51 protein-coding genes (1 of these 51 running past the window's edge) are annotated in these 57,671 nt (G+C 59.2%); 24 read left to right on the top strand and 27 right to left on the bottom strand.

The annotated features are described in order from the left end of the window. The 4 genes from GIW69_RS09485 to rpsU form a co-directional block, all read right to left on the bottom strand. Window positions 1-2,945, bottom strand: partial view of an EAL domain-containing protein gene (locus GIW69_RS09485; RefSeq protein WP_236482012.1) — the 5' portion only. The gene continues 802 nt to the left of window position 1, outside the view; 2,945 of the gene's 3,747 nt are visible here — the first part of the coding sequence; it begins with the start codon at window positions 2,943-2,945; its stop codon lies off the left edge, out of view. Window positions 2,946-3,069: 124 nt separating this feature from the next. Then, entirely contained in the window at window positions 3,070-4,917 is a 1,848-nt protein-coding gene (rpoD, locus tag GIW69_RS09480) for an RNA polymerase sigma factor RpoD (RefSeq protein ID WP_236482010.1), read from the bottom strand. A gap of 67 nt (window positions 4,918-4,984) precedes the next feature. After that, window positions 4,985-6,955, bottom strand: coding sequence for a DNA primase (gene dnaG, locus GIW69_RS09475; RefSeq protein WP_236482009.1), 1,971 nt, complete (start codon window positions 6,953-6,955; stop codon window positions 4,985-4,987). A 483-nt stretch (window positions 6,956-7,438) separates the two neighbouring features. Further along, the gene (gene rpsU / locus GIW69_RS09470) at window positions 7,439-7,654 is read right to left on the bottom strand and encodes a 30S ribosomal protein S21 (RefSeq protein WP_002551877.1); all 216 of its coding nucleotides are present in this window, start codon (window positions 7,652-7,654) and stop codon (window positions 7,439-7,441) included. A 200-nt stretch (window positions 7,655-7,854) separates the two neighbouring features. Here rpsU and tsaD point away from each other — a divergent pair, with 200 nt between their 5' ends. Next, complete coding sequence (tsaD, locus tag GIW69_RS09465) at window positions 7,855-8,880, top strand: tRNA (adenosine(37)-N6)-threonylcarbamoyltransferase complex transferase subunit TsaD (RefSeq protein WP_236482007.1); 1,026 nt, start codon at window positions 7,855-7,857, stop codon at window positions 8,878-8,880. Window positions 8,881-8,903: 23 nt separating this feature from the next. Here tsaD and plsY read toward each other — a convergent pair whose 3' ends face one another. Beyond that, complete coding sequence (plsY, locus tag GIW69_RS09460) at window positions 8,904-9,473, bottom strand: glycerol-3-phosphate 1-O-acyltransferase PlsY (RefSeq protein ID WP_236482005.1); 570 nt, start codon at window positions 9,471-9,473, stop codon at window positions 8,904-8,906. 74 nt (window positions 9,474-9,547) lie between these two features. Here plsY and folB point away from each other — a divergent pair, with 74 nt between their 5' ends. Together folB and folK are read left to right on the top strand one after the other, a co-directional pair. Further along, on the top strand, window positions 9,548-9,904 hold the full coding sequence (gene folB / locus GIW69_RS09455) for a dihydroneopterin aldolase (RefSeq protein WP_236482003.1): 357 nt from the start codon (window positions 9,548-9,550) through the stop codon (window positions 9,902-9,904). Further along, window positions 9,895-10,413, top strand: coding sequence for a 2-amino-4-hydroxy-6-hydroxymethyldihydropteridine diphosphokinase (folK, locus tag GIW69_RS09450; protein WP_236482001.1), 519 nt, complete (start codon window positions 9,895-9,897; stop codon window positions 10,411-10,413). Before folB ends, folK begins: the two co-directional genes overlap by 10 nt. Before the next feature lie 79 nt (window positions 10,414-10,492). Here folK and GIW69_RS09445 read toward each other — a convergent pair whose 3' ends face one another. The 11 genes from GIW69_RS09445 to GIW69_RS09395 all read right to left on the bottom strand — a co-directional run bounded on the left by GIW69_RS09445 (window position 10,493) and on the right by GIW69_RS09395 (window position 24,600). After that, complete coding sequence (locus GIW69_RS09445; protein WP_236482000.1) at window positions 10,493-11,716, bottom strand: multifunctional CCA addition/repair protein; 1,224 nt, start codon at window positions 11,714-11,716, stop codon at window positions 10,493-10,495. A gap of 63 nt (window positions 11,717-11,779) precedes the next feature. Continuing rightward, window positions 11,780-13,342 (bottom strand): SpoVR family protein, encoded by a 1,563-nt coding sequence (locus GIW69_RS09440; RefSeq protein ID WP_236481998.1) that lies wholly within the window; start codon window positions 13,340-13,342, stop codon window positions 11,780-11,782. Continuing rightward, a complete protein-coding gene (locus tag GIW69_RS09435; protein WP_201136428.1) occupies window positions 13,339-14,610 on the bottom strand; it encodes a YeaH/YhbH family protein in 1,272 nt (423 codons plus the stop codon). The genes GIW69_RS09440 and GIW69_RS09435 overlap by 4 nt, the downstream gene beginning before the upstream one ends. Window positions 14,611-14,731: 121 nt before the next feature. Further along, complete coding sequence (locus GIW69_RS09430) at window positions 14,732-16,654, bottom strand: PrkA family serine protein kinase (RefSeq protein ID WP_236481996.1); 1,923 nt, start codon at window positions 16,652-16,654, stop codon at window positions 14,732-14,734. Between the two features lie 297 nt (window positions 16,655-16,951). Beyond that, a complete protein-coding gene (gene glpE, locus GIW69_RS09425; protein WP_236481994.1) occupies window positions 16,952-17,281 on the bottom strand; it encodes a thiosulfate sulfurtransferase GlpE in 330 nt (109 codons plus the stop codon). A gap of 33 nt (window positions 17,282-17,314) precedes the next feature. After that, on the bottom strand, window positions 17,315-18,196 hold the full coding sequence (locus tag GIW69_RS09420) for a symmetrical bis(5'-nucleosyl)-tetraphosphatase (protein ID WP_236481993.1): 882 nt from the start codon (window positions 18,194-18,196) through the stop codon (window positions 17,315-17,317). Then, window positions 18,196-18,576: a Co2+/Mg2+ efflux facilitator ApaG/CorD gene (gene apaG, locus GIW69_RS09415; RefSeq protein WP_236481991.1), complete on the bottom strand. Its 381-nt coding sequence runs from the start codon at window positions 18,574-18,576 to the stop codon at window positions 18,196-18,198. Before apaG ends, GIW69_RS09420 begins: the two co-directional genes overlap by 1 nt. A 115-nt stretch (window positions 18,577-18,691) precedes the next feature. Further along, window positions 18,692-19,510, bottom strand: coding sequence for a 16S rRNA (adenine(1518)-N(6)/adenine(1519)-N(6))-dimethyltransferase RsmA (gene rsmA / locus GIW69_RS09410; RefSeq protein WP_236481989.1), 819 nt, complete (start codon window positions 19,508-19,510; stop codon window positions 18,692-18,694). Continuing rightward, the gene (pdxA, locus tag GIW69_RS09405) at window positions 19,507-20,496 is read right to left on the bottom strand and encodes a 4-hydroxythreonine-4-phosphate dehydrogenase PdxA (RefSeq protein WP_236481988.1); all 990 of its coding nucleotides are present in this window, start codon (window positions 20,494-20,496) and stop codon (window positions 19,507-19,509) included. The genes rsmA and pdxA overlap by 4 nt, the downstream gene beginning before the upstream one ends. Beyond that, window positions 20,493-21,809 carry a peptidylprolyl isomerase SurA gene (surA, locus tag GIW69_RS09400; protein WP_236481986.1) on the bottom strand — a complete coding sequence of 439 codons (1,317 nt, stop codon included), beginning with the start codon at window positions 21,807-21,809 and terminating at the stop codon, window positions 20,493-20,495. The genes pdxA and surA overlap by 4 nt, the downstream gene beginning before the upstream one ends. Continuing rightward, a complete protein-coding gene (locus GIW69_RS09395) occupies window positions 21,790-24,600 on the bottom strand; it encodes an LPS-assembly protein LptD (protein WP_236481984.1) in 2,811 nt (936 codons plus the stop codon). Before GIW69_RS09395 ends, surA begins: the two co-directional genes overlap by 20 nt. A gap of 130 nt (window positions 24,601-24,730) precedes the next feature. Between GIW69_RS09395 and GIW69_RS09390 the strand changes: the two genes are divergently transcribed. Genes GIW69_RS09390 through GIW69_RS09380 form a run of 3 tightly spaced genes read left to right on the top strand, consistent with a single transcriptional unit; the run spans window position 24,731 to window position 27,187 of the window. Next, window positions 24,731-25,750 carry a phosphotransferase gene (locus tag GIW69_RS09390; protein ID WP_236481983.1) on the top strand — a complete coding sequence of 340 codons (1,020 nt, stop codon included), beginning with the start codon at window positions 24,731-24,733 and terminating at the stop codon, window positions 25,748-25,750. Next, the gene (gene murU / locus GIW69_RS09385; RefSeq protein WP_236481981.1) at window positions 25,747-26,418 is read left to right on the top strand and encodes an N-acetylmuramate alpha-1-phosphate uridylyltransferase MurU; all 672 of its coding nucleotides are present in this window, start codon (window positions 25,747-25,749) and stop codon (window positions 26,416-26,418) included. Before GIW69_RS09390 ends, murU begins: the two co-directional genes overlap by 4 nt. Window position 26,419: 1 nt before the next feature. Next, window positions 26,420-27,187: a TerB family tellurite resistance protein gene (locus GIW69_RS09380; RefSeq protein WP_236481979.1), complete on the top strand. Its 768-nt coding sequence runs from the start codon at window positions 26,420-26,422 to the stop codon at window positions 27,185-27,187. Between the two features lie 117 nt (window positions 27,188-27,304). Here GIW69_RS09380 and GIW69_RS09375 read toward each other — a convergent pair whose 3' ends face one another. Then, entirely contained in the window at window positions 27,305-28,288 is a 984-nt protein-coding gene (locus tag GIW69_RS09375; RefSeq protein WP_236481978.1) for an alpha/beta hydrolase family protein, read from the bottom strand. A gap of 72 nt (window positions 28,289-28,360) precedes the next feature. On the opposite strand from GIW69_RS09375, the gene GIW69_RS09370 reads away from it, so the two are divergent. The 10 genes from GIW69_RS09370 to trpE all read left to right on the top strand — a co-directional run bounded on the left by GIW69_RS09370 (window position 28,361) and on the right by trpE (window position 40,905). After that, entirely contained in the window at window positions 28,361-30,754 is a 2,394-nt protein-coding gene (locus tag GIW69_RS09370) for a PAS domain-containing sensor histidine kinase (protein ID WP_236481976.1), read from the top strand. A 19-nt stretch (window positions 30,755-30,773) separates the two neighbouring features. Continuing rightward, entirely contained in the window at window positions 30,774-31,403 is a 630-nt protein-coding gene (locus GIW69_RS09365) for a response regulator (protein ID WP_008085218.1), read from the top strand. A 349-nt stretch (window positions 31,404-31,752) separates the two neighbouring features. After that, entirely contained in the window at window positions 31,753-32,877 is a 1,125-nt protein-coding gene (locus GIW69_RS09360) for an ABC transporter ATP-binding protein (protein WP_236481975.1), read from the top strand. A gap of 44 nt (window positions 32,878-32,921) precedes the next feature. Then, window positions 32,922-33,965 (top strand): ABC transporter substrate-binding protein, encoded by a 1,044-nt coding sequence (locus GIW69_RS09355; protein ID WP_236481973.1) that lies wholly within the window; start codon window positions 32,922-32,924, stop codon window positions 33,963-33,965. 266 nt (window positions 33,966-34,231) lie between these two features. Continuing rightward, complete coding sequence (locus GIW69_RS09350) at window positions 34,232-35,479, top strand: ABC transporter permease (RefSeq protein WP_236481971.1); 1,248 nt, start codon at window positions 34,232-34,234, stop codon at window positions 35,477-35,479. Window positions 35,480-35,492: 13 nt separating this feature from the next. After that, window positions 35,493-36,317, top strand: a complete 825-nt coding sequence (locus GIW69_RS09345; RefSeq protein ID WP_053124376.1) for an ABC transporter permease — start codon at window positions 35,493-35,495, stop codon at window positions 36,315-36,317. Window positions 36,318-36,603: 286 nt separating this feature from the next. Beyond that, entirely contained in the window at window positions 36,604-37,752 is a 1,149-nt protein-coding gene (locus GIW69_RS09340) for an iron-containing alcohol dehydrogenase (protein WP_236481969.1), read from the top strand. Between the two features lie 114 nt (window positions 37,753-37,866). Continuing rightward, window positions 37,867-38,541 (top strand): ribulose-phosphate 3-epimerase, encoded by a 675-nt coding sequence (rpe, locus tag GIW69_RS09335; RefSeq protein ID WP_042561371.1) that lies wholly within the window; start codon window positions 37,867-37,869, stop codon window positions 38,539-38,541. After that, complete coding sequence (locus GIW69_RS09330) at window positions 38,538-39,356, top strand: phosphoglycolate phosphatase (RefSeq protein WP_236481968.1); 819 nt, start codon at window positions 38,538-38,540, stop codon at window positions 39,354-39,356. Before rpe ends, GIW69_RS09330 begins: the two co-directional genes overlap by 4 nt. Window positions 39,357-39,426: 70 nt before the next feature. Continuing rightward, window positions 39,427-40,905 (top strand): anthranilate synthase component I, encoded by a 1,479-nt coding sequence (gene trpE / locus GIW69_RS09325; RefSeq protein ID WP_236481966.1) that lies wholly within the window; start codon window positions 39,427-39,429, stop codon window positions 40,903-40,905. Between the two features lie 225 nt (window positions 40,906-41,130). Here trpE and estP read toward each other — a convergent pair whose 3' ends face one another. After that, window positions 41,131-43,038, bottom strand: coding sequence for an esterase EstP (gene estP, locus GIW69_RS09320; RefSeq protein WP_236481964.1), 1,908 nt, complete (start codon window positions 43,036-43,038; stop codon window positions 41,131-41,133). Window positions 43,039-43,444: 406 nt separating this feature from the next. On the opposite strand from estP, the gene GIW69_RS09315 reads away from it, so the two are divergent. From GIW69_RS09315 to GIW69_RS09300, 4 genes are all read left to right on the top strand, one after another. Next, complete coding sequence (locus tag GIW69_RS09315; protein ID WP_236481963.1) at window positions 43,445-44,038, top strand: aminodeoxychorismate/anthranilate synthase component II; 594 nt, start codon at window positions 43,445-43,447, stop codon at window positions 44,036-44,038. 9 nt (window positions 44,039-44,047) lie between these two features. After that, the gene (gene trpD / locus GIW69_RS09310; protein WP_236481961.1) at window positions 44,048-45,097 is read left to right on the top strand and encodes an anthranilate phosphoribosyltransferase; all 1,050 of its coding nucleotides are present in this window, start codon (window positions 44,048-44,050) and stop codon (window positions 45,095-45,097) included. Continuing rightward, a complete protein-coding gene (trpC, locus tag GIW69_RS09305) occupies window positions 45,094-45,930 on the top strand; it encodes an indole-3-glycerol phosphate synthase TrpC (RefSeq protein WP_236481960.1) in 837 nt (278 codons plus the stop codon). The genes trpD and trpC overlap by 4 nt, the downstream gene beginning before the upstream one ends. Window positions 45,931-46,064: 134 nt before the next feature. After that, a complete protein-coding gene (locus GIW69_RS09300; protein ID WP_236481958.1) occupies window positions 46,065-46,766 on the top strand; it encodes a lipoyl protein ligase domain-containing protein in 702 nt (233 codons plus the stop codon). A 9-nt stretch (window positions 46,767-46,775) separates the two neighbouring features. Here GIW69_RS09300 and crp read toward each other — a convergent pair whose 3' ends face one another. After that, window positions 46,776-47,420, bottom strand: a complete 645-nt coding sequence (gene crp, locus GIW69_RS09295; protein ID WP_236481956.1) for a cAMP-activated global transcriptional regulator CRP — start codon at window positions 47,418-47,420, stop codon at window positions 46,776-46,778. A 236-nt stretch (window positions 47,421-47,656) separates the two neighbouring features. On the opposite strand from crp, the gene GIW69_RS09290 reads away from it, so the two are divergent. Both GIW69_RS09290 and speD read left to right on the top strand, forming a co-directional pair. Continuing rightward, window positions 47,657-48,079 carry an OsmC family protein gene (locus tag GIW69_RS09290; RefSeq protein WP_236481954.1) on the top strand — a complete coding sequence of 141 codons (423 nt, stop codon included), beginning with the start codon at window positions 47,657-47,659 and terminating at the stop codon, window positions 48,077-48,079. 237 nt (window positions 48,080-48,316) lie between these two features. Next, a complete protein-coding gene (speD, locus tag GIW69_RS09285) occupies window positions 48,317-49,111 on the top strand; it encodes an adenosylmethionine decarboxylase (protein ID WP_236481952.1) in 795 nt (264 codons plus the stop codon). A gap of 86 nt (window positions 49,112-49,197) precedes the next feature. Here the strand turns inward: speD and coq7 are convergent, their stop codons facing one another. From coq7 to hemJ, 6 genes are all read right to left on the bottom strand, one after another. After that, complete coding sequence (gene coq7, locus GIW69_RS09280) at window positions 49,198-49,845, bottom strand: 2-polyprenyl-3-methyl-6-methoxy-1,4-benzoquinone monooxygenase (RefSeq protein ID WP_236482189.1); 648 nt, start codon at window positions 49,843-49,845, stop codon at window positions 49,198-49,200. A gap of 98 nt (window positions 49,846-49,943) precedes the next feature. Continuing rightward, window positions 49,944-50,282 carry a histidine triad nucleotide-binding protein gene (locus GIW69_RS09275; RefSeq protein ID WP_236481950.1) on the bottom strand — a complete coding sequence of 113 codons (339 nt, stop codon included), beginning with the start codon at window positions 50,280-50,282 and terminating at the stop codon, window positions 49,944-49,946. Between the two features lie 52 nt (window positions 50,283-50,334). Next, entirely contained in the window at window positions 50,335-51,123 is a 789-nt protein-coding gene (locus tag GIW69_RS09270; protein WP_236481948.1) for an SDR family NAD(P)-dependent oxidoreductase, read from the bottom strand. A 61-nt stretch (window positions 51,124-51,184) separates the two neighbouring features. Then, the gene (locus GIW69_RS09265; protein WP_236481947.1) at window positions 51,185-52,150 is read right to left on the bottom strand and encodes a DUF805 domain-containing protein; all 966 of its coding nucleotides are present in this window, start codon (window positions 52,148-52,150) and stop codon (window positions 51,185-51,187) included. Window positions 52,151-52,219: 69 nt separating this feature from the next. Next, complete coding sequence (locus GIW69_RS09260; protein ID WP_236481944.1) at window positions 52,220-53,188, bottom strand: NAD(P)H-dependent flavin oxidoreductase; 969 nt, start codon at window positions 53,186-53,188, stop codon at window positions 52,220-52,222. A gap of 32 nt (window positions 53,189-53,220) precedes the next feature. Next, complete coding sequence (gene hemJ / locus GIW69_RS09255; protein WP_236481943.1) at window positions 53,221-53,649, bottom strand: protoporphyrinogen oxidase HemJ; 429 nt, start codon at window positions 53,647-53,649, stop codon at window positions 53,221-53,223. 134 nt (window positions 53,650-53,783) lie between these two features. Between hemJ and argC the strand changes: the two genes are divergently transcribed. After that, window positions 53,784-54,818 carry an N-acetyl-gamma-glutamyl-phosphate reductase gene (gene argC, locus GIW69_RS09250; protein WP_236481941.1) on the top strand — a complete coding sequence of 345 codons (1,035 nt, stop codon included), beginning with the start codon at window positions 53,784-53,786 and terminating at the stop codon, window positions 54,816-54,818. A 157-nt stretch (window positions 54,819-54,975) separates the two neighbouring features. Then, window positions 54,976-55,326: an iron-sulfur cluster insertion protein ErpA gene (erpA, locus tag GIW69_RS09245; RefSeq protein WP_008077999.1), complete on the top strand. Its 351-nt coding sequence runs from the start codon at window positions 54,976-54,978 to the stop codon at window positions 55,324-55,326. An 82-nt stretch (window positions 55,327-55,408) separates the two neighbouring features. On the opposite strand, the gene GIW69_RS09240 is transcribed toward erpA, so the two are convergent. Then, complete coding sequence (locus GIW69_RS09240; RefSeq protein ID WP_236481939.1) at window positions 55,409-56,500, bottom strand: anhydro-N-acetylmuramic acid kinase; 1,092 nt, start codon at window positions 56,498-56,500, stop codon at window positions 55,409-55,411. Between the two features lie 3 nt (window positions 56,501-56,503). After that, the coding region (locus tag GIW69_RS09235) for a peptidoglycan DD-metalloendopeptidase family protein (RefSeq protein ID WP_236481937.1) at window positions 56,504-57,671 on the bottom strand (1,168 nt) is incomplete at its 5' end.

The following is a 57,671-nucleotide window of genomic DNA, read 5'->3' as shown; positions in this document are numbered from 1 at the left end:
GCTACGCGTTCGCTGGCCTGGGCAGTGAGGTCGCGGGTGTAGCTCTCGACGCGATTGCGGCCCTTGGCCTTGGAGCGATACATCGCCGCGTCGGCGTTTTTGACCAGCGTGGCGACATCGCTTCCGTCGCGTGGATAAAGGCTGGAGCCGATGCTGGCGCTGATGAAGAACTCGTGCTCACCGGCCTGAAACGGTGCGCCGAAGCAGTTAAGCAGCTTGGTCGCGATGTTGTCAGCGTCGCTGGGTTGCTGCAAACCGGGCAATAGAATGATGAATTCGTCCCCGCCCAGGCGCGCGACGGTGTCGATATCGCGCAGTTGCTCCTTGAGGCGCACGGCGATGCCTTTGAGCAGTAGGTCGCCGACCGGGTGGCCGAGGCTGTCGTTGATGTGTTTGAAACGGTCGAGGTCTAGAAAAAGCACTGCGCCCTGGCCGCCGTTTTCCTGCTGATTGTTCAGCGCCATGTGTAAGCGACTCTCGAACAGCGTCCGGTTTGGCAGCCCGGTGAGGGGGTCGTGGTGCGCCTGATAATCGAGTTTGGCCTGGGCATGTTTAAGGCTGGAAATATCGGCGAACACCGCGACGAAGTGGGTGATGAATTTGTCGCGGTTTCGCACGGCGCTGATGGTCAGCCAGCTTGGGTACAGCTCGCCGTTCTTACGCCGGTTGGAAATCTCACCCTGCCAATGACCTTCATCCGTCAGCTGATGCCACATTGCCGCGTAAAACGCGCTGTCATGCAGACCCGAGGCGAGCAGGCGTGGTGTGTGGCCGAGCGCTTCGCTTTCGCTGTAACCGGTGATCTCGGTAAACGCACGATTGACCGCGCTGATGTGTTGTTGGGTGTCGGTGATTAACACGCCTTCGGCGGTGCTTTCGAACACCGTGGCGGCTTGTTGCAGTTTTTCCTGCATCAAATGGCGCTCGGTGATATCCCGGGCAATCGTCAGCATGCAATCTTCATCGCCGATCGGCAGCGGTCGTGCAGACACTTCACAGAGACGGATCTGCCCATCGCTGCGGCGGATGTGGCAGCTGTAGTCGCGGACGAAACCATCGCGATGCAGCAAGTCGAGCATGTGTTTGCGTTCGTTGAGGTTGACCCAGATGCCCAGATCCAGCGCCGAGCGATCCACCGACATTGCGCTGTTGAACCCGGTAATGCGGCTGAAGCCTTCGTTGACTTCCAGCAGCAAACCGTCACGTTGGCGAGATAGCAGCAAGCCGTCAGGCGAGGCATGGAAAGCCTTGGCGAATTTTTCTTCAGACGTTTGCAGTTGTTGCTGGGTTTCTTTGAGTTGAGTGATGTCGCGAACCACGACGACCAGCGCCGGTATAGTGTCGAGGTCGAACGGCTCGGCGGAGATCAGGCCGGTAAACACTTGGCCGTTGTTGCGGCGAAAAGGCATCTCCAGGTTGCGAATACTGCCGGCTTGCAGACGTTGCAACAGGCCGGGCCCGACGCTGGGAACGCCCCAGATGTTGAGGTCGGTGGCGGTCTGGCCAATGACGTCTTCGGCTTTCAGCCCGATTTGCTCCTCGAACGCTTCATTTACCTCGAGCAGGCAGCCATCGGACAGGCGTGCAATCACCAGAATATCCGGGCATTGCTGGAAGACCGAGGCAAATTTCTGTTCCGACTGGCGCAGCGCCTCCTCGGTGCGTTTGGCTTCACTGATGTCGATCATCAGGCCGCGCATCACCGGCTCATGGCCATGTTCGATCAGGCTGACAATGTCGCGCACCCACAAGCAGCGGCCATCGGCAGTGATTACCCGATAATCGAGACTGTGGTCGCGTCCGGCCAGTGTTTCGTGGTCGCAAAAGCTCTGGGCTCGGGTCAGATCCGCCGGGTGAATGATGTTGCGCCAGAAGCCCGGAATCAGCCAATGGGACAATGGATACCCGAGCAATTCCTCGGCGTGGGGCGACACATAGCTGTAGGTGTAGTCGCTCATACGCGCTTCCCAGGCAATGGCCGACAAGCTCTCCACCAGCCCGCGATAGTGGTATTCGCTGCTGCGCAATTCCTGTTCAAGATCGACGCGTCGGGCTATTTCCGAGCTGAGCCGGCGATTGATGCGGATGACCACCGCCAGCACGAGCATCAGCAGCAACAGGCCCGGCAAACCGTAAATCAGCAGATCCGACCAGAACGTGCGGTGATCAAGGACGTTGCCTACCCAGTGTTCCTGAATGCTGCTGATTTCGTCCGGGGTCATATCGGCGAGGACTTTGTCCAGAATGCTCACCAGTATTTTGTTGTCCCGGGGCACGCCCATCGCCAGTTGATAGCGATACGGGGTTTCGCCGCTGACATACAACCCATCAAGCTTGAGTTGCCGCAGGCTCCAGACACTGGACGCGAGATCGCCGACGACGGCGTCAACCTGGTCGGTTGCCAGCGCTTGCAGCGCCGAACTGACGTTGGGCATGGCAACCAGATTGAGATCCGGGTGTTGAGTACGCAGCAATTCGTGAGGAGCATAGTTCTCGACCACTGCGATTTTCAAACCGTAGAGGTCGTCCAGTTTGCGCGGTTGAGGGCCGCCGACATGAGCGAGGATGACAATCGGAAAGTCCAGGTACGGACGAGTGAATGAAAGGTACGACTGGCGTTCCGGCGTGGACATGATGCCGGGCAACAGGTCGATTTTTCCGGCCTTTACCTGATCGAGCACCACCGTCCAGCTCACCGGTTCGATGGGCGTCAGCTTGATCGCCAGACGTTGGCGGATCACGTCGATGTAATCGGCTGCCAGCCCCTGATAACGGCTCTGGTCGTCGCGGAATTCGAACGGCGGCCACGACGCATCGACACCCAGGCGCAAGTCAGGGTGGGCCGCCAACCAGCTACGTTCTTCGTCAGTTAGAGTCAGCGCGCCAGCCGTTGCGGTCCAGGTCATCAGCGACAGCAAAAAAAGCACGGTCGGCAGTCTGGGCATAACGGTCTCGTTATGGCTCGGGGAATGGTTCGAGTGTAGACGGGCAAAGCGCGGGGGAGGGTGGAGCGGGGAATTTAATCTGCCATAAAAACAAAACCCCCGGCCTGGGCCGGGGGTTCTGGTATCACTCGTCGAGGAAGGAGCGCAAATGCTCGCTTCGCGTCGGGTGGCGCAGCTTGCGCAGCGCCTTGGCTTCAATTTGACGGATCCGCTCACGCGTTACGTCGAACTGTTTGCCCACTTCTTCGAGTGTGTGGTCGGTGTTCATGTCGATACCGAAACGCATGCGCAGTACTTTGGCTTCACGGGCAGTAAGGCCCGACAGTACTTCGCGAGTCGCTTCTTTCAGGCTCTCAACAGTGGCGACATCGATTGGCGACTGCATGGTCGAGTCTTCGATGAAGTCACCCAGATGGGAGTCTTCGTCATCACCGATCGGCGTCTCCATGGAGATCGGCTCTTTGGCGATCTTCAATACCTTGCGGATCTTGTCCTCAGGCATTTCCATGCGTTCACCCAGCTCTTCCGGGGTCGGTTCGCGACCCATTTCCTGCAACATCTGGCGGGAAATACGGTTGAGCTTGTTGATCGTCTCGATCATGTGCACCGGAATACGGATGGTGCGGGCCTGGTCGGCGATCGAGCGAGTGATCGCCTGACGGATCCACCAGGTGGCATAAGTCGAGAACTTGTAACCACGACGGTATTCGAACTTGTCCACCGCCTTCATGAGGCCGATGTTGCCTTCCTGGATCAGATCAAGGAATTGCAGGCCACGGTTGGTGTACTTCTTGGCGATCGAGATCACCAGACGCAAGTTCGCTTCAACCATCTCTTTCTTCGCGCGGCGGGCCTTGGCCTCACCGATCGACATGCGACGGTTGATGTCCTTGATCTCGGCGATGGTCAAACCGGTCTCAGTCTCCAGCGCGATCAGCTTCTGCTGGCAACGGATGATGTCCGGTTGCACGCGACCAATGGCTTCGGCGTACTTGCTCTTGCCTTTGGCCAAGGCGTCGGACCAGCTTTCGTCGACTTCGTTACCCGGGAACTGTCGCAGGAAATCGGCGCGCGGCATACGTGCATCACGTACGCACAGTTGCATGATCGCGCGCTCTTGCTGACGCAGACGATCCAGGGCACTGCGAACACGCTCGACCAAGGCTTCGAATTGCTTCGGCACCAGTTTGATCGGCATGAACAGCTCGGCCAGAACCAACAATTCGGCAATGCTTGCCTTGTTGCCGCGACCGTGCTTTTTCAGAGCCTTGCGGGCAATTTCCATCTGATCCGCGACTGCCCCGAAACGCTGGGCAGCAATGACCGGATCCGGACCGCTTTCGGCTTCTTCTTCGTCATCGGAAGATTCGGCGTCATCGTCTTCGGAATCGTCATCCGCTTTCGCGGCTTTCGGATCAACCGGTGGCGGCACTTCGGCGGCCGGCGGCGCAATGCCGTCGTCCGGATCGATGTAACCGCTGAGGACGTCGGACAGACGACCCCCTTCGGTGGTGACGCGGGTGTACTCGGAGAGAATGTGGTCAACCGTGCCTGGGAAGTGCGCAATTGCGCTCATCACTTCACGAATGCCCTCTTCGATCCGCTTGGCGATTTCGATTTCGCCTTCACGAGTCAGAAGCTCGACCGTACCCATTTCACGCATGTACATGCGCACCGGGTCAGTGGTGCGACCGATATCGGTCTCCACCGCTGCCAACGCGGCGGCTGCTTCTTCCGCAGCGGCCTCGTCGGTATCGGCGTCGGCCAACATAAGGGCGTCCGCATCCGGAGCACTCTCGTGTACGGGGATCCCCATGTCGTTAATCATGCGGATGATGTCTTCCACCTGCTCAGGATCTGAAATATCCTCGGGCAGGTGGTCGTTGACCTCGGCGTAAGTCAGATACTTCTGCTCACGACCCAGTTTGATCAACTCAATAATACGAGACTGCTGTTGCGCTTTTCCGGACATAACACCCTATCCACTGAAGGTCTTGGCGGGCAAAAAACAAGCCGAGGATTATACCTGAGCTATGACCTCACGCGCCAGTTGAGGTCGGGTTTGATGCGGAAACATTGCGACTTAGAAGGTCGCGCAGTTGATTTTTCTCTTCGTTGCTCAGGTCGCCTTGTCGGGCTTTCCTGAGCAATTGTTCAAGATTTCGCTCGCGTTGGCGGGCTGACAAGCTAGTAATGGTGTCGAAAAACTGTTGTTCAAGGTTTTCTCCTACAATCAGCCATTCCTTTTCTGCCAAAGCCTTGAGCAAGCGTCCCTGTTCAGTGCCGTGCCATCGCGCGATCAACTGAAATGAGTTTAGCTTGGGATTCTTCTGTACGGCTTCGAGCAGGGCTACAAGCAGCTGTGCGTTGGTCTGATTCTCGTCCGCAATGTGCCCGGCGTCTTCGACGCGTTCAGCCAATTGCGGGTGATGAAGCAAGGTGCGCAGGGCGGTCAGGGTCGGCGATTCGACGCCAATCGGCGTGCGCTGGCGTTGCGGTTGATCGCGATCACCGCGCCTGCCGTTCTTGTCCCAGGTTTTTTTGTCCCATTTCTTGCCGCCGGCGCCGGGTTTCTTCGGCGTCCACTCTTGCTGCGGCGCATACATATCCTGCGCCTGCGCCTGCGGCTGATGGTAGTCGCTGAAGTCCGGCATTGCGTCGTAGTTGATGCCCGGGTCGTAGGCGGGCGGCGCTTCCTGCGGTGCACTTTGGGCCAGTTGGCTGACGGTTTCACTGCTTAATCCAGTAATTTCGGTCAATCGCTGGCGCATCAGAATGCGCAGATTGGCACCCGGCACTTTGTCGATCAGCGGTGCGGCGAGGGTGGCCATGTGTGCCTTGCCCTCAAGCGATCGTGGATCGGATTCTTCAGTCAGTTGCTGGAAAAAATAATCCGCCAGCGGCTGCGCATGCTGATTGATCCGGGCACGGAAAGCATCAGTGCCTTCAGCGCGAATCAGCGTGTCCGGATCCTCGCCCTCAGGCAGAAACAAAAAGCGTGCGCGGCGACCGTCCTGCAGGCAGGGCAGTGTGGCTTCTAGCGCACGCCAGGCGGCGTTGCGGCCAGCCTGGTCGCCATCGAAACAGAACAGCACGTTCGGCACGACGCGGAACAGGCGCTTGAGGTGTTCTTCGCTGGTCGCTGTACCCAGCGTCGCGACGGCATTGCGCAAGCCTTGCTGGGCGAGGGCGATGACATCCATGTAGCCTTCGACCACGATGATTTCGTCGAGGTTGCGGTTGTTCTTGCGTGCTTCGTATAGACCGTAGAGTTCCTGGCCTTTATGGAAGACCGGTGTTTCCGGCGAGTTCAGGTATTTCGGTTTGTCGTCCCCGAGTACGCGACCGCCGAAAGCGATAATGCGTCCGCGTGTGTCACGAATCGGGAACATCACACGATCGCGGAAGCGGTCATAGCGTTTGCCGGTTTCGGGGTTCTCGATCAGCAGGCCAGCGTCGATCATGGCTTTTTGTTGCAGGGTGTCGCTGCTCAGGTGCTTGAACAGATTGTCCCAGCCCGGCGGCGCAAAACCGAGACCGAAGTCCCGGGCGATTTCGCCGGTCAGGCCGCGGCCCTTGAGATAATCAACGGCGGCTTTGCGCGCGGGATGACTCTTGAGTGACTGCTTGTAGAAGTCGGCGGCGGCGGTGAGCAGCGGGTACAGCGGCGAATCGGTCGGCTGGCGCGGTTTATGCGCCCGCCCGCTTTCCTCGCGGGGGATTTCCATGCCGGCGGCTTTCGCCAGATCCTCGACAGCCTGGGGGAAATCCAGGTTGTCGTGATCCATGAGAAAGCCGAGGGCATTGCCGCCAGCGCCGCAGCCGAAGCAGTAATAGAATTGCTTGTCGGGACTGACGCTGAAGGACGGTGTTTTCTCTTTATGGAACGGACAACAGGCGGTGTAGTTCTTGCCGGCCTTCTTCAATTGCACGCGCGAGCTGACCACGTCGACGATGTCGGTGCGGTTCAGCAGGTCGTCAATGAAGCTCTGGGGAATTAGCCCGGCCATGGCGTTCTCGTTGTCTGCGCTGCAAATGGATCCGATGCGAAGTTTGTCGGACGTGGGTCGCTGTGTGAGGCGCGCAAAAATGCGGCTCGACCGGTGTCGTCTGCGAAGTCGCTGTCGGGAAGTGTATCTGCCGAAAATCCACTGACGTTAGTAGCAATCAGTCTTCGACTATTTGAAAGTGTTGCGCTGAGTCCGCTGACGGCCGGTTGAGGGCCTCGGATAGCTCAATGAAGCGGGCACGCATGCAGGTGCCTTGGGCTGATCGTCGTAAGAGGAATCAGTGGGTGTGCTCGTCAGTAGCCTTGAAAGGCTCGTCAGAAAAGACGTGCACCGCTGGCAAAAGAGCCAGGCCTGACGCGGTGAAGCGGGTTTGTCTCGGTCGCATCGGCGGCGTCGACGGTGAAGCATCAAGCGTTTTACGCAAATGCCATTAGCCCGGCTGAGGGCCGGGCTTGGCAGAAGCTTGCTACGAACGTCTGTGTATTAGTACAGACGAACGGCGCGGCGCTGTTCGCGCTGAACTTTCTTGGCGTGACGCTTAACAGCGGCTGCTGCTTTACGCTTACGCTCAGAAGTTGGCTTCTCGTAAAATTCGCGGCTACGAACTTCAGCCAGTACACCGGCTTTTTCGCAGGAGCGCTTGAAACGACGCAGAGCTACGTCGAAGGGTTCGTTCTCTTTAACTTTGACGGCTGGCATCCAGAGCTACCTTCATTCATTACCGGGGTCAACATCCTCGCAGGCAAAAGAGCACTTGAAGACGTCGGTTTTTAAGGGTTGCGGATGTTAACCCCTCATCGCTCGGAATGCAAAGCCTCTGATCGAAAACCGCTGGTCGGGGCCTCGCACGGCGACTATTATGCGCGCCTTCGAATTCAGCCTAAACAAGGCGCAAACCCATGCTAGTACTGGGATTAGAAACCTCCTGCGACGAAACCGGCGTCGCTTTATACGACAGTGAACGCGGTTTGCTGGCCGACGCGCTGTTCAGTCAGATCGACCTGCACCGCGCCTATGGTGGTGTGGTGCCGGAGCTGGCCTCGCGCGACCACGTCAAACGCATGCTGCCCCTGATTCGTCAGGTCCTGGCCGAAGCTGACAGTGTGCCGACCGAGATCGATGCAATCGCCTATACCGCAGGTCCCGGCCTGGTCGGGGCGTTGCTGGTCGGGGCGTCTTGCGCCCAGGCGCTGGCCTTTGCCTGGGGAATTCCGGCGCTCGGCGTGCACCACATGGAAGGTCACTTGCTGGCACCGATGCTGGAGCCGAAACCACCGGAGTTCCCGTTCGTCGCTTTGTTGGTCTCCGGTGGTCATACGCAGCTCGTTCAGGTCGATGGCATCGGCGAATACACCCTGCTCGGCGAGACTCTCGACGATGCGGCGGGTGAAGCCTTCGACAAGACCGCCAAGATGATGGGCCTCAATTATCCGGGCGGACCGGAAATCGCAAAACTCGCGGAGAAGGGCGTCGCAGGACGTTTCACTTTCCCGCGTCCGATGTGTGATCGTCCGGGCCTGGATTTCAGCTTTAGCGGTCTGAAAACCTTCGCCCTCAACACCTGGCAGCAATGTGTCAGCGCCGGGGACGACGGCGAGCAAGCCCGTTGCGACATCGCGCTGGCGTTCCAGCAGGCGGTGGTGGAGACTTTGACCATCAAGTGCAAGCGCGCCCTGAAACAGGCGGGCATGAAGCGTCTTGTGATCGCCGGTGGCGTCAGCGCCAACAAGGCGTTGCGCGCGTCGCTGGAGAAAATGCTCGGTGATATGAAGGGCGACGTGTTTTACGCACGTCCCGAGTTCTGCACCGACAATGGTGCGATGATTGCATTTGCCGGTTGCCAGCGATTGCAGGCCGGTCAAAAGGAAAGCCTGGCGATCAGCGTGCAGGCGCGCTGGCCGATGGAGCAACTGTCGGGGCTGTAATGAGCGATGCTTGTGTGCGGCACTTAGAAATGCCGTTCGCGCCCGGCAAACAGGTCGCGTAGATTGCCGCGATGGCGCCAGACGATGAGCAGCGTGAGCGCGCTCATCGGCAGTAGCGCCGCCGGTTCCTGCCAGGCAAGCAGCGGCAGGGTCAGCGGTGTAGCGATCAAAGCGGCCAGTGAGCTGGTGCGGGTCAGGTAAAACGTCAGCAGCCAGGCGCATACCGCCAGGAGCGCAGCGGGCGGATACAGGCCCAGCAGCATGCCGGCGGCGGTGGCGACACCTTTGCCGCCGCGAAAGCGGAAGTACAGCGGGAACAGGTGGCCGATCACGGCACATACGCCGATCCATGCCTGATCCTGAAGCGAAAGGCCGATCCCCGCCGCGACCAGCACCGGCAGCAAGCCTTTGCACAGATCGCCCAGCAGGGTCAGGATGGCAAGCTTGCGTCCGGCCAGACGCAACATATTGGTGGCGCCGGCATTGCCCGAGCCACTCATTCGCGGATCCGGGTTTCCGGTCAGGCGGCTGAGCAAAATGGCGAAGGACAGCGAGCCGAGCAGGTAGGCGAGGATCGCCAGTAACCAAAACATGCTAACTATTCCGGGCGAGGACGCCCTGATTCTAACGGCGCATTGCGCCCTTGTCGTGCAGCGGAGAAAAGTGCTTGGACAGAGTGTTTATCGAGGGCCTGGAAGTCGACACTGTCATCGGTGCCTACGACTGGGAGCGCGGCATCCGACAGTGCCTGCGGCTTGATCTTGCCTTCGCCTGGGATAATCGTCCGGCTGCCGCGGGTGACGACCTGACCCTGGCGCTCGACTATGCCAGTGTTTCCGCGCGCATCCAGGCGTTCGCCGAACAGGCGCAGTTTCAGTTGGTCGAGACATTTGCCGAGCGTCTGGTCGAAGTGCTGATGGCCGAATTCAAGATCACCTGGGTACGTTTGAAGCTGACCAAACCGGGCGCTGTTCCGGCCGCCAAGGGTGGCGTTGGCGTGGAGATCGAGCGCGGATGTCGCTGACTCAGGTCTATCTCGGGCTCGGTAGCAATATCGAGCGCGAAACACATTTACGCGCAGGCCTCGATGCCCTGGCCACGTTCTTGGTGGATATCCATTGTTCGGCAGTGTTCGAAAGCCAACCGGTGGGGATCAAGAGCGGGCCATTCTTCAATTTTGTGGTGTCGGCGTATACCGATCTGCCGTTGATGGAACTGGATCGGCGCTTGAAGTTCATCGAGGCGGATAACGGCCGTTATGCCCCGGATCGCAAGGGCTTGCCACTGGATATCGATGTGTTGCTGTACGGCGATCAGGTCGGCAACTTTGACGGGCTGGTTCTGCCTCGGGCAGAGATTCTGAAAAACGCCTTTGTGTTGTGGCCATTGTCGCTGATTGCGCCGGATCGAGTGCATCCGGGTGTAGGCAAAAGCTTCGCCACGATGTGGGCCGAGGCGCGGATCGATCAGGTGTTAGCGCCTGTGGCGTTCGAGTGGCGGGGCCAGCAGCTGACGCCGGCGAATCTTCTTTAGAGCAAAGATCGCAGCCTGCGGCAGCCCCTGCCTCGATCGTTGTAGGAGGCTGCCGCAGGCTGCGATCTTTGATCTCTCTTCACGCCTGCTCCTTATAAATCTTCAAAGCCTTAAGTCGCTCGCGCTTAAGGGCCTCACCCAATTCAGGCCCTCTGAAACCCTTCTCCAGCAACGGCTGCACCGCCACGCTCCGCGCAGCCACCGCCGCTCCACGCAAATAATCCGCCTGTGGATAACGGCGTTGCTCAAGGCCTTTACGCCCGCGCGCGTCCATCTCACAAGCAAAGATGAACTGCTCAAAGCGCTGTGGCCGACGATAAACGTCGAAGCTCTGCAGCAACTCCAGCAATGTTGAGGCTTTCAATTCCAGGGCTCGATGCCCATGGGTGTGATATTGGCCGACCAACAGCGCCAGTTCCTGACAATCTCTCGGCGCCTTGAAACGCTCGTTGACCGCTTTGATCAGCTTCAGCCCTTTGTGCTCATGGGCGATATGCCGAGGCCATTGCTCTTCCGGCGTCAGCCCCTTACCCAAGTCATGCAGGAGGCAGGCCCAGCGCACCGTCAGCGGTTGCTTATGAATGGCAGACTGTTCCAACACGCTCAGGGTGTGAATTCCGCTGTCGATTTCCGGATGATGGGCTTCCGGTTGCGGTACACCGAACAGCGCGTCGACTTCTGGCATCAACACCTTGAGCGCGCCGCAATCGCGCAGCACCTGGATGAATACCTGTGGCTGCTCTTCCATAAGCGCCCGGGATATTTCTTTCCAGCTGCGTTCTGCGGTCAGGGCTTCCAGTTCGCCGGAGTCGCTGAGTTCGCGCATCAGCTCCAGCGTCTCTGACGCGACGGTAAAACCCAATCCTGCGTAGCGGGCCGCGAAACGGGCAACGCGCAAGACTCGGAGCGGATCTTCGGCAAACGCGGGGGAAACGTGGCGCAGGATGCGATCTTCAAGATCTCGCTGGCCGTGGTAGGGATCAGTGATGTTTTGCTGATCGTCCTCGGCCATCGCATTGATGGTCAGATCGCGGCGAATCAAATCCTCTTCGAGGGTCACCTCAGGGCTGGCGTGGAAAGTGAAGCCGCCATAGCCGCGACCGCTTTTGCGTTCGGTGCGGGCGAGGGCGTATTCCTCACCGGTCTTCGGATGCAGGAACACGGGAAAGTCAGCGCCGACCGGCCGAAAGCCTTGGGCGAGCATCTCTTCAGTCGTGGCCCCGACCACCACCCGATCAATGTCAGTGACCGGTTTGCCGAGCAGGCGATCACGAACCGCACCGCCAACCTTATAAATCTGCATAAAAAACCTCCGTTGGCCCGACAGGATAACGCCTGCGGCGGGCTTTCGGAGGTGGAAACGGTTTCAAAGGTGAATGACGGCCAGATCGAGGCGACCGTAATCCCCTTCGCTGTGCTCACTGCGCGGGGGCACGTGATGGGTTTTCATGATCTGGTCGCCTTGCAACGTTTCCAGATGAATATCGAAACCCCACAATCGATGCAGGTGTTTAAGCACTTCATCTGTGGAATCGCCCAGCGGTTTACGGTCATGTTGCTGGTGTCGCAGGGTGAGGGAGCGGTCTCCGCGCCGGTCGATGCTGTAAATCTGCACATTGGGCTCGCGATTGCCGAGGTTGTACTGCGCCGCCAGAGTTTCTCGAATGGTGCGATAACCACTCTCGTCATGGATGGCAGGCACCAGCAAATCGTCTTTCTGGTCATCATCGAGGATGCTGAACAGCTTCAGATCACGGATCACCTGAGGCGACAGGTACTGCAGGATAAAGCTCTCGTCCTTGAAGCTGCTCATGGCGAACTTGATGGTCGACAGCCAGTCGGATCCGGCTATTTCCGGGAACCAGCGGCGATCCTCTTCGGTGGGGTGTTCGCACATGCGACGGATGTCGCGGTACATCGCGAAGCCCAGCGCATACGGGTTGATGCCGTTGTAGTAAGGGCTGTCGAAGCCCGGCTGGAACACGACGCTGGTGTGCGATGTCAGGAACTCCATCATGAAGCCGTCGGTGACCAGGCCTTCGTCGTACAGGTCATTCATCAGCGTGTAATGCCAGAACGTTGCCCAACCCTCGTTCATCACTTGGGTCTGGCGCTGCGGATAAAAATACTGGGCGATCTTGCGCACGATCCGCACGATCTCACGCTGCCACGGTTCCAGCAGCGGCGCATGTTTTTCGATGAAGTACAGGATGTTTTCCTGGGGTTCCGCCGGGAAACGGGCGTTGTCCTTGTCGCTGTATTTGTCCGCGCCTTTGGGAATCGTGCGCCACAGGTCATTGATCTGTTTCTGCAGATGCTCTTCGCGATCCTTCTGCCGCCGACGTTCCTCTTCGGCGGAAATAGGATAGGGCCGCTTGTAGCGGTCGACACCGTAATTCATCAAGGCGTGGCAGGAGTCGAGCAAGTCTTCCACGGCATCGATGCCGTGGCGCTCTTCGCACTGCATGATGTACTGCTTGGCGAACACCAGGTAATCGATGATCGAACTGGCATCTGTCCAGGTGCGAAACAGGTAATTGCCTTTGAAAAAGCTGTTATGGCCATAGCAGGCATGGGCGACTACCAATGCCTGCATGCAGATGGTGTTTTCTTCCATCAGGTAGGCGATGCACGGATCCGAGTTGATCACGATCTCGTACGCCAGCCCCATCTGGCCGCGACTGTAGGATTTTTCGGTGCTGAGGAAGTGTTTGCCGTAAGACCAATGGTGATAACCCAAGGGCATGCCGACCGACGCATACGCATCCATCATCTGTTCGGCGGTGATCACTTCGATCTGGTTGGGATAGGTGTCCAGCGCATAACGGGCCGCGATACGGCTGATTTCGCGGTCGTAGGTCTGGATCAGCTCGAATGTCCATTCGGAGCCGGTGGAAATGGGTTGGCGCTTCTGCTCTTTGGCGGTCATGTCACTAACCTGCGCTGGAAGAGTTCACGGAAGACCGGATAGATATCCCCGGCCGAGACCAGTTGCTGCTGGGCAAAAGTGTCGGAAAAGGCTTCGGCGATGCGTTCGTATTCGTACCACAAGGCTTGATGTTCGCGAGGGGTGATCTCGACGTAAGTGTAGTACTGCACAAACGGCATGATCTGGTTGATCAGAATATCGCGGCAGATCGGCGAGTCGTCGTTCCAGTTGTCGCCGTCGGAAGCCTGGGCGGCGTAGATGTTCCATTCGTTGCTCGGGTAGCGCTCGGCCATGATCTCCTGCATCAGCTTCAAGGCACTGGAAACGATAGTGCCACCAGTTTCCCGCGAATAGAAAAACTCTTCTTCGTCGACTTCCCGGGCGCTGGTGTGGTGGCGGATGAAGACGACATCGATCTTGTCGTAATTACGCTTGAGGAACAGATACAGCAGGATGAAGAAGCGCTTGGCGATGTCTTTCGTCGCTTGCGTCATGGAGCCGGACACGTCCATCAGGCAGAACATCACCGCTTTCGAGCTGGGGTTGGGTTGCTTGATCAAGAGGTTGTATTTGAGGTCGAAAGTGTCAAGAAACGGCACCCGATGAATGCGCGCGCTGAGCTTCTCGATTTCCGCCTCGAGATCTTGAATGTCGCCAAAGTTGTCAGGTTCCTCGCGCTTCAGACGTGCCAGTTCTTCCTTCGCTTCACGAAGTTTCGCCCGGCTGCTGCCGGACAGTGCAATGCGTCGAGCATGGGCCGAGCGAAGTGTGCGAATGATGTTGATCCGCGACGGATTGCCTTCGTTGCTGATACCTGCGCGTACGGTTTTAAAGGTGTCGGTGCCGCTGAGGTTGCGTTTGACCAGGTTTGGCAGTTCAAGGTCTTCGAACATGAATTCGAGGAACTCTTCCTGAGTAATCTGGAAAACGAACTCGTCCATGCCTTCGCCGGAGTTACCAGCCTTGCCCGGCCCGCGACCGCCGCCCCCTCCCGGTGGGCGCGCAATATGCTCACCAGCGGTGAATTCCTTGTTGCCCGGATGAACCACGGTCTGCTTGCCGCCGCGACCATGGTGAAGCACCGGTTCGTCGATGTCGCGACCGGGAATGCTGATCTGTTCGCCGTGTTCCATATCGGTAATGGAACGTCGACTGACCGCCTCTTCGACAGCCTTCTTGATGTGGTCACGATAACGCCGCAAAAAGCGCTGGCGGTTTACCGTGCTCTTGTTCTTGCCATTCAGGCGTCGGTCGATCACATAACTCATAGGAAGCCCTCCGGGCAGCTTCAAGTTGTGAGCTTCAAGCTGCAAGTAAAAGCAGTCTCCCGGGCATCTGTGGGCTACGCGCTTTGTTCTTGCAACTTGTAGCTAGTAGCTTGCAGCTGCTTCACTGCGACTTCCGGACCCGTAGGTACCATTCGGAAAGAAGCCGAACCTGTTTGTCGGTGTATCCGCGTTCGACCATTCGTGTAACAAAATCGTTGTGCTTTTGTTGATCCTCTTTGCTGGCTTTGGCGTTGAAACTGATGACCGGCAGCAGATCTTCCGTGTTCGAGAACATTTTCTTCTCGATGACCACCCGAAGTTTTTCGTAACTGAGCCAGGTCGGATTCTTGCCGTTGTTGTTGGCGCGGGCGCGTAGTACGAAGTTGACGATCTCGTTGCGGAAATCCTTCGGATTGCTGATGCCGGCCGGTTTTTCGATCTTTTCCAATTCTTCGTTCAGAGCGACGCGGTTGAGGATCTCGCCGGTTTCCGGATCGCGGTATTCCTGATCCTGAATCCAGAAGTCCGCGTACAGCACGTAGCGGTCGAAGATGTTCTGGCCGTATTCGCTGTAAGACTCAAGATAGGCCGTCTGGATTTCTTTGCCGATGAACTCGATGTAACGCGGCGCCAGGTATTCTTTCAGGTAGCGCAGATAGCGCTCTCGGGTTTCAGCCTGGAATTGCTCCTGCTCGATCTGCTGTTCCAATACATAAAGCAGGTGCACCGGGTTGGCGGCGATTTCATGCGGGTCGAAGTTGAAGACCTTGGACAGAATCTTGAACGCAAAACGGGTCGACAGACCGTTCATGCCCTCGTCGACGCCTGCGGAGTCTCGGTATTCCTGGATCGACTTGGCCTTCGGATCGGTGTCCTTGAGGTTTTCACCGTCGTACACGCGCATCTTCGAATAGATGTTGGAGTTCTCAGGCTCCTTGAGACGTGACAGCACGGTGAATTGCGCGAGCATTTTCAGGGTGTCCGGCGCGCAATGGGCCTTGGCCAGTGAGCTGTTGAACAGCAGTTTGTCGTAGATCTTCACCTCGTCGCTGACGCGCAGGCAGTACGGCACTTTGACGATGTAGATCCGGTCGATGAACGCTTCGTTGTTTTTGTTGTTGCGGAAGGTGTGCCACTCCGATTCGTTGGAGTGAGCCAGCAGAATCCCGGTGAACGGAATCGCGCCCAGGCCTTCGGTACTGTTGTAGTTGCCTTCCTGAGTGGCGGTCAGCAATGGGTGCAGCACCTTGATCGGCGCCTTGAACATTTCGACGAATTCCATCAGGCCCTGGTTGGCCCGGCACAGCGCACCGGAATAGCTGTAGGCGTCGGCGTCGTTCTGCGGGAATTCCTCGAGTTTACGGATATCGACCTTACCCACCAGTGCCGAAATATCCTGGTTGTTCTCGTCGCCCGGTTCAGTCTTGGCCACTGCGATCTGGTTGAGGATCGACGGGTATAGCTTGACCACGCGGAACTGGCTGATGTCGCCGCCGAATTCGGCCAGGCGTTTGGTAGCCCATGGCGACATGATGGTATTGACGTAGCGCCGTGGAATGCCGAAGTCCTCTTCGAGGATCGCGCCATCTTCAGTGGCGTTGAACAGACCCAGCGGCGACTCGAATACCGGTGAACCCTTGATTGCATAGAAGGGCACCTTTTCCATCAACTGTTTCAGCTTCTCGGCCAGGGACGATTTACCGCCGCCAACGGGGCCGAGTAAATAGAGAATTTGTTTCTTCTCTTCCAGGCCTTGGGCGGCGTGACGGAAATACGAGACGATCTGGTCGATGCATTCTTCCATCCCGTGGAAGTCTTCAAAGGCCGGATAGCGACGGATCACCTTGTTGGAGAAGATCCGCGACAGCCTCGAATTGGTCGAAGTGTCGAGCAGCTCCGGTTCGCCGATGGCCATAAGCAGGCGCTCGGCGGCTGAAACATAGGCACTGCGATCCTTTTTGCACAGTTCCAGGTATTCCTGCAGCGAAAATTCTTCCTGGCGTGTGGACTCGAAGCGTTGTTGGAAGTGGCTAAAGATACTCATGACGTCACCTCGCTCGATACGTGGAGCCGACGCCGGATCACTCAGTCGATGCTGGCAGCAGCTGCTTTGGCAGCTGATGTTTACCCCCCAGAACGCTTTCGCGATCTCAGATCGCGAAAACCACTCCCGATGACCCGCGCGCCGGTGTACCGGCTCTCCCCTGTTTTGGATGGCCTGCGCTTAAGGATAGTTAAGAATTCGAGAGGGAAAGGCGAGATACGTAATTAGTTGTGGCAGACCGTTCGTCCGTCACCGCGCCAGCCCGCAGGAGGCGGGGGCTGGCGCATTACAAAAAAATTATTCGGAGGTGCCTTGCGCGGTTTCCGAAGGATACGTCGTACGCCAGAGCTCGAAGCCGCCGTCCATGCTGTAGACGTCGGAGAAGCCCTGGCTGATCAGATAAGCGGCAGCGCCCTGGCTGGAATTGCCGTGATAGCAAACGACGACGGTCGGTGCATCAAGGTCGGCGCCCTGAATGAAAGCGTGCAGGGAATGGTTGTCCAGATGCTTCGAACCGCTGATGTGCAGGGCGGCGAAAGTCGCGGGGTCACGCACGTCGACCACCACCGCGCCTTGTTCGCGCAGAGATTGGGCCTGTTCGGGAGGGATGCGTTTGAATTCAGTCATGGCGGGCTCCTGTGGCTCGGCTGATAGCGCAGTCTAGCGCGGGGCGCTGGCTGGTGAAGATTCTTGGCTGATGGGGGCGACTGACGGCAACAGACCGCCGTGCTCATCGCATTGGCAAGACAGGCGTTCGCCGCTGTCGACATTCAGTAACGTCATCGAGCCGCCCCAGACGCAGCCGGTGTCGAGCGCGAAAATGCCCGGTTCAAGGACGTTGCCTTCCAGCGCCGCCCAGTGGCCGAAGATGATTCGCAGGCCTTGGGTCTTGCGCTCCTTGTGTTGAAACCAGGGTTTAAAACCCGGTGGTGCGCTGTCCATGCCCTCTTTGCTTTTGAGGTCGAGCTTGCCTTCGGCAGTGCAGAAACGCATGCGCGTGAAATAGTTGGTAATCGTGCGCAGGCGGGGTACGCCTTTAAGGTCGTTGTCCCATTTCGCCGGTTCGTTGCCGTACATGCCATCGAGGAAGGCAGGGAGCAGATTGTCATCGCGTAGGGCCGTTTCGACTTCAGCGGCGCATTTCAGTGCTTTGCGCAATGACCATTGTGGCGGGATGCCCGCATGGGCCATGGCGACGTCGCGTTGTTCGTCGTAGTGCATGAGCTTTTGCTGACGAAGCCACTCCATCAATTCCGGACAATCGGGCGCCTCAATGATTTCGCGCAGGGTGTCGCCCTTTTTCATGCGCTCGATGTTCTGCCAGGCGGCCAGCAGGTGCAGGTCATGGTTGCCCAAAACGCACACTAGCGAATCACGCAGCTTATAAAGGAAGCGCAGGGTTTCCAGGGATTGCGGGCCACGGTTGACGAGATCACCCACCAGCCAGAGCCGATCAAGCGCCGGGTCGAAGCCGACCTTGTCGAGCAGGCACTTGAGCGGGTCGAGGCAGCCTTGCAGGTCGCCGACGGCATACGTCGCCATCAGTGAAGCGCTCCCGGAACGGCGAGGCGGAAAGGTTTGATCACAGCGTCGAAATGCTTGCCGTCTTCGGCGACCATTTCGTAAGTGCCCTGCATGTTGCCGACCTTGGTGGTCATCACAGTGCCGCTGCTGTAGGTGTGGCTTTTGCCCGTGTCGATCAATGGCTGCTGGCCGACGACACCGGCGCCGCGAACCTCTTCGACATGCCCGTCGCCATCGGTGATCACCCAGTGACGGGAGAGCAGGCGGGCCGGCATCAAGCCATTATTTTGCACGGTGATGGTGTAAGCGAAGGCAAAGCGGTCTTGCTCGGGTTGCGACTGGTCTGCCAGATAGCGGGTGACGACGCTGACGTCGACCTGATAACGAGGATCGGACATGCAAAAGGCCTTAAGAACGAAGCGAAACGCGGGGCGTAGCTGATAAGAAGTCAGTCTAGGCAAGTATCGGGCAGTAAACCAGAGTGGCGTCCTGCCCGATAGCGTTCATCGCCCTTCAGTGGGCGGCGGGGTCTTGCGCAACTTGTTCGGCCAGTTTATCGGCCAGGCGCACGAACGCGGCCAGATCCAGTTGCTCTGGACGCAGGCTGCCATCAACACCGGCAGCTTCGATTTCGTCATTTGTCATCAACTGCTTGAGCGTATTGCGCAAAGTTTTGCGGCGCTGGTTGAAGGCCTCGCGGACGACGCGCTCGAGCAAGCGATGATCCTTGGCCGGATGGGGCAGCACGGCGTGTGGAACGAGGCGCACGATGGCGGAGTCGACCTTCGGCGGCGGGTTGAATGCACCCGGGCCAACATTAAACAGATGTTCAACCCGGCAGTGATACTGAACCATGATCGACAGGCGACCCCAGTCACCGCCACCGGGACCTGCCGCCAGTCGCTCAACCACTTCTTTTTGCAGCATGAAGTGCATGTCGCGAATGATCCCTGCGTTGTTCAGCAGGTGGAAAATGAGCGGCGTGGAGATGTTGTACGGCAGGTTGCCGACGACGCGCAGGCTGTTCGGCTCGGCGTTGAGGCTGTTGAAGTTGAACTTCAACGCGTCGCCCTGGTGCAGGTTGAAGTTGCTCTTGCCAGCGAACTGCTGGTTGAGGATCGGGATCAGGTCTTTATCCAGTTCCACCACGTCTAGCTGCGCGCCGCTGTTGAGCAGGCCGGCAGTCAGTGCGCCCTGGCCCGGGCCGATTTCCAGCAGACGATCGCCGGATTTTGCGCTGATGGAGCGCAGAATACGGTCGATGACGCCGGCATCGTGCAGGAAGTTCTGGCCAAAACGCTTGCGCGCCTTGTGTTGGTATTGCTCGGTCATAAACGGGTCTCGGCCATCTGGTAGGCGGTTTCCAGGGCAACTTTCAGGCTGCCGGTGTCGATTCTGCCGCTGCCGGCCAGATCAAGGGCGGTGCCGTGGTCAACCGAAGTGCGGATGATCGGCAGGCCGAGGGTCACGTTGACCGCCGCGCCGAAGCCTTTGTACTTCAGCACCGGCAGGCCCTGGTCGTGGTACATCGCCAGCACTGCATCGCAGTGCTCCAGATATTTGGGGGTAAACAGAGTGTCGGCGGGCAGCGGGCCACGAAGATCCATGCCTTCGCTGCGCAGGCGCTCTAATGTCGGTTCGATGATGTCGATTTCTTCGCGGCCCAGGTGTCCGCCTTCACCGGCGTGCGGATTGAGCCCGCAAACCAGGATACGTGGCTGGGCGATGCCGAATTTTTCTTGGAGGTCGGTGTGCAGGATTCGCGTGACCCGCTCCAGTCGCTCCGGTGTGATCGCGTCGGCGATCTCGCGTAGGGGCAGGTGAGTGGTCACCAGTGCCACGCGCAAGCCATGGGTGGCGAGCATCATCACCACTTGGGTGGTGTGGGTCAGATCCGCGAGAAACTCCGTGTGCCCGGAGAACGCAATGCCTGACTCGTTGATCACGCCTTTATGCACCGGCGCGGTGATCATTGCAGCAAAATCGCCGTTCAGGCAGCCCTTGCCGGCGCGGGTCAGGGTTTCCAGGACGAATGGCGCATTGGCTTTGTCCAGTTGCCCGGCAACGACCGGCGCGCTGAGCGGTGTATCCCAGACATACAGGCTGTTGGCCGGTGCCGGAGCATCTGGCCAGTGCCCAGGAGAGACCGCGAGCAGATCGACGGCCAGCCCCAGCTGCGCGGCCCGCTGAAGGAGCAGGTCACGGCTGGTAATGGCAATCAGAGGGTGTGGCTGGGCTTGCGAGGCGAGCAGCAGGCACAGGTCGGGGCCTATGCCGGCTGGTTCGCCAGGTGTCAGCGCGAAACGCTTGGGTTTCACTGCGCTGCCTGGTCTGCACCAGGGAGTTTGATCTCGACGTACGCTTCGTCACGTATCTGACGCAGCCAGGTTTGCAGCTCTTCGTCGTATTTGCGGTTACGCAGGACGGTCATTGCTTGCTGCTCACGCGCCTGTTCGGTGCTGTCGGTGGCGCGGCGGCCAAGGACTTCCAGAACGTGCCAGCCGTATTGGGTCTGGAATGGCTTGGACAGCTGACCTTGTGGGGTCTTGGCCATCACGTCACGGAATTCCGGAACCAGCGAGCTTGGGTCGATCCAGTTCAGGTCGCCACCGTTGAGTGCGGAGCCCGGGTCTTCGGAATAGCTCTTCGCCAATTCAGCGAAATCTTCGCCGGCCGAAATGCGGTCGTACAGCGATTGAACCAGCGCCTTGGTTTTGGCTTCGTCGCGGATTGGACTTGGCTTGACCAGAATATGGCGTACGTGGACTTCATCGCGCATCTGGCTTTCGCCGCCACGTTTTGCCAGCAACTTGAGGATGATGAAGCCACCCGGCGTGCGTGCAGGCTGAGTGACGTCGCCGACGGCCATGCTGCTCAATTCGCGGTCGAACGGCGGTGGCAATTGAGCGGCTTTACGCCAGCCCATGTCGCCGCCTTCCAGCGCGTTATCGCTGGCGGATTTGGCAACGGCCAGTTGGCCGAAGTCAGCGCCTTGTTTGAGCTGCTGGTAAACATCCATGGCCTGGCGAGCGGCGTTCTGAATTGCTTCAGAGTTGGCGCTTTCCGGGGTGGGAATCAGGATGTTGGCCAAGTGCAGTTCTTCCGATAGCTGCATTTTGCCCAGGTCGGAGGCGAGGAAGTTCTTCACTTCCTGCTCGGACACCTGGATGCGCTCGGCCACGCGGCGCTGACGGACACGGCTGATGATCATTTCACGGCGGATCTGATCGCGGGCGTCGTCGTAAGACAGACCGTCGCGGGCCAGAGCGGCGCGGAACTGCTCCACGGACATGTTGTTGCGCTGGGCAATGGTGCCCACAGCCTGGTTCAGTTCTTCATCGGTGATGCGGATGCCGGAGCGTTCGCCGATCTGCAATTGCAGGTTTTCAACGATCAGGCGCTCAAGCACCTGTTGATCCAGCACGCCTGGTGGCGGCGAACCGCCGCCACGCTTGGCGATGGTCTGCTGAACTTCGTGGACACGTTGATCCAGTTGGCTCTGCATGACCACGTCGTTGTCGACGATGGCCACGACCTTGTCGATGGACTGCACCGCAGCATTCGCCGCAGTACCCAGGAACAGCGCGCCCAGCATCAGCGGGCGCAGACAATCAGAAAGCTTGGTCTTCACGTTCACGATAACCTTGGATGCCTTTGTCGAGGAAGCTCTCTACTTTGGCGCCGGTGAGGCCGCCGAGTCCCTTCAGAACAATTTGGAGGAAGACGCCGTGGTCGCCTTTTTCGTTTTCCGGGGCGTTCTGACTGAACTCGTCATAGCTGACCCAGTAACGGTTGATCACGCGCAGCTTCCAGCAGCAGTTGTCGTACTCGAAGCCACCGAAGGCTTCCAGGGTACGGTTGCGGTTGTAGTCGTACTGCCAGCGGCTGATGGCGTTCCACTGTGGAACGATCGGCCAGATGACCGAGAAATCATGCTGCTGGATCTTGTAGTAGTCCTTCACGTAACCCGGTTGACCCGGCGTGCCGTAGTCACCACCGCCGACCGACCATTTACCGGTGTTCTGGTCGTAACGAACCTGGTCGTTGCGATAGCGATAGCCGGCGTTAATGACCTTGTTCGGGTTGTCTTCAGGCTGGTAGTGGAACATCGCGCTGCCGGAGCGTGGGCTGCGGCTGTCCGGATCCCAGTTGTAGTTCGCGGTGGTTCGCCAATCGCGATTCCAGCGATATTCATATTCGAGCGCATAAGGCGATACCTTGGATTTGGCATCGTCGCGATCATCGAAGGCGATACCCGGCAACTGAACTTCACGATCCTTGAAGTAGAGTGCTTGGCCGACGCTGATGCGCTGACGTTCGAAACCATCGTCTTCGATCCAGCGGCTGGTTACGCCCAGCGACAGTTTGTTCTCGTCGCCGACACGGTCGGAACCGGAGAACCGGTTTTCGCGAAACAGCGAGGCGTAGTTGAAGGTGTATTCGCTGGTGTCGAATACCGGGATGTCTTCCTGGTCTTCCTTCGGTACATAGAGATAGAACAGGCGCGGCTCCAGAGTCTGGCGGTAGTCCTTGCCGAAATACGAGGTGCTGCGGTCGAAATACAACCCGCTGTCGATGCTCGCAATCGGAACGCCACGGCTCTGGCTGCTGCTGAACGTACCGTTGAGTTTGTCCTGTGCCGCGGTTTGCGCTGCAATCTGAGACTTGCCGGTGCCATCCAGATCCAGTTGGTACTGGGTGAACTGATATTTCAGCGATGGCTTGAGGAAGCCATAGCTCCACTCCATCGGCAGGCTGACGCCCGGCTTGAGGTTCAAGCGGTCGCCGTTGGAGCGCACCAAGCCCCGAACGTTGTTATCGAGACGACGCTCGACGGTGCCGTCTTCGTTGACGAAGTTGCCGTCTCGCAAGTCGCGATCAAATCGCACGATTTCCGTCTGGTAATCGAAATCGAGACCCTGAGGATGATACGGCAGCTGACCGTTGAAGGTGATCTGCGGCAGACGGTTATACGGCGTGATGTTCGACACGGTGGCCAACTGATACGCCTGAGCGTTCAGGCGCGCCGTGTAGCTGTCGCCACGGTAGGTCACGGAACCCTGCTGGTTCACGTAGTCGTCGCTTTTCACGCCGATCTGATCAGTCTGCAGATCCTGGAAGTAATACGGATCGCTGATTTTGGTGTAGTCGACCTGGGTGAGCACGCGGGTGTCGAGACCGCCCTTGTGCTGCCAGTTGTACATGTAGCGGGTCTTGTCGTAGTCGCTCTGCCCGCTGCGCTCGTCGTCTTCGTCGTTGAGGTACGCCGCGCCGAACTGGCCTTCGCTGGACTTGGTGAGGTAGCGGAACTCGCCTTCCACCAACATGCCGCGCTTGCTCATGTAACGCGGATACAACGTGGCATCGTAGTTCGGCGCCAGGTTGAAGTAGTACGGCGTGACCAGCATGAAGCCGGTATCGCTGCCGGTGCCGATGGTCGGCGGCAGGAAACCTGACTGGCGACGATCGTCGATCGGGAAGTAGATGTAAGGCGTGTACAGGATCGGAATGTCCTTCACGCGCAAGGTCACGTTGGTCGCGGTACCGAAACCGGTCGCCGGGTTCAGGGTGATGTTGTTGCCCTTGAGCTGCCAGGCGTTGCTGTTCGGTTCGCACGTGGTGTACGTGCCGTCCTTCAAGCGGATGATCGCGTTCTCGGCGCGCTTGGCGTACAGCGCGTTACCGCGAATGCGCGATTTGTGCATCACGTATTCGGCGTTATCGACTTTGGCTTCACCGGTATCGAGCTGCACGTCGGCATGGTCGCCGACGATCAACGCGCCGTTGTCGCGGATGCGCACGTTGCCGGCGAGTTCGCCACGGCTCTCGGCCTGATACAGGTTCGCCTCGTCGGCTTCTGCCTGCATGCTGCCCTGGCGCATGACGACGTCACCGGCCAGGGTGGCGACCTGCTGATCCTGCTGATAACGCGACGCCTTGGCACCGATGAACGTCGGCGCGTCACTTTTATTCGTCTTGTCATTCATGCCAGGACGAATCGGTTCGATATAGGAACCAGAGCAGTAAGGACCGGTCTCTGCCAATTGAGCGGCAGTGAGCTTCTCGCGCGGAACCCAGTCGAGGTGACTGTAGTCTTCGCTACGGGATTTAAGACCACGACCCTTGGACTCGGTGACGAGCACTGGCTTAGGGCCGCTGTCCTGACCGGAAACCGTGCTGGTGCCTGCGTCGGCCGGCGTTTCGCCGGTGGCACTGACGGCACTGCCGTCGTGTACCGGACGCGGCGGCAATGCTGCCGCCGGCGTCTTGGGCGCACAGTCCCAGCCACCCGAAGCCGAGACGGAGCAGTCATACTGCTCGGCGGCAACAACGAACGAACTGGCCAGAGGTTGCATAGCCAGCAGACTGCCGGTTACCAACAACGGAAATTTTTTACGAAACGCGGGGGATTTCAATGCCATCTTATTAGTCCGGGCTTCCTGCGTGCCATCTGCCCGCGGTGTGGGCCGCACGCCTCTCGATGGTCTGAAAAAGATGCTGGATAATAAAGCATGACCCGCTTGACGGCTAGCGCCGTCGGAGACCCTTGCAATGCCTGACCAAGATGTACGCTTGCAACACCTGAAAGTTTGGCTCGATGAGCAGTTGGCAATCCTTTTTGCGGATCAGGGCTGGGGCACCGTGCCCCCGGCCACGTTGACCGCGGCCAGCAGTGACGCGAGTTTCCGTCGTTATTTCCGTTGGGAAGGCGCGGGTCGCAGCTTCGTCGTAATGGACGCCCCGCCGCCCCAGGAAAACTGCAAACCGTTTGTGGATATCGCTTTTCTGCTGGCGAAATCCGGAATAAATGTGCCGAAAATTTATGCAGAAGACCTTGAGCGAGGATTTCTTTTGCTCAACGATCTGGGCAATAAGACCTTTTTGGACGTCATCAACGGCGAAAATGCCGACGCGTTGTTCAAGGATGCCTTGCAAGCCTTGCTGGCTTTTCAGCAATTGCCGATGGTTGCACCGCTGCCGAGTTACGACGTCGCACTGCTACGGCGCGAACTGGAGCTGTTCCCCGACTGGTACGTGAAACGCGAGTTGGGCGTCGAGTTCTACACGGCGCAACAGCAGCAATGGCAGAAGGTCAGCGACCTGCTGATCGACAGCGCCCTGGCGCAACCAAAAGTGCTGGTGCATCGCGACTACATGCCGCGCAACCTCATGCTCAGCGAGCCGAATCCAGGTGTGCTGGATTTCCAGGACGCGGTCTATGGCCCGGTGACGTATGACGTCACCTGCCTGTTCAAGGACGCATTCCTGAGCTGGCCGGAAGAGCGTGTGCGCGGCTGGCTGGAGAATTACTGGCAGCAAGCTTCGGCATTGAACATTCCGGTGCAGCCCGATTTCGAAGATTTCCTGCGCGCCAGCGATCTGATGGGCGTGCAGCGCCATTTGAAAGTCATCGGCATCTTCGCGCGCATCTGCCATCGCGATGGCAAACCACGCTACCTCGCCGACGTGCCGCGCTTCTTCTCTTATATAGACGCCGTGGTAGCACGCCGTCCCGAGCTGGCCGATCTGCAAACGCTGCTGGCCAGCCTGCGTGGTGGAGCGTCAGCATGAAAGCCATGATTCTTGCGGCCGGCAAAGGCGAGCGCATGCGCCCGCTGACCCTGACCACGCCCAAACCGCTGGTGCGTGCCGGTGGCGTGCCGTTGATCGAGTATCACCTGCGTGCCTTGGCGGCAGCCGGGTTCAGCGACATCGTGATCAACCACGCCTGGCTGGGTCAGCAGATCGAGGATTATCTCGGCGACGGCTCGCAGTTCGGCGTGAACATTCAGTACTCGCCCGAAGGTGAGCCGCTGGAAACCGGCGGCGGCATTTTCCGCGCCTTGCCGATGTTGGGAGACGAAGCGTTTCTGGTGGTCAACGGCGACATCTGGACCGATTACGACTTCAGCGTATTGCACCAGCCGATCAACGGATTGGCGCATCTGGTGCTGGCCGACAACCCGCCTCATCACCCGACCGGCGACTTCGTTCTGCGCGACGGCCAGGTGCACGACGCTGAACCGGGCGCGACGACCCTGACCTACAGCGGCATCGCCGTCATACATCCGCAATTGTTCGACGGCTGTCAGGACGGCGCATTCAAACTGGCGCCCTTGCTGCGCAAGGCAATGTCTGCCGGACAGGTGAGCGGTGAGCAATTGAAGGGCCATTGGGTCGATGTCGGCACCCACGAGCGTCTGGCTGAAGCCGAAGCCTTGATAGAAGCGAGTCGCTGACATGTTGTGGCCAGGGACTCTGATTGGAGCCGGAGCGGGTTTTGCGATTGCAAGCATTCCGGGGGCCATGCTGGGCGCTTTGTTGGGGCAGGCGCTGGATCGGCGTCTGCAGTTACAGAGCTGGGGGCATCTGCGCGAAAAGCTCGGCGGCCGGCCGATGCTGCGCAACGACGAATTGCTGTTCGTCTTGCTCGGCCGTCTGGCCAAGAGCGACGGTCGAGTGGCGGATGGGCATATCCAGCAGGCGCGGCAAGAAATGCGTGCGCTGGAAATGAGCGAGCCGGCGCAGCGGCGGGCGATTGCCGCGTTTAACCGTGGCAAGTCCGGTGGCGATAGCCTGCGCGGTTATCTACGGCGGCTGAGCGCTCAGCCTCACGCCGCCGAGGGCGTGCTGCGCGCTTGCTGGCGTATGGTCTGGGCGGACGGTCGCGCCGGTGTCAGTGAGCGCGAACTGTTGGCGCAATGGGGCAAATGGCTGGGCTGGACGACGCATCAGGTGCAGGCGTTGGCAGCCGACTATGAGCCGCATAAACGTCCGATTGTGAGTGCGGCGGTGACGTATCAAGACGCCATGCGCTTGCTTGGCGTGTCGTCGACGACCGAACCTTCGCAGATCAAACGGGCTTATCGACGGTTGCTCAGTCGCCATCATCCGGACAAGATCGCCGGCAGTGGCGCGACGGCGCTGCAGGTGCGCGAGGCTACGGACAAGACCCGTGAATTGCACAACGCCTATACGTTGATACGTGAGCGGCGGGATTTTCGTTAAGCGGCAGACGTGAGTTTTCTGTAATGCCCAATCGCGAGCAGGCTCGCTCCCACATTTGAAATGCATTCCAGTGTGGGAGCGAGCCTGCTCGCGATCAAGGGTGACTCGGTTTCTCGATCAGTCAGTGTTCTGCGGATTCAACCAGCCACGCACCCGGCGGAACAATTGCTCTTGCTCAGCCTTCTTGTCCGGCAAGGCTTTGAGCGCTACCTGACTGAACGCTGAAGTCTTCAACCGCTTGTTGGCCTGCATACGCTCCAGTGCCGCATTGCGATCCAGCGATTTGTCCATGTAGAAAATGTCGGCGGTCGGCAGCTTCAAAGTCGGCGTGAGTTCGGCCAGTTGCGGTTTGGTCTTGGCCGGTGTCTGCGCATCCACCATCACGAACTTCTCTACTTGAGACGTCTGCCTCTCGCTCAGATAACGCGCGGCCCAATAAGCACCGGTGCCGTGTCCGAGCACGACAATGCTGCGCGCACTCTGCTGCTCGGCGTACGCGATCGCGGCGTCGATGCGCGCGAAAATGCGCTCGGCATCGTCCTTCTGCTGTTCTTCGGTGGACTCGGCGACGACCTTGTCGGTGATGTCGGCTTCGCCACCGGCGGCTTGCTCGATCGGCTCGGCAGTGGTCGCGTCCTTGCTGGCGGGCTCGGCGGTTTTCGGCGGGACGGGCGCTTCGGCTACACGCGGCGCGATGGCGTCGCTTTGCAGATCGGGCAGGGTGATACTCAGGCTGCTCCATTCGACGTCAGGCAATTTGCGTCGCAGCGGGCCAATTGCTTGCGGCCAGTCAGCGGTTTCGCCAGCACCGGGAATGATGATCACCGTGCCTTTGGGTTCGGCGGTATTAGCGGTTTTCCACAAGGCAAGGAAGTTCTCACCACCGGCCTGCAATGTTTGCTGCTCCTGAGCCGGGACGCTGCGTTCAAGTGCCGCGGCTTCTTCCTGACTACGCTCAAGCAGTGGCTGGCGTTCGACTGGTTTCTCTTCGGCAGGTTTTTCCGTGGCGGGCGCCGGGTCGGCAGCCTGGACAGAAAACGCACAAGGGAGGATCAGCGACAGGCACAATGCTGGCATTGCCAGGCGGTAGACAGAGGGCATCGGTTTTTCCAGGCCAGAAAGTATCCCGGCAGCCTAAAGGGTTGGTCAGAATTTGTCAGGTGTGAGACTTCAATGATGCGTTTTTGCTGCCTGTGGGTTATCGGCTGTTTGTGGTTTCCCTTGATGGGGTGGGCGGCGCCTGCTCCGGCGCTTGTCGTGCAGCTGTCCGATGGCGAGCGGCAATGGCTGGCGCAACACAATGAATTGCGCGTCGGCCTGGTGCTGCAAGCGCCCTATGCGCAATACGACCGGCGTCTTCAAAGGTTGTCCGGGGCCAACGTTGAACTGATGAAATGGTTGGCGAAAGCGCTCAACGTCGAATTGAGCTGGCGCAACTTTCCCGACCTCGCTCACTTGGAAGCAGCCGTGCGCAACGATGAAATCGACATTGCCCCGGGCCTGACCCAAACCCCTGCTGGTCTGCGCCTCTGGCAGTTTTCCGATCCCTACATGCGCGTGCCGCAACTGGTGGTCAGCGACCAGAAGACCGGCGGCGTGGTGGAACTGGAAAAACTCGACAGCCAGACCCGCGTCGCCGTGCGCATGCCCAGTGCCACGGCCGATTATCTGCGCAGCAATTATCCGCATCTGAATGTGCAAGGCGTGCCACTGGAGCGTCAGGCGTTGCAGTTGCTGTTGAGCCAGCAGGCCGGTTACGCCGTCGTCGACGAGGCGCAGCTCGGGCGACTGTCGGCGGAGCCTGAGTTCTCGGAGCTGGTGGTGGTTGGCGATATTGGTTTGCCGCAGCTGTTGCGCGTGGCCACTCGCCGGGACTGGCCGGAACTGGCGAGCATCGTCGAAAGTGGCTTGCGGGCGATCCCGGCCAAGGATCTGGAGCAACTGCACAATCAATGGCTGCAACCCAAGTACCCGCGATTGTCCGAATCGCCGGGGTTCTGGCAAAACCTCAGCCTGTTGTTCGCTGTGATGTTGCTCAGTTGCGTGGCGATTGTGTTCTGGCAGCGCCGCCAGCAACACAGCCTCGAGCAGCGTCTGCTGGCGGCGCGCGAAGACATTGCACTGCGAGCCGCCAGCGAAGAGGCCCTGCGCGTGACCCAGTTTTCCATCGATCAAAGCACTGTCGGCATTCTCTGGGTGAATTGGGACAGCCATGTGCGCTACGCCAATCGCGCGGCGGAGTACATGCTCGGCTATCCGCAGGGCGGGCTCATTGAGCGACCGCTGATCGATTTCGAACCGGGTTTGCACATGGATCGCTGGTTGAACCTCTGGAAGCGCGCCCGCACCAGTGAGGAGGGACCGCTGAGTTTCGAAACCAGTTGCGTGCGCGCCGACGGCAGCATTCTGCCGGCGGATGTGTCGCTGAGTTTTCTGCGTTTTCGCGACAGCGAATACCTGGTGGTTTACCTCACCGACGTCACGGAACGCCGTCGCGCACTGGCCGCGTTGCAGGAAAGCGAGGCGCGTTTGCAAGGCATCGCCGCCAACGTGCCGGGGCTGGTGTTTCGGCTGGAGCGGGCGGCCATTACCGGGCAGATTGATTTCGCCTACATCAGTGAAGGCAGCGAGAGCCTGGTCGGTTACTCCCCCGCAACCATCGCCCATCGCGACATGGGGTTGCGCAGCCTGGTGCATCCGGACGACAAGGCCAGTTATCACCAGACGCAGGATCACGCGCTCGACACCGACAGCGACTGGTCATGGCAAGGACGCATCCTCACCCGTCAGGGCGAGCAGCGCTGGGCCGAGATCAAAGCCATCACCCGCCAACTGGAGGGTGGCGCCTCGGCGTGGGACGGCATCGTCTGGGACATCACCGACAGCAAGCGCATCGAACTGGAACTGGCTGATTCTCGCGGACAGCTGCGTGAACTGTCGGCGCACCTTGAGAGCGTGCGTGAAGAAGAAAAGGCGCGGATCGCCCGGGAAGTGCACGATGAGCTGGGACAGATGCTGACCGTGCTCAAACTGGAAACGTCGATGTGCGAACTGGCCTATGCGCAACTCGATCCAGGCTTGCACGAACGACTGAACAGCATGAAGCGCTTGATCGCTCAATTGTTTCAACTGGTGCGCGATGTCGCCACTGCGCTACGTCCGCCGATTCTCGATGCCGGTATCGCGTCGGCCATCGAATGGCAGGCTCGACGATTTGAGGCTCGCACGCAGATTCCGTGTCTGGTGCAGGTGCCGGATAACCTGCCGCCGCTCAGCGACGCGAAGGCCATTGGTCTGTTCCGGATTTTGCAAGAAGCGCTGACCAATGTGATGCGCCATGCTCAGGCACACACTGTGGAGCTGACATTGACAATGGAAGGGGACGAATTGTGTCTGACAGTCAGCGATGATGGCGTAGGATTTGTCGCCGCGACGGGTAGGTCGACATCGTTCGGATTGGTCGGGATGCGTGAGCGGGTGCTGATCCTGGGTGGGCGGTTGGTGCTGGAGAGTGAGGTCGGGGAGGGCACAACCTTGGTAGTGCATGTGCCGGTGGGTGAGGGCTGACATAGAGATGGAGAAAAATGTGATCCGTGTACTGGTAGCTGAAGACCACACCATCGTTCGCGAAGGCATCAAGCAATTGATCGGCCTGGCCAAGGATCTGCAAGTGGTGGGCGAGGCGAGCAATGGCGAGCAATTGCTGGAAACCCTGCGCCATGTGCCGTGCGAAGTGGTCTTGCTCGACATCTCGATGCCCGGCGTCAATGGCCTTGAGGCAATTCCACGGATCCGTGCGCTGAACAACCCGCCAGCCATTCTGGTGTTGTCGATGCACGACGAAGCGCAAATGGCCGCCCGGGCGCTGAAAGTCGGCGCCGCCGGCTACGCAACCAAGGACAGCGATCCCGCGCTGTTACTGACCGCCATCCGTAAAGTCGCGGCGGGCGGGCGCTACATCGATCCGGATCTGGCGGATCGCATGGTCTTCGAAGTCGGTCTGACCGATGCCCGGCCCTTGCATTCACTGCTGTCGGAGCGTGAATTCTCGGTGTTCGAACGCCTGGCTCAGGGCGCCAACGTCAACGACATCGCCCAGCAACTGGCCCTGAGCAGCAAGACCATCAGCACCCACAAGGCGCGGCTGATGCAAAAGCTCAACATCACCTCCCTGGCCGAACTGGTGAAATACGCCATGGAGCATAAACTGCTTTGACCACACTGCCAAAACCTGTGGGAGTTGGCTTGCCGGCGATAGCGGCGGCCCAGTTAACGTTTAAGTGGCAGGCGAACCGCCATCGCGGGCAAGCCAGCTCCCACAGGGTTCGCTATTAAGTTTGCAAATACCGGCATATCCATTTGCGACAAGCGCTTTCGCCCGTCCTTGCAGCTTCAAGCCTGCAACTTATCGCTGCGTTTATCCAAACGCGCCATCCGTGTAGGGCAATCCCTACCCCCAACCTTCCATCCGGCTGAGGCGATTCTCTCCTGCGCCCCGATTTGCGCGGTTGCCAGCAGCCACTAGGCTTAGTCCCACAGCAGTCATCACTAACAAAGGTGTGGGTATGAGCCAGGTCGATTCAAACGCAGGGGCCAGCGATGTACTGGTCAGCTTTCGTGGTGTGCAGAAGAGCTACGACGGCGAGAACCTGATCGTCAAAGACCTCAACCTGGATATCCGCAAAGGCGAATTCCTCACCTTGCTCGGGCCGTCCGGCTCCGGCAAGACCACCAGCCTGATGATGCTCGCCGGTTTCGAAACGCCGACCGCCGGTGAAATCCTGCTGGGCGGGCGTTCGATCAACAACGTGCCGCCGCACAAGCGCGACATTGGCATGGTGTTCCAGAACTACGCGTTGTTCCCGCACATGACTGTAGCTGAAAACCTCGCCTTCCCGTTGACCGTGCGCGGCTTGAACAAAAGTGATGTCAGCGACAAGGTCAAGAAAGTCTTGAGCATGGTGCAGCTCGACGCCTTCGCCCAGCGTTACCCGGCGCAGTTGTCCGGCGGCCAGCAACAGCGCGTCGCATTGGCCCGCGCCCTGGTGTTCGAACCGCAACTGGTGCTGATGGACGAACCGCTCGGCGCGCTCGACAAACAACTGCGTGAACACATGCAGATGGAAATCAAGCACCTGCACCAGCGTCTCGGCGTGACCGTGGTCTACGTGACCCACGACCAGGGTGAAGCGCTGACCATGTCCGACCGCGTGGCCGTGTTCCATCAGGGCGAGATCCAGCAGATCGCCCCACCGCGCAGCCTCTACGAGGAGCCGAAGAACACCTTCGTCGCCAACTTCATCGGCGAGAACAACCGGCTTAACGGCCGCCTGCTCAGCCAGACCGGCGAGCGCTGCGTGGTCGAGTTGGGACGCGGGGAAAAAGTCGAGGCGCTGGCGGTCAACGTCGGCCAGACCGGCGAACCGGTGACCCTGTCGATCCGTCCGGAGCGCGTCAGCCTCAACGGTTCGAGCGATCAATGCGTCAACCGCTTCTCAGGGAGGGTGGCGGAATTCATCTATCTGGGCGACCACGTCCGGGTGCGTCTGGAAGTCTGCGGCAAGACCGACTTCTTCGTGAAACAACCGATTGCAGAACTCGATCCCGGGCTCGCCGTCGGCGACGTGGTACCGCTTGGCTGGCAGGTCGAACACGTTCGCGCGCTCGACCCACTTCTAGAGGCGAATTGATCGCCCTTCTGCTTCACCCAACCTGCACGTGGAGAACAATATAAATGTTGAAATCCCTGAAGTTCACAGCTCTGGTCATGGGCATGATCGGCGCGGCACACGCGATGGCGGCGGGCCCGGATCTGACCGTGGTGTCTTTCGGCGGGGCTAACAAAGCCGCGCAGGTCAAAGCGTTTTATGCGCCGTGGGAAGCGGCGGGCAACGGCAAGATCGTGGCCGGCGAGTACAACGGCGAGATGGCCAAGGTCAAAGCCATGGTCGACACCAAGAGCGTGTCGTGGGATCTGGTCGAAGTCGAATCACCAGAACTGTCTCGTGGCTGCGATGAAGACATGTTCGAGCAACTTGACCCGGCGCTGTTCGGCAAATCCGAAGACTACGTCAAAGGCGCCATCCAGCCATGCGGCGTTGGCTTCTTCGTGTGGTCGACCGTGCTGGCCTACAACGCCGACAAACTGAAAACCGCACCAACCAGTTGGGTCGATTTCTGGGACACCAAGAAATTCCCGGGCAAGCGCGGCCTGCGCAAAGGCGCCAAGTACACCCTCGAATTCGCTTTGATGGCCGACGGTGTTGCGCCAAAAGACGTTTACAAGGAACTGGCCAGCAAGGGCGGCCAGGATCGCGCGTTCAAGAAGCTCGACGAGCTGAAGCCAAGCATTCAATGGTGGGAGGCCGGCGCACAACCGCCGCAGTACCTCGCCTCCGGTGACGTGGTGATGAGTTCGGCCTACAACGGCCGCATTGCAGCCGTGCAGAAAGAATCCAACCTGAAAGTGGTGTGGAACGGCGGCATCTACGACTTCGACGCCTGGGCCATCCCGCGTGGTCTGGACGCCAAGCGCGCAGAAGCGGCGAAGAAATTCATCGCCTACTCGGTACAGCCGCAGCAGCAGAAGACCTACTCGGAAAACATCGCCTACGGCCCGGCCAACATCCAAGCGGTGCCTTTACTGGCCAAGGATGTCCTGAAAGACATGCCGACCACCCCGGAGAACATTGCCAACCAGGTGCAGATCGACGTCAGCTTCTGGGCTGACAACGGCGAGCAACTGGAACAGCGCTTCAACTCCTGGGCCGCAAAATAACCACATAGCACCGGCGGGCGGCGCTCCGGATGATCGTTCCCACGCTTTGCGTGGGAATGCCGCCCGGGACGCTCCGCGTCACTGGATGCGTTATTGCTCCACCCCTGCAGGAGCGAGCCTGCTCGCGAAAGCGGTTTTTCTATCAACATTGATGTTGAAGGTAATGGCCTCTTCGCGAGCAGGCGCGCTCCCACAGGTTTCGGTGTTCCAACACAACAGCGGTGGCTTGCCATCGCTGTAACGATTAAAGATTTGCGGAGTACGTCATGGCCATCGCCGTTCCCCTGAACGAGGGCAACAGCCCCACCTTGAAGCAGAAGCTCAAGCGCGCCGAGCGGGTCAACCGCTGGAAGGCTCAGGCCTTGATCGCGCCACTGGTGCTGTTCCTGCTGTTGGTGTTCCTGGTGCCGATTGTGGCGCTGCTCTACAAAAGCGTCGGCAACCCGGAAGTGGTCGGCGGTATGCCGCGCACCGTGGCGGCTATCGCCAGTTGGGACGGCCGTGGCCTTCCCGCCGAACCGGTCTACAAGGCAGCCAGCGAAGACCTCGCCGAAGCCCGAAAAAACCAGACGCTGGGCGACCTGTCCAAGCGCTTGAACATGGAGTTGGCCGGCTACCGCAGCCTGCTGACCAAAACCGCCCGGGCGTTGCCATTCGCCAGCGAACCGGCCTCTTATAAAGAAGCGCTGGAAAACTTCGACGAACGCTGGGGCGATCCCGCCTATTGGCAGGCGGTGCGCCGCAACACCAGCAACATCACGCCTTACTACCTGTTGGCGGCGGTCGATCACCGCATCGACGATCTCGGCGAAGTGGCCCCGGCCACCCCGGATCAGGCGATCTACCTCGACATCTTCGCCCGCACCTTCTGGATGGGCCTGGTCATCACGGTGATCTGTCTGGTGCTGGCGTACCCGTTGGCGTATCTGCTGGCGAACCTGCCGTCGCGGCAAAGCAATCTGCTGATGATTCTGGTGCTGTTGCCGTTCTGGACGTCGATTCTGGTGCGCGTCGCGGCGTGGATCGTGCTCTTGCAATCGGGTGGCCTGATCAACAGCGGCTTGATGGCGATGGGCATCATCGATAAGCCGCTGGAACTGGTGTTCAACCGCACCGGCGTGTACATCTCGATGGTACACATTCTGTTGCCGTTCATGATTCTGCCGATCTACAGCGTGATGAAAGGCATCTCGCCGACCTACATGCGGGCCGCGATTTCCCTTGGCTGCCATCCGTTCGCAAGCTTCTGGCGCGTGTATTTCCCGCAGACCTACGCCGGTGTCGGCGCCGGTTGCCTGTTGGTGTTCATCCTCGCCATCGGCTACTACATCACTCCGGCGCTGCTGGGCAGCCCGAACGATCAAATGGTCAGCTACTTCGTCGCCTTCTACACCAACACCAGCATCAACTGGGGCATGGCTACCGCGCTGGGCGGATTGCTGCTGCTGGCGACTGTGGTGCTTTATCTGATTTACAGCTGGCTGGTGGGCGCCAGTCGCCTGCGCCTGAGCTGAGGGGAGATTCGAGATGCTGAGTCCTTACATGTCGCCCGTCGAACGGGTGTGGTTCTACAGCTTGCGGATTCTCTGCGGCCTGATTCTGTTGTTCCTGATCCTGCCGGTGCTGGTGATCATTCCGTTGTCGTTCAACTCGGGAAGTTTTTTGGTCTACCCGCTGCAAGGCTTCTCGCTGCAGTGGTATCACGACTTTTTCGCCTCGGCGGAATGGATGCGCGCCCTGAAGAACAGCATCATCGTCGCCCCGGCCGCGACCGTGCTGGCGATGATCTTCGGCACCCTGGCGGCCATCGGCCTGACCCGAGGCGACTTCCCCGGCAAGGCCTTGGTGATGGCACTGGTGATTTCGCCGATGGTGGTGCCGGTGGTGATCATCGGCGTCGCGAGTTACCTGTTCTTCGCGCCGTTGGGGCTGGGCAACAGCTTCTTCTCGTTGATTGTGGTGCACGCGGTGTTGGGCGTGCCGTTTGTGATCATTACCGTTTCGGCGACGTTGCAGGGTTTCAACCATAACCTCGTGCGCGCGGCGGCCAGCCTTGGCGCTTCGCCGTTGACCGCGTTTCGCCGGGTGACCTTGCCGTTGATTGCACCGGGCGTGATTTCCGGGGCGTTGTTCGCTTTTGCGACGTCGTTTGATGAGGTGGTGGTGACGCTGTTCCTCGCCGGCCCCGAGCAAGCGACCCTGCCACGGCAAATGTTCAGCGGGATTCGCGAAAACCTCAGTCCGACGATTGCGGCGGCTGCTACTTTGCTGATCGCCTTTTCCGTCATCCTGCTGCTGACTCTGGAATGGCTACGCGGTCGCAGTGAAAAACTGCGTACGGCTCAGGTTTAAGGGCCAGATCAAAAGCCACCCCCTCACCCCAGCCCTCTCCCCCAAGGGGGCGAGGGGAAAGGGAGCAGATCTTCGTGCTTTTCAAGGCCGGAGTTCGACCCGGTATTGCACGTCGGTGTATCCCCTCCATCCACCTCGGTCAGTCCCCTCTCCCTCGTGGAGAGGGCTAGGGTGAGGGGCTCTTGCTCTTGCCCTCAACGGGTCATTCATGACCTGAATGGCAGACAACCCGATTTCCCCAGCTAATCTTGTGCCCAGCCCCCACATCGATAAGAGGCTGCGCACGATGAGTCTTTCCTCGTTCAAAATCGCTCACAAACTGATCACCGGCGCCGGGGCCATCGAGCAGCTGGCAGCTGAGCTGACACGCCTGGACATCGACAACCCGTTGATCGTCACCGACGCAGCCCTGGTCGAGTCCGGCACGGTCGAGTTGGCGCTGGCGCAATTGGGCGGGCGCAGTTATCAGATTTTCGACCGTGTCCTGCCGGATCCAGAGATTGCCATCGTCGAAGACTGCATGAGCGTGTATCGCGAGGGCGGGCATGACGGTTTGATCGGTCTCGGTGGTGGCAGTGCCATCGACATCGCCAAAAGTGTTGCGGCGTATGCCGGTTATCACGGCGCGCTGGAAGACCTGTTCGGCGTCGACCAGGTGCCACGCAAAGGCCCGCCGCTGATCGCCATCCCGACCACCGCCGGCACCGGTTCGGAAGTGACCAACGTCGCGATCCTCTCCGACAAGGTTGCGCAACTGAAGAAAGGCATCGTCAGCGACTATCTATTACCCGACGTTGCGCTGGTCAGTCCGCAAATGACCCTGACCTGCCCGCGCAGCGTGACCGCCGCCAGTGGCGTCGATGCACTGGTGCACGCCATCGAATCCTATCTGTCGGTGAACGCCTCGCCGATCACCGACTCCCTAGCCATCGGTGCCATCAAGTTGATCGCCAAATCCTTGCCCAAGGCCTACGCCAACCCTTCCAACCTGCAAGCCCGGGAAGACATGGCCACCGCCAGCCTGATGGCCGGGATGGCATTCGGCAATGCAGGGGTCGGCGCGGTGCATGCGCTGGCGTATCCGTTGGGCGGGCGCTTCAACATTGCCCATGGCGTCAGCAATGCCTTGCTGCTGCCGTATGTCATGACCTGGAACAAGATGGCCTGCGTCGAGCGGATGCAGGATATTGCTGAAGCCATGGGCGTGAAGACCGCTCATCTGAGCGCCAGTGAAGCAGCAGACAAAGCGGTGCAGGCCATGACTGATTTGTGCGCGGCGGTGGAGATTCCCGCCGGGCTGCGCAGTTTCAATGTGCCTGAGGAGGCGATCCCGGCCATGGCGATAGAAGCGGCGGGGATCGAGCGTCTGATGCGCAACAACCCGCGCAAACTCAGTGCCGTGGACATCGAGAAGATCTACCGCGCGGCGTATTGAGCCGGTGCCGCTGATCGGTCATGGCATAACCCAATCATCGCGGTCACGGTGCGCGCGTCAAAGCATGAGGTATACAATGCGCGCCATCGTGATTTAGCTCAGAAAAGGTGCGTCATGCAGCCCTTCGTAATTGCTCCGTCGATCCTCTCCGCCGACTTCGCCCGCCTCGGCGAGGAAGTGGACAACGTCCTTGCCGCCGGCGCCGACTTCGTCCACTTCGACGTCATGGACAACCACTACGTACCCAACCTGACCATCGGCCCGATGGTTTGCGCGGCGCTGCGCAAGTACGGCGTTACCGCGCCGATCGATGCACATTTGATGGTCAGCCCGGTGGATCGCATCGTTGGCGACTTTATCGAGGCCGGCGCGACGTACATCACCTTCCACCCGGAAGCCACGCTGCACGTCGACCGCTCGCTGCAACTGATCCGCGAGGGCGGCTGCAAGTCAGGCCTGGTGTTCAACCCGGCGACCCCGCTGGACGTGCTCAAGTACGTGATCGACAAGGTCGACATGGTCTTGCTGATGAGCGTCAACCCGGGCTTCGGCGGGCAGAAGTTCATTCCCGGCACCCTCGACAAGCTGCGTGAAGCGCGGGCGATCATCGATGCCTCGGGCCGTGACATTCGCCTGGAAATCGACGGCGGCGTCAACGTCAACAACATCCGTGAAATCGCGGCGGCCGGTGCTGACACCTTTGTTGCCGGCTCGGCGATCTTCAATGCACCGAATTATCAGGAAGTCATCGACAAGATGCGCTCCGAACTGGCGCTGACGCGCCCATGAGCGGCTTCGAGCAGCTGTTCGCCGGAGGTCTGCCACGGTTGGTGATGTTCGATCTGGATGGCACATTGGTCGATTCGGTTCCTGACCTGGCAGCGGCGGTGGACACCATGCTGCTTACCCTCGGCCGCGAGCCTGCGGGCCTTGAGTCCGTGCGCTTGTGGGTCGGTAACGGCGCGCCGACATTGGTGCGCCGCGCATTGGCCGGCGATCTTGACCATTCGGCCGTCGATGACGCCGAGGCCGAATACGCGCTGGAGATTTTCATGGACGCCTACGGTGGCAGCCATGAACTGACCGTGGTCTATCCCGGCGTGCGCGACACCCTCAAATGGCTGCACAAGCAGGGCGTGGCAATGGCGCTGATCACCAACAAGCCGGAGCGTTTCGTCGCGCCGCTGCTGGATCAGATGAAGATCGGCCGCTACTTCAAGTGGATCATCGGCGGCGATACCTTGCCGCAGAAGAAACCGGATCCGGCGGCGCTGTTTTTCGTGATGAAGATGTCCGGCGTGCCGGCCTCGAAGTCGTTGTTCGTCGGCGATTCGCGCAGCGACGTGCTGGCGGCGAAAGCGGCGGGGGTCAAGTGTGTGGCGTTGAGCTACGGCTATAACCATGGCCGGCCGATCGCCGAGGAATCCCCGGCGCTGGTGATCGACGATATGCGCATGTTAATTCCCGGTTGCCTGGATCTGAACGGTGGGATAACGTTGCCCGACGCTGTTCAACCCCCTTCTGGAAACGCCATCGTGGTGGTCACCCGCAAACTCTGGATGAAAGTCATCAAGGCCCTGGCCCGCTGGCGTTGGCGCGCCTGACTTGTTCCTGGCCGGTCCTCCGGCGCGTTTGCACACCTGACTGATATAACCTCAGACCACGAGGCACCTCATGATCCGCGAAGAATTCCTGCGTTTGGCCGCCGATGGCTACAACCGCATCCCCTTGGCCTGCGAAACCCTGGCCGACTTTGACACCCCGTTGTCGATCTACCTGAAGCTGGCCGACCAGCCCAACTCCTATTTGCTCGAATCGGTGCAGGGTGGCGAGAAATGGGGCCGTTACTCGATCATCGGCCTGCCGTGCCGCACCGTGATGCGCGTTCACGACCATCACGTCAGCATCACCGTCGATGGCGTCGAGACTGAAAGCTATGACGTTGAAGACCCGCTGGCCTTCGTCGAAGACTTCAAGGCGCGCTACAGCGTGCCGACCATCGCCGGTTTGCCGCGTTTCAACGGTGGCCTGGTCGGTTACTTCGGTTATGACTGCGTGCGTTATGTGGAGAAGCGTCTGGGCAAATGCCCGAACCCGGATCCGCTGGGCGTGCCGGACATTCTGTTGATGGTGTCCGACGCGGTGGTGGTGTTCGACAACCTCGCCGGCAAGATGCACGCGATTGTCCTGGCCGACCCGACCCAGGCCGATGCTTACGAGCAAGGTCAGGCGCGGTTGCAGGCATTGTTGGAGCAACTGCGCCAGCCGATCACCCCGCGCCGAGGCCTGGACTTCAGCAAGCAGCCATCGGCCGACCCGGTATTCCGCTCCAGTTTCACTCAGGACGATTACGAAAAAGCCGTCGACACCATCAAGGAATACATCCTTGCCGGTGACTGCATGCAGGTCGTGCCGTCGCAACGTATGTCGATCGACTTCAAGGCTGCACCGATCGACCTGTACCGGGCGTTGCGTTGCTTCAACCCGACGCCGTACATGTACTTCTTCAACTTCGGCGACTTCCACGTCGTTGGCAGTTCGCCGGAAGTGCTGGTGAGGGTTGAAGACAACCTGATCACCGTCCGCCCGATTGCCGGCACCCGTCCGCGTGGTGCGACGGAAGAAGCGGATCTGGCGCTGGAAGAAGACCTGCTGTCCGACGACAAGGAGATCGCCGAGCACTTGATGCTGATCGACCTCGGGCGCAACGACACCGGGCGCGTCTCGGAAATCGGCTCGGTGAAACTCACCGAGAAAATGGTCATCGAGCGTTATTCCAACGTGATGCACATCGTCTCCAACGTCACCGGCCATTTGAAAGAAGGGCTGACGGCGATGGACGCACTGCGGGCGATTCTGCCGGCGGGCACCTTGTCCGGCGCGCCGAAGATTCGTGCGATGGAAATCATCGACGAACTGGAACCGGTCAAGCGCGGCGTTTATGGCGGGGCGGTCGGTTACTTCGCCTGGAACGGCAACATGGACACCGCCATCGCGATCCGTACGGCGGTAATCAAGAACGGCGAACTGCACGTGCAGGCCGGTGGCGGTATCGTCGCCGACTCGGTGCCGGCGCTGGAATGGGAAGAAACCCTGAACAAGCGCCGCGCGATGTTCCGCGCCGTCGCCCTGGCCGAACAAACCCCGGACTGACGCAAACCCTTGTAGGCGCGAGCCTGCTCGCGATAGCGATTTAACATTCAGCGGATCACTTGGCTGACCATCGCCATCGCGAACAGGCTCGCTTCTGCATTGGATTTCTGTACAGCCATAAAAAAACGGCGCCTTTGAGGGCGCCGCTTTTTTACCTCTGCACATCCCCTTGTAGGCGCTGCCGAAGGCTCGGGCCGCGTTCGGACGGTCTTTTGATCTCAAACCTTAAAAATCCAACACCACCCCGACATTCACCCCCTGCTGGGTAAAGTCATCATCCTTGCGAAACGTGTAACCGCCGCGCAACGCCAGATCCGCCGTGAGCTTGTGGCTCACGCCCAGACTCAACCGGTTCAGATGACTCTGCGGCGTGTAGCCCTCAAGAGTGAAGTCGTTCGCCGGCAGGCTGTTGAGCGCGATGTTGACCTTCTGCACGTCATCTTCATATTCACGTTCGTGGGCGTATTCACCAAACACCTGGGTTTGCGGCGTGATGTTGTACTTGCCCTGCAATCCGATTCCGAGGCGTTTTGAATCACGGGTCTGGTCATCGAACGTCAGCGCCGTGGCACGGTTGCTGTTTTCCGAATAGCCATCGACATCGACGCTGGCGTAGTCGGCGCTGACGAACGGCGACAGGTGCCATTCGCTGCCCGGCTGGGCAATGTCGTAACCGAGCCGCGTGCTGAAGGCCCAGAGGCTGCCGTCAGTGTCGCCTTTCTCGGCACCCTCACTGGCGCCCAGATCAAATTTGCGTTTGAGGTTGTCGTAGTCGAGCTTGCCGCCGGTCAACGACGCATCGGCCCACCAGCGATTCTGCTGGAACTGGGCAAACGCCGTGGCGAGATAGCTGTTGAGCTTGTAGTCCGAATCGTTATGGCCCGCTTCCATGGTCTGACGGTAAAAGCCCGCCGCCACGCCCACCCGCCAGGCCTCGTTAAGGCGATAGCTGCCGCCGACATTGAGGCTGTAACCGCTGCCGTCGGCGCTCGCACCGCTGCTTTGGCTGTCGAAGTCCAGATGCTGGCCGCCACCGGCGACAATCGCGCGCCACTGGCCGACCGCTTGCCAGCTCTCCCAATCCGCCTGCCACTGGCTGCGCAATTCATCCTGATGCGCGCGCAACGTGGCGTGGGCCATCTCCGGCAGCAGGGTCAGTTCCCACGGTGCTGCGAGCAGGGAATAAGCGTAATCGGAGATCAGTTTTTGCCCGGATTCGGTCGGGTGCACCCCATCGTTGTAGATCAGCTTGGTCGGATCCGGCGTGGCGCTGTTGATGCCGTAACGAGCGTTTTCCGTGCAACCGTTGCCGCTGAAGCAGGTGGCCGTCAGGTTCTGATCGGTCGCGAGGCCGAAGCGCCCCGGATCGGCGAAGGTTTCCTGCAGCAACAACGGAATATTCAGCGGGATAATTTGCGCATTGATGCCTTGCAGGCGCGAGACCAGTTGCGTGTTGAATTGGCTGCTGAGCTGACTGCTCACCGCTTGCAGCGGGCTGCCATTAAGCGCCGGGGTCAGGCCGACATCGGGCAGCAGCCAGACCATGACGTATTTGGCACCGGCGGTTTGCAGCACCTGGACGCTGTTGGCCAGGCGGTCGGCTGCTGCATTGGCCTGATCGAGGCTTAAAACGCGACCTTGCAGGAAGTCGTTGCCACCACCGGATAAGTAATAAAGCGCGTTCGGATCGGCGCGAAAGCCGTTCGATGGCAGGTAGCCCGCACGGGTGCGTTCACCGGTTGCCGATTCGCGGGTGATCGAATCGAGAATCTGGTCGGTTCGATAGCCGCCGACCGCCCAGTTGTTGCCATCGGGCAAGCCTTGATCGGCGCGTACGGCGGACGTCGACGCGGCGGTTTGATCGGGGCTGAAACCCAGCCGTCCGCCAAGCAGTTGTGTGGAGTTCAGCGAAAAGAACTCGCCGCTGCCGTCCTGATAGACCGGGCCGGTGCGGTTGGTGAAGCGTTGTGTCGCCCCGGCCGGGCCGCCAGAGTCGCTGAAGGTGCCGGCGTCGTTCAGGCTGTCACCGAAGACGACGAAACTGGAGTAGGGATTGGGCGCCGCCATCGCCTGAGCGCAGGCCATGGCGAGCAAGCATCCGGCAAGCGGTACAAACAACGTCTGTTTGATCATGAGCAAGTCCGTTTATTTATTGTTGTTGTGAACGAAACGACAGTACCAAAAACTTTCGGCCCTTTGCCATCGGTCGTGTGTTACCCCGCAGATTCGCCAACCTCAGCGTTCGTCATATTGCACGGCCCGCCCAGCTAAGTTACTGTGCCGAGACGTATAAATGAGACCTTCCCCGTGTTGATCGTCAGCAAACTTCTGGATCAAGTCATCAAGGCACACGCCCGCTGGCGTTGGCGCGCCTGAATCTTTTCTGCCGGCCCCGCCGGATCTGTATCGCTTTGCCTTCCTTGCCTGTCTGAAATGCCGCTTTGCCGACGCCACTTCTGCGTCCGACATCGTGCAGCGCCCTGCGGGCAAGTCGTTTGAAGGCTGTCACCCAGTCAGAATTCAAGAGGTTCGAAACGCCATGTTGCTGATGATCGACAACTACGACTCCTTTACTTACAACGTTGTGCAATACCTCGGCGAATTGGGTGCCGAGGTCAAAGTCGTGCGCAACGATGAACTCACGATTGCCGACATCGAAGCGCTCAATCCCGAGCGCATTGTTGTATCCCCAGGTCCCTGCACCCCGACCGAAGCCGGAATCTCCATCGAAGCGATCAAGCACTTTGCCGGCAAACTGCCGATCCTCGGCGTTTGCCTGGGCCACCAATCCATCGGCCAAGCCTTTGGTGGCGATGTGGTTCGCGCCCGCCAGGTGATGCACGGTAAGACTAGCCCGGTATTCCACGAGGACAAGGGCGTTTTCGACGGTCTCAACCATCCGTTGACCGTCACCCGTTATCACTCGCTGATCGTCAAGAACGACACACTGCCCGATTGCCTCGAACTGACCGCATGGACTCAGCACGACGACGGCACTGTGGATGAAATCATGGGCCTGCGGCACAAGACCCTGAACATCGAAGGTGTGCAGTTCCACCCCGAGTCGATCCTCACTGAACAGGGCCATGAACTGTTTGCCAACTTCCTCAAACAAACCGGCGGCACGCGCTAAGGACTTTGCATGAACATCAAGACAGCCCTGAGCCGTATCGTCGAACACCTCGACCTCAGCACCGATGAAATGAGCGACGTGATGCGCGAGATCATGACCGGCCAATGCACTGAAGCGCAGGTCGGTGCGTTCATGATGGCCATGCGCATGAAAAGCGAGAGCATCGACGAAATCGTCGGCGCGGTATCGGTGATGCGAGAGCTGGCGGACAAGGTCGAGCTCAAGACCCTTGAAGGCGTGGTCGATGTCGTCGGCACCGGCGGTGACGGCGCGAACATTTTCAACGTGTCGACGGCGTCCTCGTTCGTCGTCGCGGCGGCCGGTTGCACCGTGGCCAAGCATGGCAACCGTGCGGTATCGGGCAAGAGCGGCAGCGCCGACCTGCTGGAAGCGGCCGGCATCTACCTGAACCTGACGCCGGTGCAGGTTGCACGTTGCATCGACAACGTCGGCATCGGCTTCATGTTTGCTCAGACCCATCATAAAGCGATGAAGTACGCCGCCGGCCCACGCCGCGATCTCGGCCTGCGCACGCTGTTCAACATGCTCGGCCCGCTTACGAATCCGGCCGGTGTGAAGCATCAGGTGGTGGGTGTATTCACTCCAGCGCTGTGTCGGCCACTGGCCGAAGTGTTGCAGCGTCTGGGCAGTAAACATGTACTGGTGGTGCATTCCAAGGACGGTCTGGACGAGTTCAGTCTCGCGGCGCCGACCTTCGTGGCCGAGCTGAAAAATGACCAGATCACCGAGTATTGGGTCGAGCCGGAAGATCTCGGCATGAAAAGCCAGAGCCTGCATGGTCTTTCGGTCGATGGCCCGGAAGCCTCGCTGGCGCTGATCCGCGATGCGCTTGGCAAGCGCAAAACCGAAAACGGCCAGAAAGCCGCCGAAATGATCGTGCTCAACGCCGGCGCTGCGCTGTACGCCGCCGACGTCGCCAGCAGTTTGAAACAAGGCGTGGAGCTTGCGCACGACGCGCTGCACACCGGCCTCGCTCGGGAAAAACTCGAGGAGCTGGGTGCCTTTACCGCGGTATTCAAAGTGGAGAATGAGGGATGAGTGTACCGACGGTTCTGGAAAACATTCTGGCGCGCAAAGTTCAGGAAATCGCCGAGCGTAGCGCTCGCGTGAGCCTGAGTGAGCTGGAAAGTCTGGCCAAGGCGGCCGATGCACCACGAGGTTTTGCCCAGGCATTGCTGGCGCAGGCGAAGAAGAAGCAACCGGCGGTGATCGCCGAGATCAAGAAGGCGTCGCCGAGCAAAGGCGTAATCCGCGAAAACTTCGTGCCGGCGGACATCGCCAAGAGCTACGAGAAGGGCGGGGCAACTTGCCTGTCGGTGTTGACCGACATCGACTACTTCCAGGGCGCCGATGTTTATCTGCAACAGGCTCGCGCGGCGTGCCAGTTGCCGGTGATCCGCAAGGACTTCATGATCGATCCGTACCAGATCGTCGAAGCCCGTGCATTGGGCGCCGACTGCGTATTGCTGATTGTCTCCGCGCTCGACGACGTGAAGATGGCCGAGCTGGCTTCCGTGGCCAAAGGTGTCGGCCTCGATGTGTTGGTAGAAGTGCACGACGGCGACGAACTGGAGCGCGCGTTGAAGACCCTCGACACGCCGCTGGTCGGCGTCAACAACCGCAACCTGCACACCTTTGAAGTCAGCCTGGAAAACACCCTTGATCTGCTGCCGCGCATTCCGCGCGACCGCTTGGTGATTACCGAGAGCGGTATCCTCAACCGCGCCGATGTCGAGCTGATGGAAATCAGCGATGTGTATGCGTTCCTGGTCGGCGAAGCGTTCATGCGCGCGGAAAGCCCGGGTATCGAATTGCAGCGCCTGTTCTTCCCTGAGCGCGGTACGGCGGTGAGTGGTTCGACACTCGACTGAAATTTGATAAACCGAGTCGTTCCCTTCGCGAGCAAGCCCGCTCCCACATGAGATTGCATTCCATTGTGGGAGCGGGCTTGCTCGCGAAGGCACCCTTGAATCCGCTAAAGATTTCAAGCTTCTTGGAGTTCCTCATGTCACTGCCAACCCCCCTCACCATCGAAGCCGGCCTGCAAGCCGAACAGGACTTGCTCGCTCATGTCTGCGCAGGCAACGCCGAATTCGGTCTTCTATTTTGGCAACCGAGCGATCAGGCCTTGGTCATGCCGCGCCGCTTGAACCGTCTACCCGATTTCGAACACGCCTGCGAAGTCTCCGCTGCCGCCGGGTGGCCGGTGTTGTTGCGCGAAACCGGCGGCGAGCCAGTGCCGCAGTCGGCTTCGACGATCAACATCGCACTGGTCTATGCGCCGCCACGCAGCGAGGGTGATTTGAATCGCATCGAAACCGGTTACCGGCGCTTGTGCGATCCGATCTGTGAGCTGTTGGATGAATTGGGTGGCACGGCTTCGTTGGGCGAGATCGACGGGGCGTTTTGCGACGGTCGCTTCAACGTCAACCTCGACGGCCGCAAGATGGTCGGCACTGCCCAGCGCTGGCGCCAGAGTCAGGGTGGTCAGCGACCGGTGGGACTGGTACACGGTGCAATGCTGGTGGATAACGATCGCGAGTCAATGGTAGCGGCGGTCAATCGCTTCAATAAAACCTGTGGCCTGGAGCAGCGAGTGCGCGCCGAAAGCCACATTGCCCTGCATGAAAAATTTGCCGCACCGCATGCCGTGGCGCGTCTGGATGAGTTATTTCGGCTGATGCTGGCGCAGATCTACAGCGCCTGAGTTTCGTGCTCAGCGCGTGCCGAAGACCACCATCGTCTTGCCTTTTACATCGACCAGGTTGCGCTCTTCCAGATCCTTGAGCACGCGACCGACCATCTCCCGCGAGCACCCGACAATCCGCCCGATCTCCTGACGGGTCACCTTGATCTGCATGCCGTCGGGGTGAGTCATGGCGTCCGGTTGTTTACACAACTCCAGCAGGCAACGCGCGACACGACCGGTGACGTCGAAGAACGCCAAGTCGCCGACCTTGCGCGTGGTATTGCGCAGACGTTGTGCGATTTGTCCGCTGAGCACGTAAAGAATGTCTGGATCCTGCTGGGACAATTCGCGGAATTTTGCGTAGCTGATTTCCGCAACTTCACACTCGACCTTGGTTCGCACCCAGGCGCTGCGTACCTGTTCTTGCCCGGCCTGTTCGAACAGACCCAGTTCACCGAAGAAATCACCGGCATTGAGGTACGCGATGATCATCTCGCGCCCGTCGTCATCCTCAATCAGGATGGTGACCGATCCCTTGATAATGAAATACAACGTGTCCGAACGGTCGCCGGCGCAGATGATGTTGCTCTTGGCCGCATGGCGACGGCGCTGGCAATGCATCAACAGTTTGTCGAGGTTCTTGATTTTGGGTGTGGGGGCAAGACCAGCCATGGTTGTATCCCGAAAAGACTGCACGGTTATATTTGATTTTGTAAGAGGCGCTAAAGAGGGGCGCGACACAAGCTGGCCAGGCGCCAGCGAATTGGCGCCAGCTTAACAGACACTTCCTTTGTTAATTCGAGAAATTACCTACGCTAGTGGAACTTCCGTCCTACGAAGCTTGTGCCTGTCTGTAACGGGCCCTGTGCTAAGCTGGCGACCCTTTTTTCTACAGTGGAGTCTTGGCGATGAAGGCACGCATCCAATGGGCTGGCGAAGCCATGTTCCTCGGCGAATCCGGTAGCGGTCATGTCGTGGTCATGGACGGCCCGCCGGACGCCGGCGGTCGTAACCTGGGTGTCCGTCCGATGGAAATGCTCCTGCTGGGCGTCGGCGGTTGCAGTAACTTCGACGTGGTCAGCATTCTGAAGAAGTCGCGTCAGGCCGTTGAGAGCTGCGAAGCCTTTCTTGAAGCCGAACGTGCGAGCGAAGACCCGAAAGTGTTCACCAAGATCCACATGCATTTTGTGGTCAAGGGCCGTAGCCTGAAAGAAGCTCAGGTCAAGCGTGCCATCGAACTGTCCGCCGAGAAATATTGCTCGGCCTCGATCATGCTCGGCGCGGCTGGCGTGGCAATCACCCACGACTACGAAATCATCGAACTCGGTTGAATCGACATTCAACTATCATAAAAGCAGTGCAGACTCTGGCGATCCCACGCCGACGTCTGCATAATGCGCCACTTTTTTCAGGGCAGTGATCGGTCAGCCGATGGGTCATCCGCCTGAACAGACAACCAAAATCGCCATCGCGAAGAGGTGTTAACCGTCCTACGCAGGTGCGTTGTTCGCATTTGACGGGCATGCTTGATCACGCGGCCGCGCCGCATACATAGAGAGTTTTTAACGGTGAAAAGCAAACTCAAGCTCCACGGGTTCAATAACCTGACAAAGACCTTGAGCTTCAACATCTATGACATCTGCTACGCGGAAACCCCGCAAGACCAGCAGGCTTACGTCGAGTACATCAATCAAGAGTACAACGCGAAACGCCTGACGCAGATTCTCACGGAAGTTGTCGAGATCATTGGTGCCAACATCCTGAACATTGCCAGTCAGGACTATGAACCTCAGGGCGCCAGCGTCACGATTCTGATTTCTGAAGAGCCGGTAACCCCGACTGAAAGCCAGATCGAAGAGTCGCCGGGCCCGTTGCCCGAAATCATCCTGGCCCACCTCGACAAGAGCCACATCACGGTGCACACCTATCCGGAAATCCATCCGGACGACGGTATTGCAACGTTTCGTGTGGACATCGATGTATCGACCTGTGGCGTTATCTCACCGCTCAAAGCGCTCAACTTTCTGATTCACCAGTTCGATTCGGACATCGTGACAGTGGATTATCGAGTGCGCGGCTTTACCCGTGACGTTGAAGGCAAAAAGCACTTCATCGACCACGAGATCAACTCGATCCAGAACTACCTGTCCGAAGACACTCGCGACGCGTATCAGATGACCGACGTGAACGTGTACCAGGAAAACCTGTTCCACACCAAAATGCTGCTGAAGAACTTCGAACTGGATAACTACCTGTTCGGCGACGCCACCAGCAATCTGTCCCCTGAGCAACGCAAGCAGGTGACCGAGCGTGTGAAGCACGAAATGCTGGAAATCTTCTACGCGCGCAACATGCCGACGTAAGATCTTCGAGCACAAAAAAGGCGACCTCAGGTCGCCTTTTTCATGTCCACCACAACCCCCTGTAGGAGTGAGCCTGCTCAAAAGCATCAGATTCGATAAGTACTCTTGGTCATCACCTTCGCCAACAAACTCATCCCGAATTTTACCGGTGCCGGAAAACGGAACCCGCCGGCATCCAGCGCACTTTCCGCATGATGTTCTTCATCAATGCGCATCTGCTCCAGAATCGCCCGGGACTTTTCGTCCTCGGCCGGCAATTGCTCCAGGTGTTCGTTCAGGTGTTTGCACACTTGGTGTTCGGTGGCGGCGACAAAACCCAGGCTGACCTTGTCGCTGATCAGGCCGGCAACGGCGCCGATCCCGAACGACATGCCATAGAACAAGGGGTTGAGCACGCTGGTGTGGCTGCCCAACTGATGGATGCGCTGCTCGCACCAGACCAGATGATCAATTTCTTCTTCAGCGGCATGTTCCATGGCCGCGCGCACCTGCGGAAGCTTGGCGGTAAGCGCCTGGCCCTGATAAAGCGCCTGGGCACAGACTTCGCCGGTATGGTTGATGCGCATCAGGCCGGCCACATGGCGGGTCTCTTCATCGCTCATTTGCACTTCGGGCTGCACGATGGCCGGGGACGGACGGTACGGCTGGCCACTGAATGGCAGTAAGGTACGCATTGCGGCATCGGCTTGCAGCAGAAGACGATCAATCGGCGAGTAGTGACGTTGGGTAGTCATGCTGACCTCCGGAGGAATCTCGGCGGCCAGTTTAACCCAATCGGCCGGGTAAGGTTTGCGCCGGGTCATCGTACGCGATGCTCCTGCATGGTCGGGTTTCAGCCCGGTGGCCAGTTCATCTGGCGTTGACCGAGTACGTGCATATGAATGTGGTAAACGGTTTGACCGCCCAATTCATTGCAATTCATCACCACGCGGAAGCCTTCTTCACAACCCAGCTCAAGCGCCAGACGCTGAGCGGTGAACAAAATGTGCCCGGCTAGGGCTTTGTCTTCCTCGGTCAGGTCATTGAGGGTGCGTACCGCTTTTTTCGGGATGACCAGAAAATGCACCGGTGCCTGTGGGGCAATATCGTGGAAGGCCAGAACCTGGTCGTCTTCGTAAATGATCTTTGCCGGGATTTCCCGGTTGATGATCTTGGTGAACAGAGTATCCACAGCTGTTTTCTCCGTTGTTAACTGAATTCATTGGGCGCGCTGCCCGTGGATTTTAACGTGGGCAATACGCCTTGTTGACCATGCCGACGATGGTGCGATTGAGCCAGCGGGAACCGAAGCGCGGCAGGAAGGCAAGCCAGCGGTTGCGGCGTCCCGGAATGATGATCGCGCGGTTTTTATCCAAAGCACGAACGGTGTACAGCGCGACTTCCTCTGGGCTCATCAACAGATTGCTGGCGGTGAGTTTGTCACTGTTCAACTGCGCCGTACGGAAAAACTCGGTGCGGGTCGGTCCGGGACAGAGCACCGAGACCTTGACCGCGCATTTTTTCAGCTCTACCCGCAGCGCTTCCGAGAAGTGCAACACATAGGCTTTGCTGGCGTAATAAGTGCTCATCCACGGCCCGGGATTGAACGCCGCCACGGACGCGACGTTGAGAATCTGTCCGCCGCCCTGCAGCGCCATGCTGTTACCGATGGCATGACACAGGCGGGTAAGGGCGAGGATATTCACTTCGATCAGATCCTGCTCGGTCATCCAGTCTTGCGCGAGAAACGGGCCGCAGGTGCCAATGCCGGCGCAATTGACTAACAGGTCGATCTGCCGGTCGCCTTCTTCCAGCTCCAGCAGAAAACCGGACAAGCGCAGCGGCTCGCCGAGGTCGCAGGCGCGAAATAACACCTCAACGCCGAAGCGCTGGGTCAATTCGATTGCAATGCTTTCCAGCTGATCACGCTGTCGGGCCACCAATATCAGGCTGCGGCCGCGCCGGGCCAGCGCTTCGGCCATGGCCAGGCCAATGCCGCTGGATGCGCCGGTGATCAGTGCGTAACGGGTCATGCAGTTCTCCATCGCAACAGCTCCGCGCCGGCGACGCGGTTGTCACGGCATGGAGCGCTGTTCATTCTTTCGCAGAGTCTACAGGGGGCCGGGCCTCTTCGGCTGCATCGCTTTGCGAATTCGAGGGTGCTTCGAGCTCGACGTCAACTTCGTCGGTGATCACGGAGCCACTGTCATAGCTGGTTTCCATGTTGCTTTTGTACTCCTGCTGGATCGCCCGGATTCCGCCAAGCAACGCGCCGACGAACATCAATGCGATGAACACAATCCATAACGACGACAGTACTTTCACTGCCGTGCTGTTTGGCGGCGGTGGCGGGCCGTAACGGTTGGCGGTTGCGTTGCCTGGTATGCACATGATGACCAGCGGAAAGAAACTGCCAACGAGGGGCACGAACGTCAGCAACCAGAGCCAGCCCGACCAGCCGATATCGTGCAAGCGTTGCACGAAAATGAAGATGCTGGCGACAAAGAACCCAAGGCCCAGAAAGAGGGCGATGAGGCCGCCGACGATCAGTCCGGTCGTGGAGTCGCCGCTGACCAGGCCCAGTGCGATCAGGGCAAAGATGCCAATGATCGGCAGGCTTACAAGGGTGAGCACCATCGTCCAGGCCAGATAGCGCAGGCGACCGATGCGGCCTTCAATGCCGAAGGGTTTGAGCGTGGAGAACTCCGCGAGTTTTTCGCCAACCGGCGCTTGGGGCGGGGCGTAGGGCGAAGCGGTTTGCGCGACGGCGCTGTAGGGAACGTCGGGCGCGTGGTCATGTACGTCCGACAGATTCAGTTCGATCGCGGTTTCCGACTCGATTCGCGGCTCGATGCCGGTTTTTTGCAGCGCTTGAAGATAGGTTTGTGCGTCCGAATGCGACAGCTCGCGTTTCAGGGCAACCGGGCGACCAGTGAACAGGCGCTCAATAGCGGCCACATCGCTTTTGAACAGATCGGCGAGATTGAGTTTGGCTGTGGTGATATCGACGCCGGGCTGCAGCGCCCCGTCGAAAACGATCTTGTAGCGGGGTTCACTCATGGCCGAGGCATCCTTGTCGCGAGAAATTGAAGTACATGCAGGCCAATCTTGATTCGACTGGCCTGTGTTTCAGCGCGGCCAGCGATTCGGCAGTTGCGCGGCGCGCTGCAGTGCCTGGCGGTATTCGGCATCAAGACGCGCGATCAACTGATCCACGCTTGGCAAATCATCGATCTGACCGACGCCTTGCCCGGCCGACCACACGGTCTTCCAGGCTTTGGCTTCATCGCTGATCGGTTTGAGTTTGTCACCAAAATTCACTTCGCCCTTGCCTTGCATTGCCGCGAGGTCGAAACCGGCGGCTTCGAGACTCTGGCGCATGAAGCTGGCCGGAACACCGGACACGGCAGGAGTATGAATGATGTCCGCCGCTTTGGCTGTCAGCAGCATCTCTTTGTAGGCGTCGGGTGCATGACTTTCGGTGGTGCCGATAAATCGTGTGCCTAAGTAGGCCAAATCCGCACCTAGCACTTGCGCGGCAAGAATCTCGTGGCCATGGTTCAAACATCCTGCAAGCAACAGGGTTTTATCGAAGAACTCGCGGATTTCCGCAATCAATGAAAACGGGCTCCATGTACCTGCATGCCCGCCCGCTCCGGCGGCGACCGCGATCAAGCCATCGACGCCAGCCTCGGCAGCTTTTTCGGCGTGGCGTCGAGTGGTTACGTCGTGAAACACCAGGCCGCCATAGCTGTGCACGGCGTCGACCAATTCTTTCACTGCGCCGAGGCTGGTGATGACAATCGGCACCTTGTGTTCGACGCAAATGTTCAGATCCGCCTGCAGGCGCGGATTGCTGTTGTGAACGATGAGGTTCACCGCGTAAGGCGCCGGGTTGTCCAGCGTCGCCAGGCCCGCTTCGATCTGTTCCAGCCAGGCTTTGAAGCCGCTGCTTTCGCGCTGGTTCAAGGCCGGAAAGCTGCCGACCACGCCATTACGGCAGCAGGCCAGCACCAGTTCGGGGTTGGAGATCAGGAACATCGGCGCGGCCACCACGGGCAAACGCAGACATTGTTCGAGCAGAGCGGGCAGCGACATTGGAAGTACCCCAATTGTTGTGGTTATTGAAGTCAGAACGGCTTGACCACGACCAGAATTACGATAGCCAGCAATAACAGAACCGGCACTTCATTGAACCAGCGATAAAAGACATGGCTGCGGGTGTTCTCGCCACGCGCGAAGCGTTTTACCTGCGCGCCGCACATATGGTGGTAGCCGATCAGCAAAACTACCAACGTCAGTTTGGCGTGTATCCAGGCGCCTTGGCTGAAGATGCTCGGGTTGAGATAGATCAGCCAGCCGCCGAAGATCAGCGTGGCAATCATCGCCGGGCCCATGATGCCGCGATACAGCTTGCGCTCCATGACGCTGAAGCGTTCCTTGCTGATCGCATCTTCACTTTGAGCGTGATAAACGAACAGACGCGGCAGGTAGAACAGCCCGGCAAACCAGCAGACGATGCTGACGATATGAAGCGCTTTGATCCATAGATAGAGCATTTTTGGTTATTCCCTCATTCACGGTGACTCGAATAGTAGAGGCTTGAGCATCCGCGCGTCACCTTGACGGTTGTCGCAGGCGCGTGCGGCCCCTATTATCGACGGCTTCCAGTGGGTTCGTTGAGGGCAGGTTTATGGTCAAGGTCGGTATCGTCGGCGGCACGGGTTACACCGGTGTCGAACTGCTGCGTCTGTTGGCACAGCATCCGCAAGCAGAAGTGGTTGTGATCACTTCGCGATCCGAGGCTGGCCTGCCTGTGGCCGACATGTATCCAAACCTGCGCGGCCATTACGATGGTCTGGCGTTCAGCGTGCCGGACATCAAAACGCTTGGGGCCTGCGATGTGGTGTTTTTTGCCACGCCTCACGGGGTTGCTCACGCGTTGGCCGGTGAACTGCTGGCGGCCGGCACCAAAGTCATCGACCTGTCAGCGGATTTCCGTTTGCAGGACGCCGATGAGTGGGCCAAGTGGTATGGCCAGCCGCATGGCGCGCCAGAGTTACTGGACGAAGCGGTTTACGGCTTGCCGGAAGTCAATCGTGAGCAAATCAAAAAGGCTCGCCTGATTGCAGTGCCGGGTTGCTATCCAACCGCCACGCAACTGGGTTTTCTGCCATTGCTTGAAGCGGGTCTGGCCGATGCTGCGCATCTGATTGCCGATTGTAAGTCCGGTGTCAGCGGCGCAGGTCGTGGCGCTGCCGTAGGTTCGCTTTACGCCGAGACGTCGGAAAGCATGAAGGCCTATGCGGTGAAGGGGCACCGTCATTTACCGGAAATTCGCCAAGGCCTGCGTCGCGCGGCGGGCAAGGATGTCGGTCTGACCTTCGTGCCACACCTGACGCCAATGATTCGTGGCATTCACTCCACGTTATACGCGACGGTAGTTGATCGTTCGGTCGACCTGCAGGCGTTGTTCGAAAAACGTTATGCCGATGAACCGTTCGTCGACGTGATGCCGGCGGGCAGCCATCCGGAAACCCGTAGCGTGCGCGGCGCCAACGTCTGCCGAATTGCCGTTCATCGTCCTCAGGACGGCGATCTGGTGGTGGTGTTGTCGGTCATCGACAATCTGGTCAAAGGCGCGTCGGGTCAGGCGGTTCAGAACATGAACATCCTGTTCGGCCTGGACGAGCGCGCAGGCTTGTCACACGCCGGCATGTTGCCTTAAAGGCAGTTACGAGCTTCAAGCTTTGAGCCGCAAGCTTGAAGCTTAAGGCTCGACGCTAGCTGCTGCTTCTCTTCTAATAGTTGACCAATTTTCTAGGAGAAGCGGATAATGCGCGTCATCACGCATTATGGCGGCGTAACGCCGGGAGATAGTCAGCATGAGCGTCGAATCCTTCACCCCCACGGCTTTGCAATTCACCCACGGTGCCGCGCACAAGGTGAAGAGCCTGGTCGATGAAGAGGGGAATGATCGCTTGAAGCTGCGCGTATTCGTTACGGGCGGCGGTTGTTCAGGGTTTCAGTACGGTTTCACCTTCGATGAAGATGTTGCCGAAGACGACACCATCGTCGAGCGCGAAGGTGTGAGTCTGGTGGTTGATCCGATGAGCTTCCAGTACCTGGCAGGTGCCGAGGTGGATTATCAGGAAGGTCTGGAAGGTTCGCGTTTCGTGATCAAGAATCCGAACGCCACGACCACCTGTGGTTGCGGGTCGTCGTTCTCGATCTGATCGTACTTTCGCCACACAGCAAAACGCCGCAGAGCCTTAGGGGGCTGCGGCGTTTTGCTGTGTGGAATTTAAACGTTGGCGATCAAGCCGGATAGATCGCGCCCAATATGCGTAGGCCCTTGGCGCCGGTAACGCTGGGGCGGTTGGCAGCGATGCCTTCGAGGCAGCAATGTGCGAGCCAGGCGAAGGCCATGGCTTCGACCCAGTCCGGATCGACGCCGTGAGTCGCGGTGCTGCTGACGGTTGTGTTCGGCAACAGATCGGCCAGGCGTTGCATGAGGGTGGTGTTATGCGCGCCGCCGCCGCAGATCAGCAACTTCTGCGTATCGGATTGAGCGCTCTGTAGCGATTCGACGATGGTCTGGGCCGTCAGCTCTAGTAGCGTTGCCTGCACGTTTTCTGCGGCGAAGGGGGGCAGACCGGAGAGGTGTTTCTCCAGCCAGGGCAGGTTAAAGACTTCCCTGCCCGTACTTTTTGGGCCTTTGGTCACGAAGAACGGATCGCTCAGCAGCGCCTTCAGCAGGGCGGGCTCAATTCTGCCGCTGCCCGCCCACTGGCCATTACGGTCGTAGTTTTCACCGCGCTGCTGTTGGATCCAGGCATCCATCAGAACATTCCCTGGGCCGCAGTCGAAACCGGCTACAGGTTTGTTCGGCTCGATCAGGCTCAGGTTGCTGAAACCACCAACATTCAATACTGCACTGTTGCCGTTTCGCTCCTCGAACAGGGCTTCATGGAATGCCGGAACCAGTGGTGCACCTTGTCCACCGGCGGCGACGTCACGACTGCGAAAATCACTGACAACGGTGATGCCAGTCAACTCAGTCAGCAGGGCGGGGTTGCCGATCTGCACGGTGAAGCCGCGCGCCGGCTCATGCCGAATGGTCTGGCCATGGCTGCCGATCGCTCGAATGTCTTCTGGCTTGAGTCGCTGCTGGCCGAGGAGGGTGTGAATGCCCTGAGCGGCGAGTTTCACCCAAATCTGCTGGGCGATGGCTGAGCGGGCAATCTCGTCAGGGCCGCTGGCGCACAAGCCAAGTAGCTCGGCGCGCAGGGAGTCAGGCATGGGAATGTAGTGCGTGGCGACCAGTCTGATCGCCGAGGTTTGCTCGATCAGCGCGATATCCAGGCCATCGAGACTGGTTCCCGACATCACACCGATATACAGGGCCATGGCTTAACGCTTGCTCGAAGCCAGCATGGTGGCTTTTTCCTGATCCATGCGCGCCATCAGCGGTTGGCTTTGGGCCATGAAACGAGCGCGCTCTGCCTTGGCAATCGGGTCGGCCATCGGCAACTTCTGCCCCAGCGGATCGACGTGAACACCATTGACCTGGAATTCATAGTGCAGATGCGGACCAGTGGAGAGGCCGGTCGTGCCGATGTAACCGATCACCTGGCCTTGCTTGACGCTGCCGCCGGTCTTCACGCCCTTGGCGAAACCTTGCATGTGCCCGTACAGCGTGCGGTAGGTGTTGCCGTGCTGAATGATTACGGTGTTGCCATAGCCGCCACGGCGACCGGCCAACAATACCTTGCCGTCGCCGGCAGCCTTGATCGGGGTGCCGCGCGGGGCGGCGTAATCGACGCCTTTGTGGGCGCGGATCTTGTTGAGGATCGGGTGTTTGCGACCCATGGAGAACTTCGAGCTGATGCGGGCGAAATCCACCGGGGTACGAATGAAGGCTTTGCGCATGCTGTTGCCGTCAGCGGTGTAGTAGCTGCTGTTGCCTTGTTTGTTGGTATAGCGAACGGCGGTGTACGTTTTACCACGGTTGGTAAAACGAGCCGAAAGAATCGGGCCGGTGCCTACCGCTTTGCCGTTGACTACTTTCTGTTCATAGATAACGTCGAATTCGTCGCCCTGGCGGATGTCTTGAGCGAAGTCGATGTCATAGCCGAAGACGCTGGCCATATCCATTGTCATGCTGTGGGACAGGCCCGCGCGGGCAGCCGATTGCGACAGCGAGCTATTGATTACGCCATGAACGTAGGCGGTGCGAACGGTTGGTTTCGCGATAACGCGGTTAAATGCGTAGCCCTTGTCGTTCTTGGTCAGGGTGATGGTTTCGAGGTCACTGACTTTGCTGTGCAGGCTGGTCAGCTGGCCTTCGGTGTTCAATTCGAATTCGAGCTTCTGGCCGCGCTTGAGTTGGCTGAACTGCTTGGCCTGTTTGTCGCTGGACAGCACGTCATGCAACGCGCTGGCGGGCAAGCCGACCTTTTCAAAAAGCGTCGAAAGCGTGTCACCTTTGGCGACGATCACTTCCCTGTGGCTTGGCGCCTTGTTTTCTTCGGGCGTTGATATTGGCGCGGGCGCGGCTTGCGCAGTCTCCGGGCTTTCT

It is taken from the genome of Pseudomonas syringae (genome assembly GCF_021605415.1).
GTDB classification, from domain to species: domain Bacteria; phylum Pseudomonadota; class Gammaproteobacteria; order Pseudomonadales; family Pseudomonadaceae; genus Aquipseudomonas; species Aquipseudomonas syringae_S.
Note: the sequence above shows the minus strand (reverse complement) of the source record. Positions and strands in the feature narration are given on the sequence as shown.

Bases quoted from the DNA above. Each gene is read 5' to 3' on its own strand.
- rpoD (WP_236482010.1), bottom strand. From the start codon at position 4,917: ATGTCCGGAAAAGCGCAACAGCAGTCTCGTATTATTGAGTTGATCAAA.
- dnaG (WP_236482009.1), bottom strand. From the start codon at position 6,955: ATGGCCGGGCTAATTCCCCAGAGCTTCATTGACGACCTGCTGAACCGC.
- rpsU (WP_002551877.1), bottom strand. From the start codon at position 7,654: ATGCCAGCCGTCAAAGTTAAAGAGAACGAACCCTTCGACGTAGCTCTG.
- tsaD (WP_236482007.1), top strand. From the start codon at position 7,855: ATGCTAGTACTGGGATTAGAAACCTCCTGCGACGAAACCGGCGTCGCT.
- plsY (WP_236482005.1), bottom strand. From the start codon at position 9,473: ATGTTTTGGTTACTGGCGATCCTCGCCTACCTGCTCGGCTCGCTGTCC.
- folK (WP_236482001.1), top strand. From the start codon at position 9,895: ATGTCGCTGACTCAGGTCTATCTCGGGCTCGGTAGCAATATCGAGCGC.
- GIW69_RS09445 (WP_236482000.1), bottom strand. From the start codon at position 11,716: ATGCAGATTTATAAGGTTGGCGGTGCGGTTCGTGATCGCCTGCTCGGC.
- GIW69_RS09440 (WP_236481998.1), bottom strand. From the start codon at position 13,342: ATGACCGCCAAAGAGCAGAAGCGCCAACCCATTTCCACCGGCTCCGAA.
- GIW69_RS09435 (WP_201136428.1), bottom strand. From the start codon at position 14,610: ATGAGTTATGTGATCGACCGACGCCTGAATGGCAAGAACAAGAGCACG.
- GIW69_RS09430 (WP_236481996.1), bottom strand. From the start codon at position 16,654: ATGAGTATCTTTAGCCACTTCCAACAACGCTTCGAGTCCACACGCCAG.
- glpE (WP_236481994.1), bottom strand. From the start codon at position 17,281: ATGACTGAATTCAAACGCATCCCTCCCGAACAGGCCCAATCTCTGCGC.
- GIW69_RS09420 (WP_236481993.1), bottom strand. From the start codon at position 18,196: ATGGCGACGTATGCCGTCGGCGACCTGCAAGGCTGCCTCGACCCGCTC.
- apaG (WP_236481991.1), bottom strand. From the start codon at position 18,576: ATGTCCGATCCTCGTTATCAGGTCGACGTCAGCGTCGTCACCCGCTAT.
- rsmA (WP_236481989.1), bottom strand. From the start codon at position 19,510: ATGACCGAGCAATACCAACACAAGGCGCGCAAGCGTTTTGGCCAGAAC.
- GIW69_RS09395 (WP_236481984.1), bottom strand. From the start codon at position 24,600: ATGGCATTGAAATCCCCCGCGTTTCGTAAAAAATTTCCGTTGTTGGTA.
- GIW69_RS09390 (WP_236481983.1), top strand. From the start codon at position 24,731: ATGCCTGACCAAGATGTACGCTTGCAACACCTGAAAGTTTGGCTCGAT.
- murU (WP_236481981.1), top strand. From the start codon at position 25,747: ATGAAAGCCATGATTCTTGCGGCCGGCAAAGGCGAGCGCATGCGCCCG.
- GIW69_RS09380 (WP_236481979.1), top strand. From the start codon at position 26,420: ATGTTGTGGCCAGGGACTCTGATTGGAGCCGGAGCGGGTTTTGCGATT.
- GIW69_RS09375 (WP_236481978.1), bottom strand. From the start codon at position 28,288: ATGCCCTCTGTCTACCGCCTGGCAATGCCAGCATTGTGCCTGTCGCTG.
- GIW69_RS09370 (WP_236481976.1), top strand. From the start codon at position 28,361: ATGATGCGTTTTTGCTGCCTGTGGGTTATCGGCTGTTTGTGGTTTCCC.
- GIW69_RS09360 (WP_236481975.1), top strand. From the start codon at position 31,753: ATGAGCCAGGTCGATTCAAACGCAGGGGCCAGCGATGTACTGGTCAGC.
- GIW69_RS09355 (WP_236481973.1), top strand. From the start codon at position 32,922: ATGTTGAAATCCCTGAAGTTCACAGCTCTGGTCATGGGCATGATCGGC.
- GIW69_RS09350 (WP_236481971.1), top strand. From the start codon at position 34,232: ATGGCCATCGCCGTTCCCCTGAACGAGGGCAACAGCCCCACCTTGAAG.
- GIW69_RS09345 (WP_053124376.1), top strand. From the start codon at position 35,493: ATGCTGAGTCCTTACATGTCGCCCGTCGAACGGGTGTGGTTCTACAGC.
- GIW69_RS09340 (WP_236481969.1), top strand. From the start codon at position 36,604: ATGAGTCTTTCCTCGTTCAAAATCGCTCACAAACTGATCACCGGCGCC.
- rpe (WP_042561371.1), top strand. From the start codon at position 37,867: ATGCAGCCCTTCGTAATTGCTCCGTCGATCCTCTCCGCCGACTTCGCC.
- GIW69_RS09330 (WP_236481968.1), top strand. From the start codon at position 38,538: ATGAGCGGCTTCGAGCAGCTGTTCGCCGGAGGTCTGCCACGGTTGGTG.
- trpE (WP_236481966.1), top strand. From the start codon at position 39,427: ATGATCCGCGAAGAATTCCTGCGTTTGGCCGCCGATGGCTACAACCGC.
- estP (WP_236481964.1), bottom strand. From the start codon at position 43,038: ATGATCAAACAGACGTTGTTTGTACCGCTTGCCGGATGCTTGCTCGCC.
- GIW69_RS09315 (WP_236481963.1), top strand. From the start codon at position 43,445: ATGTTGCTGATGATCGACAACTACGACTCCTTTACTTACAACGTTGTG.
- trpD (WP_236481961.1), top strand. From the start codon at position 44,048: ATGAACATCAAGACAGCCCTGAGCCGTATCGTCGAACACCTCGACCTC.
- trpC (WP_236481960.1), top strand. From the start codon at position 45,094: ATGAGTGTACCGACGGTTCTGGAAAACATTCTGGCGCGCAAAGTTCAG.
- GIW69_RS09300 (WP_236481958.1), top strand. From the start codon at position 46,065: ATGTCACTGCCAACCCCCCTCACCATCGAAGCCGGCCTGCAAGCCGAA.
- crp (WP_236481956.1), bottom strand. From the start codon at position 47,420: ATGGCTGGTCTTGCCCCCACACCCAAAATCAAGAACCTCGACAAACTG.
- GIW69_RS09290 (WP_236481954.1), top strand. From the start codon at position 47,657: ATGAAGGCACGCATCCAATGGGCTGGCGAAGCCATGTTCCTCGGCGAA.
- coq7 (WP_236482189.1), bottom strand. From the start codon at position 49,845: ATGACTACCCAACGTCACTACTCGCCGATTGATCGTCTTCTGCTGCAA.
- GIW69_RS09270 (WP_236481948.1), bottom strand. From the start codon at position 51,123: ATGACCCGTTACGCACTGATCACCGGCGCATCCAGCGGCATTGGCCTG.
- GIW69_RS09265 (WP_236481947.1), bottom strand. From the start codon at position 52,150: ATGAGTGAACCCCGCTACAAGATCGTTTTCGACGGGGCGCTGCAGCCC.
- GIW69_RS09260 (WP_236481944.1), bottom strand. From the start codon at position 53,188: ATGTCGCTGCCCGCTCTGCTCGAACAATGTCTGCGTTTGCCCGTGGTG.
- hemJ (WP_236481943.1), bottom strand. From the start codon at position 53,649: ATGCTCTATCTATGGATCAAAGCGCTTCATATCGTCAGCATCGTCTGC.
- argC (WP_236481941.1), top strand. From the start codon at position 53,784: ATGGTCAAGGTCGGTATCGTCGGCGGCACGGGTTACACCGGTGTCGAA.
- erpA (WP_008077999.1), top strand. From the start codon at position 54,976: ATGAGCGTCGAATCCTTCACCCCCACGGCTTTGCAATTCACCCACGGT.
- GIW69_RS09240 (WP_236481939.1), bottom strand. From the start codon at position 56,500: ATGGCCCTGTATATCGGTGTGATGTCGGGAACCAGTCTCGATGGCCTG.